General features: G+C 33.3%; 55 protein-coding genes (2 of these 55 running past the window's edge). 23 read left to right on the top strand and 32 right to left on the bottom strand.

Features of this window, described 5'->3' with window-relative positions:
* From NNL09_RS09545 to NNL09_RS09555, 3 genes are all read right to left on the bottom strand, one after another.
* Nucleotides 1-511: the 5' portion of a hypothetical protein gene (locus NNL09_RS09545; RefSeq protein ID WP_196911568.1), read on the bottom strand. The gene continues 395 nt to the left of window position 1, outside the view; the window shows 511 of its 906 coding nt (coding positions 1-511); the start codon lies at nucleotides 509-511; its stop codon lies beyond the left edge, outside the window.
* A gap of 216 nt (nucleotides 512-727) precedes the next feature.
* The gene (locus tag NNL09_RS09550; RefSeq protein ID WP_196911569.1) at nucleotides 728-1,780 is read right to left on the bottom strand and encodes an SH3 domain-containing protein; all 1,053 of its coding nucleotides are present in this window, start codon (nucleotides 1,778-1,780) and stop codon (nucleotides 728-730) included.
* 38 nt (nucleotides 1,781-1,818) lie between these two features.
* The gene (locus NNL09_RS09555; RefSeq protein WP_196911570.1) at nucleotides 1,819-2,286 is read right to left on the bottom strand and encodes a CYTH domain-containing protein; all 468 of its coding nucleotides are present in this window, start codon (nucleotides 2,284-2,286) and stop codon (nucleotides 1,819-1,821) included.
* Between the two features lie 72 nt (nucleotides 2,287-2,358).
* Between NNL09_RS09555 and dinB the strand changes: the two genes are divergently transcribed.
* Entirely contained in the window at nucleotides 2,359-3,492 is a 1,134-nt protein-coding gene (gene dinB, locus NNL09_RS09560) for a DNA polymerase IV (RefSeq protein ID WP_196911571.1), read from the top strand.
* 117 nt (nucleotides 3,493-3,609) lie between these two features.
* Here dinB and NNL09_RS09565 read toward each other — a convergent pair whose 3' ends face one another.
* Nucleotides 3,610-4,755: a methionine aminotransferase gene (locus NNL09_RS09565; RefSeq protein ID WP_196911572.1), complete on the bottom strand. Its 1,146-nt coding sequence runs from the start codon at nucleotides 4,753-4,755 to the stop codon at nucleotides 3,610-3,612.
* A 207-nt stretch (nucleotides 4,756-4,962) separates the two neighbouring features.
* On the opposite strand from NNL09_RS09565, the gene NNL09_RS09570 reads away from it, so the two are divergent.
* From NNL09_RS09570 to NNL09_RS09580, 3 genes are read left to right on the top strand one after another with little or no spacing between them, the layout of a single operon-like run.
* Nucleotides 4,963-5,622 carry a succinate dehydrogenase cytochrome b subunit gene (locus tag NNL09_RS09570; RefSeq protein ID WP_025665807.1) on the top strand — a complete coding sequence of 220 codons (660 nt, stop codon included), beginning with the start codon at nucleotides 4,963-4,965 and terminating at the stop codon, nucleotides 5,620-5,622.
* Between the two features lie 13 nt (nucleotides 5,623-5,635).
* Nucleotides 5,636-7,651, top strand: a complete 2,016-nt coding sequence (locus tag NNL09_RS09575) for a fumarate reductase/succinate dehydrogenase flavoprotein subunit (protein ID WP_025665806.1) — start codon at nucleotides 5,636-5,638, stop codon at nucleotides 7,649-7,651.
* A gap of 6 nt (nucleotides 7,652-7,657) precedes the next feature.
* Entirely contained in the window at nucleotides 7,658-8,404 is a 747-nt protein-coding gene (locus tag NNL09_RS09580; protein ID WP_025665805.1) for a succinate dehydrogenase/fumarate reductase iron-sulfur subunit, read from the top strand.
* Nucleotides 8,405-8,644: 240 nt separating this feature from the next.
* Here NNL09_RS09580 and NNL09_RS09585 read toward each other — a convergent pair whose 3' ends face one another.
* Nucleotides 8,645-11,038, bottom strand: coding sequence for a M28 family peptidase (locus NNL09_RS09585; protein ID WP_196911573.1), 2,394 nt, complete (start codon nucleotides 11,036-11,038; stop codon nucleotides 8,645-8,647).
* Nucleotides 11,039-11,251: 213 nt separating this feature from the next.
* On the opposite strand from NNL09_RS09585, the gene NNL09_RS09590 reads away from it, so the two are divergent.
* Complete coding sequence (locus tag NNL09_RS09590; protein WP_025665803.1) at nucleotides 11,252-11,722, top strand: CBS domain-containing protein; 471 nt, start codon at nucleotides 11,252-11,254, stop codon at nucleotides 11,720-11,722.
* Nucleotides 11,723-11,764: 42 nt separating this feature from the next.
* Here the strand turns inward: NNL09_RS09590 and NNL09_RS09595 are convergent, their stop codons facing one another.
* From NNL09_RS09595 to NNL09_RS09620, 6 genes are all read right to left on the bottom strand, one after another.
* The gene (locus NNL09_RS09595) at nucleotides 11,765-12,319 is read right to left on the bottom strand and encodes a pyridoxamine 5'-phosphate oxidase family protein (protein ID WP_025665802.1); all 555 of its coding nucleotides are present in this window, start codon (nucleotides 12,317-12,319) and stop codon (nucleotides 11,765-11,767) included.
* Nucleotides 12,320-12,363: 44 nt separating this feature from the next.
* Entirely contained in the window at nucleotides 12,364-12,711 is a 348-nt protein-coding gene (locus NNL09_RS09600) for a hypothetical protein (protein WP_025665801.1), read from the bottom strand.
* A 62-nt stretch (nucleotides 12,712-12,773) separates the two neighbouring features.
* Complete coding sequence (locus tag NNL09_RS09605; RefSeq protein WP_196911574.1) at nucleotides 12,774-13,676, bottom strand: histone deacetylase; 903 nt, start codon at nucleotides 13,674-13,676, stop codon at nucleotides 12,774-12,776.
* A 5-nt stretch (nucleotides 13,677-13,681) separates the two neighbouring features.
* Nucleotides 13,682-15,748, bottom strand: a complete 2,067-nt coding sequence (gene metG, locus NNL09_RS09610; protein ID WP_196911575.1) for a methionine--tRNA ligase — start codon at nucleotides 15,746-15,748, stop codon at nucleotides 13,682-13,684.
* Between the two features lie 102 nt (nucleotides 15,749-15,850).
* Complete coding sequence (locus tag NNL09_RS09615) at nucleotides 15,851-17,461, bottom strand: DUF1501 domain-containing protein (protein WP_025665798.1); 1,611 nt, start codon at nucleotides 17,459-17,461, stop codon at nucleotides 15,851-15,853.
* A gap of 6 nt (nucleotides 17,462-17,467) precedes the next feature.
* Nucleotides 17,468-18,976 carry a DUF1800 family protein gene (locus NNL09_RS09620; protein WP_025665797.1) on the bottom strand — a complete coding sequence of 503 codons (1,509 nt, stop codon included), beginning with the start codon at nucleotides 18,974-18,976 and terminating at the stop codon, nucleotides 17,468-17,470.
* Between the two features lie 209 nt (nucleotides 18,977-19,185).
* Between NNL09_RS09620 and NNL09_RS09625 the strand changes: the two genes are divergently transcribed.
* From NNL09_RS09625 to NNL09_RS09650, 6 genes are all read left to right on the top strand, one after another.
* Nucleotides 19,186-20,082 carry an LD-carboxypeptidase gene (locus NNL09_RS09625; RefSeq protein WP_196911611.1) on the top strand — a complete coding sequence of 299 codons (897 nt, stop codon included), beginning with the start codon at nucleotides 19,186-19,188 and terminating at the stop codon, nucleotides 20,080-20,082.
* 5 nt (nucleotides 20,083-20,087) lie between these two features.
* A complete protein-coding gene (locus tag NNL09_RS09630) occupies nucleotides 20,088-20,447 on the top strand; it encodes a YraN family protein (RefSeq protein WP_025665795.1) in 360 nt (119 codons plus the stop codon).
* 75 nt (nucleotides 20,448-20,522) lie between these two features.
* Nucleotides 20,523-21,647, top strand: a complete 1,125-nt coding sequence (locus tag NNL09_RS09635; RefSeq protein ID WP_196911576.1) for an AraC family transcriptional regulator — start codon at nucleotides 20,523-20,525, stop codon at nucleotides 21,645-21,647.
* Between the two features lie 145 nt (nucleotides 21,648-21,792).
* The gene (locus NNL09_RS09640) at nucleotides 21,793-22,911 is read left to right on the top strand and encodes an AraC family transcriptional regulator (protein ID WP_196911577.1); all 1,119 of its coding nucleotides are present in this window, start codon (nucleotides 21,793-21,795) and stop codon (nucleotides 22,909-22,911) included.
* Nucleotides 22,912-22,990: 79 nt separating this feature from the next.
* Nucleotides 22,991-23,923, top strand: a complete 933-nt coding sequence (locus NNL09_RS09645) for an SMP-30/gluconolactonase/LRE family protein (RefSeq protein WP_025665790.1) — start codon at nucleotides 22,991-22,993, stop codon at nucleotides 23,921-23,923.
* Nucleotides 23,924-24,276: 353 nt separating this feature from the next.
* Entirely contained in the window at nucleotides 24,277-24,447 is a 171-nt protein-coding gene (locus NNL09_RS09650) for a hypothetical protein (protein WP_160170102.1), read from the top strand.
* 184 nt (nucleotides 24,448-24,631) lie between these two features.
* Here the strand turns inward: NNL09_RS09650 and NNL09_RS09655 are convergent, their stop codons facing one another.
* The 3 genes from NNL09_RS09655 to NNL09_RS09665 all read right to left on the bottom strand — a co-directional run bounded on the left by NNL09_RS09655 (nucleotide 24,632) and on the right by NNL09_RS09665 (nucleotide 27,475).
* Nucleotides 24,632-25,822, bottom strand: a complete 1,191-nt coding sequence (locus NNL09_RS09655; RefSeq protein ID WP_196911578.1) for a serine hydrolase — start codon at nucleotides 25,820-25,822, stop codon at nucleotides 24,632-24,634.
* 96 nt (nucleotides 25,823-25,918) lie between these two features.
* Nucleotides 25,919-26,779 (bottom strand): helix-turn-helix domain-containing protein, encoded by an 861-nt coding sequence (locus tag NNL09_RS09660; protein WP_196911579.1) that lies wholly within the window; start codon nucleotides 26,777-26,779, stop codon nucleotides 25,919-25,921.
* Between the two features lie 378 nt (nucleotides 26,780-27,157).
* Nucleotides 27,158-27,475 carry a hypothetical protein gene (locus NNL09_RS09665; protein WP_025665787.1) on the bottom strand — a complete coding sequence of 106 codons (318 nt, stop codon included), beginning with the start codon at nucleotides 27,473-27,475 and terminating at the stop codon, nucleotides 27,158-27,160.
* Nucleotides 27,476-27,718: 243 nt separating this feature from the next.
* Between NNL09_RS09665 and NNL09_RS09670 the strand changes: the two genes are divergently transcribed.
* Nucleotides 27,719-29,077 (top strand): hypothetical protein, encoded by a 1,359-nt coding sequence (locus tag NNL09_RS09670; RefSeq protein ID WP_196911580.1) that lies wholly within the window; start codon nucleotides 27,719-27,721, stop codon nucleotides 29,075-29,077.
* A 75-nt stretch (nucleotides 29,078-29,152) separates the two neighbouring features.
* Here NNL09_RS09670 and mfd read toward each other — a convergent pair whose 3' ends face one another.
* Both mfd and NNL09_RS09680 read right to left on the bottom strand, forming a co-directional pair.
* Nucleotides 29,153-32,512, bottom strand: coding sequence for a transcription-repair coupling factor (gene mfd, locus NNL09_RS09675; protein ID WP_196911581.1), 3,360 nt, complete (start codon nucleotides 32,510-32,512; stop codon nucleotides 29,153-29,155).
* 254 nt (nucleotides 32,513-32,766) lie between these two features.
* Nucleotides 32,767-33,909 (bottom strand): aminotransferase class V-fold PLP-dependent enzyme, encoded by a 1,143-nt coding sequence (locus NNL09_RS09680; RefSeq protein WP_196911582.1) that lies wholly within the window; start codon nucleotides 33,907-33,909, stop codon nucleotides 32,767-32,769.
* Between the two features lie 533 nt (nucleotides 33,910-34,442).
* Between NNL09_RS09680 and NNL09_RS09685 the strand changes: the two genes are divergently transcribed.
* The 3 genes from NNL09_RS09685 (at nucleotide 34,443) to NNL09_RS09695 (ending at nucleotide 37,495) form a co-directional block, all read left to right on the top strand.
* Nucleotides 34,443-35,387: a tail fiber protein gene (locus tag NNL09_RS09685; protein ID WP_196911583.1), complete on the top strand. Its 945-nt coding sequence runs from the start codon at nucleotides 34,443-34,445 to the stop codon at nucleotides 35,385-35,387.
* A gap of 5 nt (nucleotides 35,388-35,392) precedes the next feature.
* Nucleotides 35,393-36,397: a tail fiber protein gene (locus tag NNL09_RS09690; RefSeq protein ID WP_196911584.1), complete on the top strand. Its 1,005-nt coding sequence runs from the start codon at nucleotides 35,393-35,395 to the stop codon at nucleotides 36,395-36,397.
* A 666-nt stretch (nucleotides 36,398-37,063) separates the two neighbouring features.
* Nucleotides 37,064-37,495, top strand: a complete 432-nt coding sequence (locus NNL09_RS09695; RefSeq protein WP_196911585.1) for a TerB family tellurite resistance protein — start codon at nucleotides 37,064-37,066, stop codon at nucleotides 37,493-37,495.
* A 35-nt stretch (nucleotides 37,496-37,530) separates the two neighbouring features.
* Here NNL09_RS09695 and NNL09_RS09700 read toward each other — a convergent pair whose 3' ends face one another.
* The 5 genes from NNL09_RS09700 to fbp all read right to left on the bottom strand — a co-directional run bounded on the left by NNL09_RS09700 (nucleotide 37,531) and on the right by fbp (nucleotide 41,994).
* Complete coding sequence (locus NNL09_RS09700; protein WP_196911586.1) at nucleotides 37,531-39,072, bottom strand: ATP-binding protein; 1,542 nt, start codon at nucleotides 39,070-39,072, stop codon at nucleotides 37,531-37,533.
* Nucleotides 39,073-39,074: 2 nt separating this feature from the next.
* Nucleotides 39,075-39,569, bottom strand: coding sequence for a Rab family GTPase (locus NNL09_RS09705; RefSeq protein WP_025665780.1), 495 nt, complete (start codon nucleotides 39,567-39,569; stop codon nucleotides 39,075-39,077).
* Complete coding sequence (locus NNL09_RS09710; RefSeq protein ID WP_025665779.1) at nucleotides 39,556-40,380, bottom strand: hypothetical protein; 825 nt, start codon at nucleotides 40,378-40,380, stop codon at nucleotides 39,556-39,558. The genes NNL09_RS09705 and NNL09_RS09710 overlap by 14 nt, the downstream gene beginning before the upstream one ends.
* An 18-nt stretch (nucleotides 40,381-40,398) precedes the next feature.
* On the bottom strand, nucleotides 40,399-40,752 hold the full coding sequence (locus tag NNL09_RS09715; RefSeq protein WP_025665778.1) for a fructose 1,6-bisphosphatase: 354 nt from the start codon (nucleotides 40,750-40,752) through the stop codon (nucleotides 40,399-40,401).
* 243 nt (nucleotides 40,753-40,995) lie between these two features.
* Nucleotides 40,996-41,994 carry a class 1 fructose-bisphosphatase gene (fbp, locus tag NNL09_RS09720; protein ID WP_025665777.1) on the bottom strand — a complete coding sequence of 333 codons (999 nt, stop codon included), beginning with the start codon at nucleotides 41,992-41,994 and terminating at the stop codon, nucleotides 40,996-40,998.
* A 176-nt stretch (nucleotides 41,995-42,170) separates the two neighbouring features.
* Here fbp and NNL09_RS09725 point away from each other — a divergent pair, with 176 nt between their 5' ends.
* From NNL09_RS09725 to NNL09_RS09740, 4 genes are all read left to right on the top strand, one after another.
* Entirely contained in the window at nucleotides 42,171-42,650 is a 480-nt protein-coding gene (locus NNL09_RS09725; protein ID WP_025665776.1) for a GNAT family N-acetyltransferase, read from the top strand.
* Nucleotides 42,651-42,697: 47 nt separating this feature from the next.
* Nucleotides 42,698-43,951: an aspartate kinase gene (locus NNL09_RS09730; protein ID WP_196911587.1), complete on the top strand. Its 1,254-nt coding sequence runs from the start codon at nucleotides 42,698-42,700 to the stop codon at nucleotides 43,949-43,951.
* 53 nt (nucleotides 43,952-44,004) lie between these two features.
* On the top strand, nucleotides 44,005-45,813 hold the full coding sequence (locus tag NNL09_RS09735; protein WP_196911588.1) for a lysophospholipid acyltransferase family protein: 1,809 nt from the start codon (nucleotides 44,005-44,007) through the stop codon (nucleotides 45,811-45,813).
* Between the two features lie 124 nt (nucleotides 45,814-45,937).
* On the top strand, nucleotides 45,938-47,149 hold the full coding sequence (locus NNL09_RS09740; protein WP_196911589.1) for a mechanosensitive ion channel family protein: 1,212 nt from the start codon (nucleotides 45,938-45,940) through the stop codon (nucleotides 47,147-47,149).
* Between the two features lie 196 nt (nucleotides 47,150-47,345).
* On the opposite strand, the gene NNL09_RS09745 is transcribed toward NNL09_RS09740, so the two are convergent.
* From NNL09_RS09745 to NNL09_RS09765, 5 genes are all read right to left on the bottom strand, one after another.
* Nucleotides 47,346-47,771, bottom strand: coding sequence for an arsenate reductase ArsC (locus NNL09_RS09745; protein WP_025665772.1), 426 nt, complete (start codon nucleotides 47,769-47,771; stop codon nucleotides 47,346-47,348).
* A 59-nt stretch (nucleotides 47,772-47,830) separates the two neighbouring features.
* The gene (locus NNL09_RS09750; protein ID WP_196911590.1) at nucleotides 47,831-48,328 is read right to left on the bottom strand and encodes a GNAT family N-acetyltransferase; all 498 of its coding nucleotides are present in this window, start codon (nucleotides 48,326-48,328) and stop codon (nucleotides 47,831-47,833) included.
* On the bottom strand, nucleotides 48,329-48,814 hold the full coding sequence (locus NNL09_RS09755; protein ID WP_196911591.1) for a DUF6428 family protein: 486 nt from the start codon (nucleotides 48,812-48,814) through the stop codon (nucleotides 48,329-48,331).
* A 22-nt stretch (nucleotides 48,815-48,836) separates the two neighbouring features.
* Nucleotides 48,837-49,160: a helix-turn-helix transcriptional regulator gene (locus tag NNL09_RS09760; RefSeq protein ID WP_025665769.1), complete on the bottom strand. Its 324-nt coding sequence runs from the start codon at nucleotides 49,158-49,160 to the stop codon at nucleotides 48,837-48,839.
* A gap of 81 nt (nucleotides 49,161-49,241) precedes the next feature.
* Nucleotides 49,242-49,649, bottom strand: a complete 408-nt coding sequence (locus tag NNL09_RS09765) for a TM2 domain-containing protein (protein WP_025665768.1) — start codon at nucleotides 49,647-49,649, stop codon at nucleotides 49,242-49,244.
* A gap of 208 nt (nucleotides 49,650-49,857) precedes the next feature.
* On the opposite strand from NNL09_RS09765, the gene NNL09_RS09770 reads away from it, so the two are divergent.
* Nucleotides 49,858-50,280 (top strand): hypothetical protein, encoded by a 423-nt coding sequence (locus NNL09_RS09770; protein WP_024769902.1) that lies wholly within the window; start codon nucleotides 49,858-49,860, stop codon nucleotides 50,278-50,280.
* A gap of 64 nt (nucleotides 50,281-50,344) precedes the next feature.
* Here NNL09_RS09770 and NNL09_RS09775 read toward each other — a convergent pair whose 3' ends face one another.
* From NNL09_RS09775 to NNL09_RS09800, 6 genes are all read right to left on the bottom strand, one after another.
* Nucleotides 50,345-50,728: a VOC family protein gene (locus NNL09_RS09775; RefSeq protein WP_025665767.1), complete on the bottom strand. Its 384-nt coding sequence runs from the start codon at nucleotides 50,726-50,728 to the stop codon at nucleotides 50,345-50,347.
* A gap of 10 nt (nucleotides 50,729-50,738) precedes the next feature.
* Nucleotides 50,739-51,197 carry a DUF1801 domain-containing protein gene (locus tag NNL09_RS09780; RefSeq protein ID WP_025665766.1) on the bottom strand — a complete coding sequence of 153 codons (459 nt, stop codon included), beginning with the start codon at nucleotides 51,195-51,197 and terminating at the stop codon, nucleotides 50,739-50,741.
* A 23-nt stretch (nucleotides 51,198-51,220) separates the two neighbouring features.
* Entirely contained in the window at nucleotides 51,221-51,742 is a 522-nt protein-coding gene (locus NNL09_RS09785) for a DUF4199 domain-containing protein (protein ID WP_025665765.1), read from the bottom strand.
* A gap of 101 nt (nucleotides 51,743-51,843) precedes the next feature.
* The gene (locus NNL09_RS26255; protein WP_196911592.1) at nucleotides 51,844-52,260 is read right to left on the bottom strand and encodes a response regulator transcription factor; all 417 of its coding nucleotides are present in this window, start codon (nucleotides 52,258-52,260) and stop codon (nucleotides 51,844-51,846) included.
* Between the two features lie 25 nt (nucleotides 52,261-52,285).
* On the bottom strand, nucleotides 52,286-52,906 hold the full coding sequence (locus NNL09_RS09795; protein ID WP_025665763.1) for a hypothetical protein: 621 nt from the start codon (nucleotides 52,904-52,906) through the stop codon (nucleotides 52,286-52,288).
* Nucleotides 52,900-53,841 carry a 2-hydroxyacid dehydrogenase gene (locus NNL09_RS09800; protein WP_196911593.1) on the bottom strand — a complete coding sequence of 314 codons (942 nt, stop codon included), beginning with the start codon at nucleotides 53,839-53,841 and terminating at the stop codon, nucleotides 52,900-52,902. The genes NNL09_RS09795 and NNL09_RS09800 overlap by 7 nt, the downstream gene beginning before the upstream one ends.
* A 90-nt stretch (nucleotides 53,842-53,931) precedes the next feature.
* Between NNL09_RS09800 and NNL09_RS09805 the strand changes: the two genes are divergently transcribed.
* The 3 genes from NNL09_RS09805 to NNL09_RS09815 all read left to right on the top strand — a co-directional run.
* A complete protein-coding gene (locus NNL09_RS09805) occupies nucleotides 53,932-55,608 on the top strand; it encodes a tetratricopeptide repeat protein (protein WP_196911594.1) in 1,677 nt (558 codons plus the stop codon).
* Between the two features lie 117 nt (nucleotides 55,609-55,725).
* A complete protein-coding gene (locus NNL09_RS09810) occupies nucleotides 55,726-56,304 on the top strand; it encodes a hypothetical protein (protein WP_196911595.1) in 579 nt (192 codons plus the stop codon).
* Nucleotides 56,305-56,459: 155 nt separating this feature from the next.
* A protein-coding gene (locus tag NNL09_RS09815) for a T9SS type A sorting domain-containing protein (protein ID WP_196911596.1) crosses the window boundary here: on the top strand, nucleotides 56,460-57,671 show its 5' portion. Its footprint extends 969 nt past the window's final position; the window shows 1,212 of its 2,181 coding nt (coding positions 1-1,212); its start codon is at nucleotides 56,460-56,462; its stop codon lies off the right edge, out of view.

Consider the following 57,671-nt stretch of genomic DNA (forward strand, 5'->3'; position numbering starts at 1 on the left):
AGCCATTAACAGTGGTAGCTTCATTACCTAGAGAAAGTACGCCTCCTCCTTTATAATTCCCTACAGGAAATGTTACTCCAGAAGCACCTCCTAGAGTTATTAGGGAAGAGTTGTCAAATTTTTTCTCCAGAATTTTGGCTTTTAGAAAAATCCCTAAATCCTGAATACCATCTATCTGTGCTACATTTTGAACGGGATCAAGTGCTCCATCTTCACTTTCGACACTAATATATGGTAAGGTAACGGTTGTAGATAACCAGTTTGTGATGGCATATTGGCTATAAAAAGAGATGATAGATGAAGAAATTTCTCCTAAACCAGCAGGGTTTCCTTCAGATAATGTAGACCCTCGATAGAACTGATCATAACTTTTGTATCCATAACTCGGCGCTAACGTAAAAGAATTCTTTTTAGGATAAAATCCATTTACAGGAACTTGTCCTATCGCATTTAAAAATGGAAAAATACATAATGTGATCCCTATTAGGGATCTTTTAGATTTGTGCAACATAACTGTAATTTTGGTTAATAAATTAGTAGGCTTAGCCGTGCTTATTCAGTTCACCTTACCAATATTACATGTTACTCTTTTGTTAAGATTTACTAAGACAATGTTAATAGAAGTCAAAAACCTATTGACCTTACTTTTTTACCATAAAAAGTGTGGTTTTTACTTGATTGAGAAAGAATATCGAGACGTATACTTGTTTAACAAAATGATAATTAATTATAATACTTTTATTTTTATATATTGATAACAATGTTCTTTGAATCCTTCATTTTCGGCATATTGTAATGACATTATCTTCATGCAAAACTCGTCTTTGTTTATCCAAAAAACGCTATCTTCTTCTTGTGAATGGAACCATCCTTGAAAATTAATCATCAACCTTAATACATACTTGTTTTTTTCTATATCAAATAACTGTAGATCTGTTGGTGCCAAAGTTTGCCCATCTATAGAAGCTGTGATCATTTTTTTCCAATTTGGCGAAATAATTGGTTTTTCTGCAAGAGTATCTTTTCTGGCCGTAGCCTTATTAATTAATAAATGTTCACTATATCCTATATAATCTCCTCGAATCACATAGACGTTTAAACTATCTATAGCTCCTAAATAATGATAAGACGCATCACCCATATCTTTTTCTCGTATATCTAGCAATGTAATAACGCCCTGATCAGTAGGCAAATCTATTTTTCCATTGTTTTTTTTAATCTCTAACGTATCTTCTCTAATAACTATGAAGTTGTTTTGTCTTTGTTTTAACTCTTCATAAGTTTTTTTTGAGATTAACTCTAAAATAAGATATTTATCTATATCACTATCCTTATTATAGGAACGAGTAGAGTTTAAATCAGTATTAGATAATCGATATGGCATTGGGTTTTCTCTGGTTAAGAATCCATCAAAAACATAGCCTTTTATACTGGTGGTTTCTTTTGAATCTATTAATACCCATTTACCATCAATTGTTTTTGTGCCTTCTTTAACCTGAAAAGTTTGATGAGTCTCTTCAATAATTTCAACAGGAGTCCCGTAATCCAAAGTGCTTATCTTTTCGGCATTAATATCAGGCTGTTTTCGTACACTAAGCCCGTTAATAGCTGTTACATAATGAAATATAGTATTGTCAATTTTTTCTGAAGATGCTTCTATGTTGTTTTGACGATCATTTTTATGCTCATCCCGTTTATCTTTTGTACTACTACTATCTTTACAGTTCAAGAAAGACATAACAATAAGTAGTAACATGATCAGATTTAAAAGCTTCCTCATTCTATTAGTTTTTAAAATATTTTAAAGTAAAAAATGATTTACCAGGTTTTGTACGGCTTTTTACTTAATTGAGAATTATAATATCTTCTATCACCTGTAACTTCTTTTCCTAACCAATCTGGTTTTAGGAATGTTTCATTTTCATTGTCTAATTCAATTTCGGCAATGATGAGATCTTTGTTTTCTCCAAAGAATTCATCGACTTCATAAATGTGATTTCCCAGAGGGATTTCATATCGTATTTTTTCTATAATTCCTTTTTCACATAAAAGCATTAATTGCTCTGCTTCTGATACATCGATTTCTTTTTCCCATTCAAATCGTGAAGTCCCCGAAGTATTACCAATTCCTTTTACGGTGATAAAGGCATATTCTCCTCTGATTCGTATACGAACTGTTCGTACTGGATCGGTATTTAGAAATCCCTGTATGATGCGAGTACTTTTTTGTACTTCATTTTTAAATGTTTGAGAGGTAACCAGGAATTTACGTTCGATTTCAATCATGATTAATTATTCGATTATTTCAGAGGATGTGGAAATGTTTTTATAATCAGAGATAAAGATATTATAATTTGAATGATCAATATCTATTATTTTTGTAAAGTGGAAGAGTTGGGTACATATAGAAAAATCATACATGTTGATATGGATGCATTCTATGCTTCGGTAGAGCAGTTAGATAATTCCGAACTTAGAGGAAAGCCGTTAGCCGTTGGCGGAGGAGGAAAACGAGGCGTGGTTAGTGCGGCCAGTTATGAAGCTCGTGTATTTGGCGTACGATCTGCTATGCCTGGTTTTAAAGCGAGGAAACTTTGCCCAGACCTGATTTTTGTTCGACCTCGATTCGATCGGTATCAAGAAATTTCTTCTCGAATCAGGAAAATATTTTTTGAGTATACAGATATGGTAGAGCCTTTATCACTAGATGAGGCCTATCTGGATGTTACCGAAAATAAAAAAGGCAATCCCAGTGCAACGCTTATTGCTAAGGAAATTAGAAAACAGATTTTTGATGAGATAGGATTAACTGCTTCTGCAGGAATATCGATCAATAAGTTTATTGCCAAAGTAGCAAGTGACTATAATAAACCTAACGGACAAAAAACCGTAAACCCTGAAGAAGTAATCGAATTTCTGGAAAGTCTGGATGTTAAAAAATTCTATGGAGTTGGTAAAGTCACCCAGGCTAAAATGTATCAAATGGGGATTTATACAGGAAAAGATTTAAAATTAAAATCAGAAGAATTTCTTACTCAGCATTTTGGTAAATCAGGAGGGCACTACTACCGTATTGTAAGAGGAATTCATTTAAGCGAGGTAAAACCAAATCGCGAGCGCAAATCCCTGGCAGCAGAACGTACTTTTAGCGAAAATATAGCTTCAGAAATTTATATGCTCGAGCGGTTAGAAAGTATTGCAGAAGAACTTCAAAAACGTCTTAAACGAAGCAAAGTTGCAGGTAGAACAGTGACTCTAAAGATCAGATATAGCGATTTTACATTACAGACCCGCAGTAAAACATTACCCTATTTTGTAAGTGATACCGATATTTTATTAGAAACTGCAAAAGAGTTATTGTACCAAGACAAAATGAAAAATTCTGTGAGGTTATTAGGGATTTCGCTCTCTAATCTCAATACTGGTAAGGAGAAAAAAAAGGAAAAAGAAAAAGAAGAGGTAGAGATTATTCAGTTACGGTTTGATTTTTAAAACTATATTAAAATAACTTTATTTAGTATAAAAACCACTATTCTCCATAGTCCTACTGAGCTTACCGAAGTACAATTCTTCTTTCGGTCGAATTACTCTAATGGATATGATTTTAGATCAAATTTTACACAAAATCTCTGCTGCTCGTTTTAACGTTTCTTCAGTTTTAGCAAAGCAAAAACGTAGTACGTTATCATCTTTCTGATTTAAGTTAAAAACAGATACCGGGATAGATGCAATTTTATATTCTTTGGTTAACCTTTCAGCGAAAGCGATATCACTTTCATCAGTAATAGCAGAATAATCTAATACCTGAAAATATGTCCCGGATGCAGGAATAAACTTAAAACGAGAATCGGTAATCATAGATAGGAAAAAATCTCGTTTTTGCTGATAAAAGTCCGGAAGGGAAAGATAATGCTCTGGAACTTTTAAATATTTGGCCAAGGCATATTGCATAGGATGACTACTAGAAAAGACATTAAATTGATGTACTTTTCTAAATTCTGTCATTAATTCTTTTGGAGCCAGGCAATACCCCATTTTCCAACCGGTAGTATGAAATGTCTTTCCGAAAGAAGCAGTAATAAAAGCACGTTCGGCTAGTCCAGGAAATAATGCAGCGCTTTGATGTGTCTGGTCATCAAAAATGATGTGTTCATATACTTCATCACTTAATAAAATAATATCTGTGTTCCTTATTAGTTTTTCTAACTGAAGCATATCTTCTTTAGATAAAACACTACCACTGGGATTATGAGGTGTGTTTATAATAACCATTTTGGTTTTAGAAGTGGTTTTAGATGCCACTTCTTGCCAATCAACGCTAAAATTAGGAGCAGTTAATTGAATCGGAACGATCGTTCCGCCAAATAATTTGATTGATGGCTCATATGAATCATAGGCAGGTTTAAATATAATCACTTCATCTCCAGGATGTATAAAAGCCGAAATAATAGTAAAAATAGCCTGTGTAGCACCAGAAGTTATAGTAATCTCGGTTTCGGGATGGTAATTACTGCCATATAGCGAGTTAGTTTTTTCAGTAATAACTTCTCTTAAAGAGAGCAATCCAGGCATTGGTGCATATTGGTTATATCCATTTTGCATGGCTTGAGTTACCAAATCAATTAGTTTTGGACTTGCTTCAAAATTGGGGAAGCCCTGAGACAGATTTAATGCTTCATGTTTATGAGCTAATTGACTCATCACCGTGAATATAGTAGTGGAAACCTCTGGAAGTTTGGAATTGATATTTTGCATAAGGTAAAATTAGCATAATTGTAAAAAAAAGTATTGTTTTTTGTTTAAAGTTAATTCTATATTTCAAACGTTTTAGTGCTTAGCTATAAACAAAGCCTCTTTCTTTTTTATATTCATTATAAATAGCGAAATAAACCCAAGGTAAAGCTTGGCTAAAAAAGCATTGAACCCTATTTTTGCTTCACAACTAATTAAACATTTTAAATAATGGGTGGATTGATAAAATCTTCAATAGCTAGAAAAGTTGCGATGGCGCTTTCAGGACTTTTCTTAGTTTTTTTCTTATTACAACACTTTACTATCAATTTTACTTCAATTTTCAGTGCAGATACGTTTAATGAGCTATCTCATTTTATGGGTACAAATCCGTTAGTTCAATTTGTATTGCAACCTGTTTTAATTTTTGGAGTAGTGTTTCATTTTGTGATGGGGTTTGTATTAGAAATCAAAAACAAAAATGCCAGAGCGATTAAGTATGCAAAATATAATGGAGGAGCTAACGCTTCTTGGATGTCTAGAAATATGATTTATTCTGGATTAGTGATTCTTGCATTTTTAGGATTACATTTCTATGATTTTTGGGTACCAGAAATAGTACATAAATATGTAGAGTTTGCTCCAGAGGATCCTACACGATATTATTCAGAATTGCTACATAAATTTGAAAGTCCGATTCGTACTGGGTTATATGCGCTTTCATTTGTGTTTTTAGCATTGCACTTATGGCATGGATTTGCATCTTCGTTTCAATCTGTTGGGTTTAATAATAAATACTCGATAGCGGCAACCAAGTTTGCAAAGGCTTTTGCAATAGTAATTCCTGTAGGATTTATTATTATTGCTATAGTGCTTCATTTTACTCATTAAAAACACCACTAGTATGTCAATTTTAGATTCTAAAATACCTGAAGGTCCACTGGCAGATAAGTGGACAAATTATAAAAATAAAATTAACCTGGTTAACCCTGCGAATAAACGAAATATAGATGTTATCGTTGTTGGTACAGGATTAGCAGGAGGAAGTGCGGCTGCTACATTGGCCGAGCTCGGATATAATGTAAAAACATTCTGTTATCAGGATTCTCCTCGTCGTGCACATTCGATTGCAGCACAAGGAGGAATTAATGCAGCAAAAAACTATCAGGGTGACGGTGATTCTGATTACCGATTGTTTTATGATACTGTAAAAGGAGGAGATTATCGTTCTAGAGAGGCTAATGTATATCGATTGGCCGAAGTTTCAGGAAATATTATCGATCAGTGTGTGGCACAGGGAGTTCCTTTTGCACGTGAGTATGGTGGATTGCTAGATAATCGTTCTTTTGGAGGAGTATTAGTATCCAGAACATTTTATGCCAAGGGACAAACAGGGCAGCAATTACTTCTTGGTGCATATTCTGCAATGAATCGTCAAATCAATAGAGGAAAAATACAAGCTTTTAACCGTCACGAAATGTTAGATTTAGTGAAGATTGATGGAAAAGCTCGTGGAATTATAGCTCGTAATCTGGTTACCGGAGAAATAGAACGTCATTCGGCTCATGCTGTAGTATTGGCTAGTGGAGGATACGGAAATGTATTCTTCTTAAGTACCAATGCAATGGGAAGTAATGTTATGGCAGCATGGAGAGCACATCGTAGAGGAGCTTTCTTTGCAAACCCTTGTTATACCCAGATTCATCCAACTTGTATACCTGTATCAGGAGACCATCAGTCTAAATTAACGTTGATGTCTGAGTCACTACGTAACGACGGACGTATATGGGTGCCAAAAAGAAAGGAAGATGTAGAAGCAATACGTGAAGGTAAATTAAAACCAACACAGTTGTCAGAAGAAGAAAGAGATTACTATCTAGAACGTCGTTATCCAGCTTTTGGTAACCTGGTGCCACGTGATGTAGCTTCGAGAGCAGCAAAAGAACGTTGTGATGCCGGTTTTGGAGTGAATAAAACAGGAGAAGCTGTATATCTTGATTTCGCATCAGCAATCCAACGATACGGAAAAGAAAAAGCATTGACCTCGGGTATACATAACCCTTCTAAGGAAGAAATTACGAAGATGGGAGAGGAAGTTATCGAAAGTAAATATGGAAATCTATTTCAGATGTATGAAAAGATTGTAGATGAAAATCCATATAAATCTCCGATGATGATCTACCCTGCAGTACATTATACGATGGGAGGTCTTTGGGTTGATTATAACTTACAAACCACCATACCAGGATGCTATGCTGCAGGAGAAGCCAATTTCTCTGATCACGGTGCAAACCGCCTTGGTGCATCAGCATTGATGCAAGGACTAGCAGACGGATATTTTGTATTACCATATACGATAGGAGATTATTTATCTCAGGATATTCGAACAGGAAAAATCCCAACAGATACGCCAGAGTTTGATCAAGCCGAAAAAGAAGTGAAAGATCGTATTGAGAAGTTAATGGCTGGATCAGGAGAGCATTCTGTAGATTATTACCATAAGAAATTAGGTAAAATCATGTGGAACAAATGTGGAATGTCTCGTAATGAGAAAGAACTGAAAGAAGCTATCGAAGAAATCGCAGTATTACGTGAGGACTTTTGGAAAAATGTAAAAGTTCCTGGAACAATCAATAGTATGAATCCAGAACTGGAAAAAGCAGGAAGAGTAGCTGATTTCTTAGAATTAGGAGAATTATTTGCCAAAGATGCATTAAATCGAAATGAATCTTGTGGAGGACATTTTAGAGAAGAATCTGTAGAGCAATCTGGAGAACAAAAAGGAGAAGCTCTTAGAGATGATAAAAACTTTAAGTATGTAGCAGCGTGGGAGTACAAAGGAGAACCTAAAGATGCACAACTCCATAAAGAAGACTTGGTCTTCGAAAATATTGAATTAAAAACACGTTCTTATAAATAAAAAGCTATGAATCTTACATTAAAAATATGGCGTCAAAGTGATGCTAATTCCAAAGGAAAGTTAGTAGACTATAAAATTTCTGGAATAGAAGGGGACATGTCTTTTTTAGAAATGTTAGACGTGTTAAATGAAGACTTGATCAATAAAGGAGAAGAACCTGTAGTTTTTGATCACGATTGTAGAGAAGGAATCTGCGGTGCTTGTTCATTACAGATCAATGGAGAACCTCATGGGCCAGACCGTTTGATAACTACCTGTCAATTACATATGCGTAAGTTTAATGATGGAGATACGATCTATATAGAACCATTTAGAGCTAAAGCATTTCCGGTAGTAAAGGATTTAATGGTAGATCGTTCTTCTTTTGAGCGTATACAGCAGGCAGGAGGATATATTTCTGTTAATACTTCAGGAAATACACAAGATGCAAATGCTATCCCTATTCGTAAAGAAGATGCAGATGAGGCTATGGATGCAGCAACCTGTATTGGTTGTGGTGCTTGCGTAGCAGCTTGTAAAAATGCTTCGGCAATGTTATTTACTTCGGCTAAAGTTTCGCAATTTGCGTTGCTACCACAAGGTCAGGTAGAAGCTACAGAACGTGTACTGGCAATGGTAAACCAAATGGATGAAGAAGGATTTGGTAACTGTACTAATACAGGTGCCTGTGAAATTGAGTGTCCTAAAGGAATATCATTAGAAAATATAGCACGTATGAACCGTGAATATTTAAAAGCAAGTATGAAAGGATAGTTATTTTCTTTACGATTATAAAATAGAAACCGAAGTAGTATACGCTTCGGTTTTTTTAGCACATAATTTTTTTAAAATATTGATAATAAGCTATTTCATAGTAATTATTGATCTCAATTGGCCGTTTTTAAGCATTTAAAGTTGGATTTAAGCCAGTTTCTTTATGAAATAAGACTAATTCTTTTAAATTGTCAAAAAATAGCGATATGCTCACCAAAATCATATTTTTGAGTATGGTGTTTATTCATTTATTTCTTGGGCTTGGATAGGTGTGTTATCCAGTGTGAGTGTTGTATCAATTTTTTTCTCTTGATATTCTTCTATTGCAAAACCTTTTTTGATAACTACAGCATCATTTATTATAAATGGTTTAGGCATCATATTTTTATTTCTCGGTGGGATTGAGAAATGTTCATTGGTAAGCAAATCGTATGAAGATTCATATAAAACAAATTTTGGTAGTGAGTCCTTATGAAACTGCATTTGTAATTCTAACGGTTGATTTTTACTTACATAATAAGTAAGCAGATTTTGACTCCACCTTTTTGTAAATGCATTGTAGGTTTTGCCATTGGAGTAATCAAAATCTATTGCGGTTTCACCATTAACTCGTAAAGCGTTAAAATTAAACAGGGTTTCGGTATATAAATCAATCCTTTCGATATCTCGTTGGGGAGCAATACATAACTCCAGATGTCTCAGGTTTCCGATTATAGTATCTTTACTAATGTCTAATTTTGGTTGTCTTATGCTTTTGATAGGAGCTTGATTGGCATAAGCAAAAGATCTTCGATATTTACTTTGTAGCGTGTTTACATTATAAGTTTCGGCAATATTTTCTTCTGGGTTAATATAATTTTGTGTCCAAGAATCAAGAATATTATCATAAGAAGCCCACACAGCCTTGTTTTGATCAGCATCTAAGATGTAGACAAGACTATTAGGTTTTTGCCTTTTTTCTGTAAAATCTGATTTTATATGAGCAGCAATAAAGAAGACTAAACTTAGGAGGAGGCATAAATTCCCAAATAAATTTTTTCTTTGATAAAACCCAAAAATAGGGATTAAAATACCAAATAATAGAACCGATAACACAGAAGAAACAAAAAGGATTTTTAAACCCAAAGCTACAGGAAAAGCCGCAATAAAAGGAGATATAATAAAGATAGCAGGTAACGCCAAAACAACCATTAATACTGAATTAGGTCTTTTTTGACGAATAAGAACAACTAATGATATCAATCCAAATAATACAATAATTATAAAATAACTGGCCCCTTTAAGATATAAAGCCGCCATGGTACAAATAACCAACCAAATAAACAATGGCCCTATAAGTAAACTGGCTTGATTTTTACTTTTACTAAGTTTGGCATATACTTTAAAACAAATAGCAATTGATAATAATACAAAAACGGTGATATATTGATAACCATTATACGTAAACCCATGTTGAATTTCATTATAATGAGGATAGATGATCTTAATCAGTTGCCATCCACCAAAAGTTAATCCTCCTGCAAATATCAGGCATAAAAGAAAAGCACCTAATCCTATTAAAGCTTCTTTGAAATCTATTCGATATGCAAATTTTCCGTAAAAAATTAGTACTATAAATAAAATAATTGCAATAATTAATAAAGCATATATCCAACTAAAAGGGTATTTAACAAGATTAAAGATCGGAGCATTAAAATAAATGTAGTCTCGATCAGACTTAAGCACACTTAGGTCGACCTCAGAAAAATAAGAGAGTAAAGGCATTAAGTAGCTTCCTTGATGTTGTAATGTGCTTAGATCTAGATTTTGCCATGTGTCATTGGCAGTATGGTAATCAAAATGATCATCTATAAACGCAAAATTGAAGCCTTCGATATCTCCTTGTTTTCTTAAAACCGTAAGATCGGTATCGTTGGGCAGCATTTTGTAAATACTATATGCAAGAGAATTAGTAACAGGATATTTTACACCAGCTTTAGAGAATTCATCAATCATCTTTCCATTCTTAGCATTAGTTTCTATAAGCATATAAGAATTTCCACCGCTTCCTCTGGCTTCAAAATTAAGAGCAAGTCCGACATTTTTGGCCCAGGGATGTTTTTTTACAAAAAGATCTGCTCCAATAAGCCCAAGTTCTTCTCCATCGGTAATACAAATGATAATATCATTTTTAGGAACCTTATTTGTCGCCAAATATGCTCTGATTCCTTCTAGGATAGTTGCAACACCACTACCGGCATCACTAGCTCCGTATGAAGAATGCGGCGAACTATCATAATGAGACATAAGTACCAGCGACTTTGTAGAATTACTACCCTTAATCTTTGCGATGATATTTTTGGGTCTGCTTATTGCTCCGCCGTTAGAAACAGAAATGCCCTCTTGAATTTCGGGTTGTAACCCTAGTTTTTTTAATTCATTCAGAATGTATGTTTTTGTTTCTTCATGTGCCGAACTACCCAAATAGTGTGATTGTTTAGAGATATTTTTTACATGTTCTAAAGCACGAAGTGTAGAGAATTCCTGTTTAGAGGTCTTGAGATCTGTTATTTTTTGTGGCCTACTGCTGTAAAATGTGTAAACTAATGAAATAAAAATGAGGAGCAACGTAAGTAAAGAGGGAAACTTTCGCATGTGTGAATATTGGTTTAGGCTAAAGGTAAGAAATAAGCTACAATTATTAAAAATATACCTTCCGAAATGATATTTGATGATTTCATTCAATAGTTAAAAAATGATACAGTTAAAGGTATGAAAATTAGATTTTAATTACATTAAAATGAAAGTCTAACTTGATTAAGTTGTTGTAAATCACTATATTTAAGATTCACTAAATCACTAGATATTATGGGAATAATCAGTTTTCAAGGAGCTCGCTCTAAGACGAAGAAGCAGGATGAGACACTAATAAAAGTCTCTGATTATATGACAAGAGATTTGATTACATTTAATCCTGATCAATCGGTTATGGAGGTTATCGAGACATTAGTAAAGCATAAAATATCAGGAGGGCCTGTGGTTGATGATAACAATCAATTATTAGGTATTATTTCTGAAGGCGATTGCATTAAACAATTAAATGAAAGCCGTTATTATAATATGCCTATTGAAGATGCCAGAGTAGAAAAATTTATGGCTAAAGACGTAGAAACAATAGATGGTAATCTCAATATTTTTGATGCAGCCAACAAGTTTTTACAGACCAAAAGAAGACGTTTTCCCATTTTGGAAGATGGTAAGTTAGTTGGGCAAATTAGCCAGAAAGATGTAATGAAAGCAGCATTAAAAATGAATAGCCAAAATTGGAGAAACCGATAACCAAGCAATAATAGAAGCTAAGAATAACGGATTTAGTAACCTTTATTTATTATCAGATCCCGTTATTCTAGTTTCGAAACCATCAATACTAACAGCATTCTTTTCTTTTCGATAATTCTCTAGTCGCTCCTCTCCTTGTTTTTCGGACCAAGATTTTAATTGTGTTCTTTCTTCTTTAAAATCCATAAACGGAACAGCATATCCACAAGAAGTTTGTACCATATCTACCTGCATTTCAATAATTTGTCTTGAACCTATAATCTTAGGGAATAAATGAATATAATTATAATATGTTTCATCTTGTTTATGAGATATGCTAGCAGTTCCGTAAAGCCTTAAGATTAGAGGTTTCCCTTCAAAAGCACAGAATAGAATAGTCATTCTATTATTTTTTATGACATGGGCAGCAGTTTCGTTTCCACTTCCTGTAAGATTTAACCATACAATTTTGTTTGGTCCAATAACCCGAAATGTATCCATTCCTTTAGGAGAAATATTAACCCGTCCTTCATTTGCTGCTGTTCCTACAAAGAAGACTTTTTGTTTTGCTATAAAATCTTTTAATTCTGAACTTATCTCTGTTAATATTTTTGCCATTTTCTTATGATTAGAACCTATTTTGGTCAGAGAATAGGGTTAATTTAATTTCTTTTTACAATTGCATAAAAATCATTTTCTAACGGAAGATATCCTTGATCATACACAAAATAATAGGTGTTTCCGGTTTTGGTAACATAGATACTAGTGAAATGCTGAAAATCAAATCCCTTGGCCATCAGTTTTGTCTTAGTAGTTTTAGTTTTATCCCTTGGATTTAATTCTTCGAGAATGCGATAGTTTTTACGCAATAGATTATTGATATTACGGATCAGATTTTTACTGTCCTTATTGAGTTGATTATTATATGCATTACGACAGTAATCACCACAGAACTTTTTATCTGCTCGACCAACGATTTTATCACCACATACTGGGCATTCTTTTTGCATCAGAATATAATTTGATATGAAGATACGATAAATATCCGTTTACAAATGACTAATACTAAATATCAAAAGAAAATATCTTGCGCTAATCTGTAAGTGTTGGCATGTGCTTCTATTATGGTCTTGATATCTGGAGAATAACCGCCACCCATAGAACACATAATCGGGATATCGAGATCTTTACAGATCTGAAGCACAAATCGATCTCGTTCTGCACAACCAACCAGTGAGCATCCTAATTTTCCTAATTTATCGGTAGATAAGATATCTACACCACTTAAATAGTAGATAAAATCTGGTTTCTGATCTTTAATGAGTTGGGGGAGCATTTCTTTTAGGATTCTTAGGTATTCCTGATCTTCAGTTTGATTAAGAAGTTCGATATCCAGATCTGATTTTTCTTTTTTGAAAGGATAATTGTTCGCCCCATGCATCGAGAAAGTAAATACGGTCTCATCGTTTTCGAATATTTCTGCAGTTCCATTACCTTGGTGTACATCGAGATCTATGATCAGTATTTTTTTTGCTAAACCATGTTGCAAAAGATATCTGGCCCCAATTGCCTGATCATTTAATAGGCAAAATGCTTCCCCACGATCTGTATACGCATGATGAGTGCCACCAGCTATATTCATGGCGATACCATGTTGCATAGCATATTGTGAAGCTTTGATAGTACCATCAGCAATAATTACCTCACGATTGATAAGCTCTTTGGATAGCGGAAAACCAATTTTTCTGGCTGCTTTCGGGGCTAATGATAATTCGATAAGACTTGTATAATAATCTTTTGTATGAACCGCCAGAATAAGTTGTGGATCCAGAATTTTGGGTTCAAAGAAGTTCTCTTCTTTACAAGTCCCTTCATAAAGTAATTGTTTAGACAATAACTCGTATTTAACCATCGGAAACCGATGCTTTTCTGGCAAAGGATGCGTATAGATCGGGTGATATGCTATTTTGAGCATATAACTTAACTAATAACTGCCCCGGGGTTTACTCCATCCTCGTCAGGATTTAAGAATACGAGTTTTCCCTCAGGTGTTTCGGTCATTAAGATCATTCCTTCGCTTTCTACCCCACGCAATTTTCTTGGGGCAAGGTTAACCAATACAGTTACTTTCTTACCCACGATTTCTTCTGGAGAAAAGTGCTCCGCAATACCTGAAACGATCGTTCTGGTGTTGATTCCTGTATCTACTTTAAGTACCAAAAGCTTTTTGGCTTTGGGCATCTTCTCGGCTTCGATGATAGTCCCAACGCGAATATCTAATTTGGTAAAATCATCAAAAGTTGCTGTGTCTTTTTGTGGTTCTACCACTTTATTTTCGGCTTCGTTAGCTTTTTTAGTTGCTTCCAATTTGTCTAGTTGTTTTTGGATTTCGGCATCTTCGATTTTAGAAAACAGCAATTCTCCTTTCTCAATTTGATGTCCTGCCGGAAGAAGTACCTCTTTTGTTACAATTTCATTCCATTTGGATTGCTGATCGAGTTTCGAAAAACTGAGAATTGATTTTAATTTTCCTGAAGTGAATGGTAGAAATGGTTCTGATAATGTTGCTAATGCAGAAGCAATTTGCAATGCAACATACATTATAGTTTTCGTACGCTCTTCGTCTGTTTTAATCAATTTCCAGGGCTCTTCATCTGCCAGATATTTATTCCCTAATCGAGCAACATTTAATAGTTCCTGGCTTGCTTCTCTAAATCGATATCGTTCTATAGAACTTGCGATAACCGAAGGATAGGCTTTAAGCTCTGCTAAGGTTTGCTCATCAACTTCAGAAAAAGCATTTGGAGCAGGTACTACACCACCGTAATATTTATTGGTTAATACAACTACTCTATTAATAAAGTTTCCGAATATGGCAACCAATTCATTGTTATTTCGTGCCTGAAAATCTTTCCAGGTAAAGTCATTGTCTTTAGTTTCAGGAGCATTGGCAGTTAATGCATATCGCAATACATCCTGTTGATCAGGAAATTCTTCAAGATATTCATGTAACCAGACTGCCCAGTTTTTTGATGTAGAGAGTTTATTGCCTTCAAGATTTAAAAACTCATTTGCAGGTACGTTTTCGGGTAGGATGTAACTTCCTTCCGCTTTGAGCATACTTGGGAAAATAATACAGTGAAAAACAATGTTATCTTTTCCTATAAAGTGAACTAATTTTGTGCTTTTATCTTTCCAATAAGGTTCCCAGTCTTTTCCTTCTCGTGATGCCCATTCTTTGGTAGAAGAGATATATCCTATAGGAGCATCAAACCAAACATACAATACTTTTCCTTCTGCACCAGCTACCGGAACCGGAATTCCCCAATCCAAATCACGTGTTACTGCACGAGGGCGTAATCCATCATCTACCCAGGATTTGATTTGGCCATATACATTGGTTTTCCAATCTTTTTTATGCCCGTCGAGAACCCATTCTCTTAGAAAACCCTCATATTGATCTAGAGGTAAAAACCAATGTTTGGTTTGTTTTAGAATAGGCTCTGCACCAGAAATTGTTGATTTAGGATTGATAAGATCTGTTGCATTAAGAGAGCTACCACAATTTTCGCATTGATCACCATACGCCTCTTCGTGACCGCACTTAGGGCAAGTACCGACTACAAATCGATCTGCCAGAAATTGATCGACCTCTGGATCGTATAGCTGTTCTGATGTTTCTTCTATAAATTTACCATCATCGTATAGTTTCTTAAAAAACTCTGAAGCGGTTTCATGGTGAATAGGAGCAGAGGTTCTGGAGTAATTATTAAATGAAATTCCAAAATCTTCAAAAGACTTTTTTATAATGGTATGATACTTATCAATAATTACTTGCGGAGAAACCCCTTCTTTTCTTGCACGCATAGGGATAGCAGCACCGTGCTCATCACTACCACAAATAAAAGCAACATCATTGCCGGTCATTCTAAGGAAACGCGAGTAAATATCTGCTGGGATATAAACTCCTGCCAGATGACCTATGTGAATAGGACCGTTGGTATATGGTAAAGCTGCTGTAATTGTATATCTTCCCGTCGTGCTCATAATGCTAAAAAATAAGGCACAAAGGTAATAAAAACACTTGCAAAATGTAACCCTGCATCATCCAATTATTTTGAACGAATGCAGGGATTGTATTCATCTATTTTATGAAATCAAAATTGATTTACTATAATTGCCATTATTGGTCTGAATCTGATATACATAAGGACCAGTACTTAGCCTTGTATTTGCAGATTGTTTTACATCGATAACATGTTCTCCTTCTGTTAACACCTCATTTCTTAAGGTAGCTACTTTTTGTCCTACCACGTTATAAAGTGCAATATCTACATGGGTGGTTTCGGGATTTGCAATATTTATATAGGTTTGACTGTCACTATAGGTAACGATGTGAGTAATTCCTTCTCCATCGATAGGGATATTAGGATTAATACCAGAGCAATTGAATCCTAAATCTAAGGATTCAAAAGAACTACCCAGAAGGACTCTTCCTACAGTATTTTCATCAATACATAACCAATCTTTCATTACCGTGGCATACACTTGTCTAAAATCGGTAGTATTAAATACATTACCTCCACGAGTTAAGTTCGATAAATCCGGATGTTCTCCGGCAAAGCCACTTCCATTAAGAGCAGAGCCAAAAAACATGGTTGGTGCAGCAGTACCATGATCTGTTCCCAGAGATCCATTTTCTCTAAATCGTCTACCAAATTCAGACATAGTCATAGTAAGTACTTTGTCGTCCCATCCTGCTGCGGTAAGATCTTTATAGAAGTTACTCACGGCTTCAGAAAATGAATTAAGAAGCTCCTGGTGTCTTTGTATTTGATTGTTATGAGTATCGAACCCTCCTAAAGTCACTAAATATACTTTGGTTCCCAGGTTTCCTTTGATTAATCTAGCAATTATACTTAATTGTCTACCCAGACTATCATCAAGATATCCTCCAAAATCGGTAGATCTTTCATAAGCAGAACTAATTACATCGGCATAGGTAAATGTAGTATTCGTAACTTCTCTAAGATGTCGTACTCTATCGTCATACGTACATTCGCCCAGACCATCTAAGCTATAGGAAGTACCATTTTCTGCAATTTGCAATAACCTTCTGGGATCAGAAACGGCAAAAGAGAAGTCATTCTCTGGTCCTTTAAAAATTAAGTTCCCTATACTGCCTATCTGTATAGAAGGAGGACTAGCGGGTGGATTAAAAATATAATCAGGGTAAATTTCTTGAAAATATCTTCCCATAAAACCGGTTCTGTCTTCTTCTTCTAAATTAGTATTGGCATAGATATCAGAACCTCTAAAATGAGATAAAGATGAATCTTCGTATCCTACACCATGAACAACTCTCATCTGACCATCACCCCAAACACTTTCTAGCTTATTCATTGGTTTTGGCATGGCATAATCATCATCAAGTGTAATAAATTCACTTGGAGGGATTTTTATAAGAGGCCTGGCATTGGCATAAATATCATAATCATAAACAGGGATGATAGTATTAAAACCATCATTACCTCCTTGTAATCTAACAAGGATTAGTATATTTTCATTTGGTGCCTGACTAAGGGCTATTGACAATGGAGAAGGTCGAGAAACCGAAAGAGGTGTGTTCCCTAGCATCATAGATCCTCCACCTACCAGACCTAATGCCTGAAGGAAAGATCTTCTGTTCCATTTTATATGATCTTCGGTATTACAAGATCCGTCTTTTTTTATATTCTTGGAGTGATTAGTTTCGCACATAGGATTTTATTTAAGTTGGAATTCTGGGATTTCTGCAACGTAATCTAGTAAAGCAGCAAATTGCTGAGGTACTTGAGGAAAACCTAAGGTCCACGTACCATCTTCATAGTAATTGTCTGGGATACCATCAATTTTGAAAGCCCCTAAGGCTTCAGCAAAAGTAATGAGATCATTAATCCCTCTTGGAAAGAAATAATTTAGAATAGTTCTTACCACAAGATCTACATCTGCGGTGGACACTAACAGATTTCCATCGCTTTGTTCGCCGATTGGCATTCCTACTAAAAAATCTCTAAATTGTTCCTGATTTTGACTCCATGTGCGACTTACAATATATCGAATACTTTCCCAGCGACCGATCAATAAATCGGGGCTAATCCAGTCATCATCACCTTGCCAACCTTCAACATCTATTGGGTTTAATACGTCTTGTCCCAATGTGCGTACTGTATTTCGGTAAAAATCGATATGATCTACATCTGCAGGTAGTGCAAATCCTAATTCATTAAAAAAACTTATGTTTAAATCACATGGGCTTTTGATAATTGCCCCTATAGCTTCTATATTAAAAAAATGTTCACTTTTAAATAACTGGCGCAGTACAGCTGCTATCTGATAACCACTTGTAATAAAAGTTTGTACCATTTGGGCAACAATAGCATCATTACAGGTAGGGCTTACAAAATAGGTGTACAGTTTTGCGCAAATAAAAGTTGCAACTTGATTGCTTCTTTGTTGAAATAAAATATTAACAACATCGTCATAGGTCCAGTTTCCGGTCTGACCGAAAATAGTTTTAGACTCATTGCTAAACTGTCCCGGGTCAAACAGAATATCACCCCAGGTGATATCATTTGTATTAACGTATCCTGTTAACGCTTTTGCCGTTTCCTGAATATCGTCTTCTGTATATCCATTATCTACACCAAGAGTAAAAAGTTCATACAACTCTCGGGCATAATTTTCATTTGGTCTATCTCTTATATTTTCATCACCATTAAGATATACCAACATGGCATTCGATATACCTATATCGTATACAAAATCTCTAAAATTCCCCAAAGCGTGTATTTGAAGAAGATTGTAATACTGAGATTGATACGCGGGGCTACGATAGGTATCATCTTCGGTGACAAAATGATTACTCCAAAATAAGGTAAGACGTTCTCTTACTTTGTTTTGAATCAAATCATTTATCATTTGATTTTTTCCTTGGGTTCGATAAAACCCTATATCGTTATTGGGGTTAGCTGTCTCGGCAGCTTCAAATTGATCTCTATTCCATAAACCCCATGCTGGAGGGGGAGTGGCATTTAGAGCAATAGCATCATCAATAAGCTGATCAACCAATGCAGAAGGATTGTTTTGAGCCAAAGCAGCCAGAACCTCTGCTTTTGATGCTCCAAAAGCAATTCTACGATACAAATGATTTATTTTGCTTACGTTCCAGGGGTTACCTGGAGAAGGCACATATTCTGCTAGGGAAGCAAGATTACATGAAGTATCCGACATCATAGGCAATAGGGTTTAAAAGTAGAGTAATGGGGACAAAATTCCTTACAATATAATAGATTATAACGAAAGTATTTGTTAATTAGTATCTCAAAATTGAAAAAAAACAAAAAATGAACCTTATAAGAAGTCGTTGCTGTCTATAAGATGAATGTTTTTTATCATGATAAATCTATTGCACTACTATTAAAAAAATAAACTCAAGAGTGAAAATACTAGAACCAGATTTTGTTAAAAAAGGAGATAAAATTGCTATTGTTTCTACAGCAAGAAAGATTAATTTAAAGGAAATAAGAGAAGCAGTAGCGCTATTAGAAAAATGGGGGTTAGTCCCCGTGATTGGTTCAACGATTGGAAAAGAAGAAAATCAATTTGCGGGATCTGATCAGGAACGAGCATCTGATTTTCAAAAGATGTTAGATGATAAGGAAATTAAAGGGATTTGGTGTGCAAGAGGAGGCTACGGAACCGTAAGAATCATCGATAAAATTGATTTTTCAGATATGTTGAAATCCCCAAAATGGATTATAGGATATTCTGATGTTACTGTGCTTCACTCTCATCTACATAAACTAGGTATATGCTCGTTGCATGCGCCTATGCCAATAGATATTCATAAAGGAACAGAGGCGTCGATAGCCTCGTTAAAAGATACTGTTTTTGGTAAAAAAGTTAAGTATAACATTTCTTCTTCTAAAAAAAATATTGTAGGAAACTGTAGAGGTTGGTTAATAGGAGGTAATTTATCTATTTTATATTCTCTATGTGGTTCTGCGTCATCTATAAACACTTCTGGCAAAATTTTATGTATAGAGGATCTCGATGAGTATCTTTATCATATCGATCGTATGCTACAAAACCTTAAACGTAATGGGTATTTCGACAATTTATCTGGATTGATTGTCGGAGGAATGACCAAAATGCATGATAATAATGTTTCCTTTGGCAAAAAAGCCAAAAGGATTATTCTCGATATTGTACAGGAGTATGATTTTCCGGTAGTGTTTAATTTTCCAATGGGACATGTTGAGGATAATAGAACTTTGATTATGGGCGCAGAAGCTTTTTTACAAGTAGATAAGGATCAAGTAACATTAGAATATATATAGTAGGTATGGCAGAACATAATGCTCTGGGTAAAAAAGGAGAAAAGATGGCAACTGATTTTCTTATCGAGAAAGGATATGAAATTCTAGAACGAAATTATAGATATCTGAAACATGAGGTTGATATCATCGCCAGAAAAGAAAATATTGTCGTAGCAGTAGAGGTAAAAACGCGAAGTACTCCCGAATTTGGTAGCCCTCAGGATTTTGTAAAACCTAAACAAATACAATCTCTGGTCAAGGCTATTGATCATTATATAACAGATAATGACTTGGATGTAGAAGTACGTTTTGACATCATTGCTATTATAGAAAATAAATTAGGCACCAGAATAGAACACTTAGAAGATGCCTTTTATCATTTTTAATAGTGCAATTGTACCCAATCGGTCGAAAAATATTTGGGATTAGAATAGTTTTACATAAAACTTAATACCTTCTTTATGCAGCCTTTCGAATTTATTGATATGGTCCTTTTTTTAGGAATAAGTCAGGGGGTATTTTTAGCAGTGACTATTCAGATCATTCAGAATAAGAATAGACTTGCAAATAGAACATTATCTTTAATGTTGATCATAGCTTCGATAATGTTAACAGGTCGATTTTTCTTTACTATTGAAACTAATAACGAAATTTTCTTTAGACTTGCTCTCTTCGTAGACATATTGGTATTTGTATTTGGTCCTTTATTATACCTTTATTATCGAAGGTTAATATTTAATGAAAAATCAAAATACACATTACACTATGCGTATTTTATTCCTGCAGCGGGAATGTTAGTATATCATTTTTGGACATATCAATTTTCTTATGATGGATTTGTTTTAATGGTTCAAAATGGAAGTCTTACCCTATCTTTTTTAATTATAGAAGCTGTTGGAATTCTTTTCAATCTATATTTTGGACGTCGGTGTTTTCAATTATTAAGAATATACCAAAAAGAAGAAAAAAACAATTTATCATATTCTCAACATCTGGTAGGATATCTTAGTGCAATTTTGATTATTGGGAGTTTGTTTTTATTGTTGTGGATAATAAGCTTTGTGTTGGCGTATGGATTTAATATGTATTCCTCATTTTTAAGCTACAATGCCATATGGATAGCAGTTTCTGTTTTTGTTTATATCATAGGTTTTTATAGCTTAAAACAACCCGATATTTTTAGAATACCTTTATACATAAAAAAACAGATTAAAAGAAAAGAACGGCTTGATGATGAAATGGTTAAAGACTTAGAAACTAGGCTGGAAAAACTTATGATTAATGAGAAAATTTATCTGAATCATAAGCTTACTCTGGTTGATCTGGCGAATCAATTAAATACATCAACAAATAATGTGTCATGGCTTCTTAATAATATTCATAACAGTAGTTTTTATGATTATGTAAATCAATATAGGATAAAATCGTTTATAGAAAAAATCCAGAATGGTGAGCATCATCATCATACGCTCCTTGCACTATCAATAGATTCTGGATTTAACTCTAAGTCTACTTTCAATAAAACATTTAAAGCAATTGTTAATGATACGCCAAGTAATTATATCAAGAAACTAAATACAATGTAGTGTTATCTTGATATATTAATGATGAATACCTTTTAAATGGAAATCATCATGTTATACTTTCCTTTTTAAAAGTGCGATATGATCCATTCGGTCGAAAAGTATAAGATAATATGGTAGTTTTGTGGTAACCAGTAATTATTTGTTAATGCAATCTTTCGAATTCATCGATCTTATACTTTTTTTTGGGATAAGCCAAGGTGTTTTTTTAGCGGTTACTCTTCAGATTATTAAAAACAAAAACAAAGCAGCAAACAAAATCCTTTCGATTATGCTAATGCTTTCTGTTTTTATGCTTTTGGGCAGAATGATTTTTTTTAAATTTTTGACTGCAAGATTATTTCAATGGGCAATTCTTATTGATTCGGTGATTTTCTTATTTGGACCACTATGTTATATATATAGTAGACGATTAATATTTTCTAAAAATGACACATTTAGACTTTCTCGGTCTCATTATATACCTGTAAGCTTTCATCTTTTATTTTCGTTTTACATTTTTTCTTTTAACGGAGATGAGTTTTTGGATAATTTATCGGCAGGATTCTTTAAAACACCTTTTTTAATTATTGAAGGAGCAGGAATTGTTTCTAATATATACTATTGGATTCTTAATGTGAAAATTTTAAAGACATATATTCATAAAGAGAAAAACCATGTTTCTTATACTCAAAGTTTGGTGTCGTTTTTGAAATTTTTTCAAATCTCAATCTTTATTGTCATTACGGTTTGGATGATCAGTTTTATCTCGATGAACTTTTTTAATTATTCTATAAAATTTATTAATTATAATTCGGTTTGGGGTACAATCTCAATATTCATATTTGTAATCGGATATTATAGCCTTAAAGAGCCAGAACTGTTTAGAATATCATTTCAAAAAGAAAAAACAAAATCACAGCAACGTTTACCACAAGATCAGATTATTTTAATAGGAAAAGAATTAAATACCCTGATCGAAAAAGAAAAGATTTTTCTAAAACCTGATTTAACGCTTCGAGACCTTTCTCTGCGATTAAATACTTCTACTCATAATATTTCATGGTATCTTAATCATGTATCAAAAAGTAACTTTTATGATTATATTAATCACTTTAGGATACAGGAATTTTTATCGAAGATAGATAATAACGAACATCTTCATCATACGATACTTGCCATTGCCATGGAAGTTGGTTTTAATTCGAAATCTACTTTTAATAAGGCCTTTAAATTAGAGGTTAAGGATACACCAAGAAATTACATTAAAGGATTAAAGGCGGCTTAAAATAAGTATGAATTGATCCAAACCGTCGATTTTTATGAAGTGCCTAAATATTTTAGAGCAAACTTAAAAATCATTCAACATGAAAACATGTATTAAACACATTAGTATAAAAGCAGTAATGCTTTTTGTTTTATCCTCGATATCAATCACACTAATTTCTTGTTATGGAGATGGATTTGATCCAGACCTCGAGGTAGAAACCGTAGTTTCTCCTTTTTTTGGTAATGATGCTGTTAGTGTAGATAAATACGGCAATATTTATGTCTCTGAGTTTGGTCAGTTTGCAGGAGCAAATGGCAATGGAACGAGGGTTTTTAAAATATCCAAAAATGGTGATGTTACAGAATTTGCATCGAACTTAACGGGTCCATTAGGGAATGCAATTGACCTACAAGGTAATCTATATGTCGTTAACAGTAGTGGTGGTGGATCAGGAGATATTCTTAAAATTACACCAGACGGAACACAAACGATATTGGCGGTTATTAGTGGTTTCCCATCGGGGCTAACTTTGGATCATGATAATAATCTATATGTATCAAATTTTGGAACCCCAACAGTTCATAAAATCACTACAGAAGGAGAAGTAACCGTATATGCATCAGATCCTAAATTAGCAGGTGGTGTAGGGATCGATTTTGATCGTAAAGGAAATTTAATTGTTGGCAATTTTGCTACCGCAGATGTTTTATCAATAGATCCAGAAGGAAATGTATCTCTTATTACGACTATTACCGATGCTGTGGTTAATGGTTTTGGAATTGGTTATATAACCGTAGTTAGAAATTCAATTTTTGCAACCGGTATTGGAGTCAATAAAATATTTAAAATTTCTATGGATGGTACAGTAGAGGAGTTTGCAGGTACCGGAGATGCTGCTCAAACCGATGGATTGCTTAAAGAAGCATCGTTTAATGGTCCTAACGGGATTACTTCTGATCCATTACGTACAGCAATTTATATATCAGAATTTGGAGGAACAGGAGGAGTGAGGAAAATTAAATTTTATTAAAATAACCTGTTGTGCATTTAGGAAGATTATTACGAAAAAAGCGTCAGTTCGAGTGTTTTGTCGTAATGGAATGGAGACAAAATGTATCGAGAATAGCTTTTTTAAGCTAAAATCCTCGTCATCCGGCTCGATATACTTCTCCTAAAGTCGAATCACTCAAATTGAATGCACAACAGGTTAAAATATTACAAAATTGATGTTAATAGGTTTGATTGTATACAAAAGGTCGATTCGTAATATTGATACATCTTAAATTCGGGACCAGTCAAAAAAACAACCACTCAGAAATATGGTATGTGGTTGATATCAGGTTGATCAATATCATTAATTATTCATCTTAAAACTATATCATTATGTTACAATCAATTTTAAATCAAAAAGGTGTACACATGCTAAACAAAGATCAGCAAAGATCAGTTAACGGAAAGGGAGGTATAAACTCAGTTTGTCATTCTGGTAACGATTGTGATTTTGGTTTGGTATGTGCGGGTTGTTATTGCAGGCCAATTGGCGGTGCAATTTGATAGAAAAAGCAGTGAGATTAATTCAATTTTAAGTAATAGCGAGTATTTAAAATTAGTAAAGGCGAGAATCAATGAATTCTCGCCTTTACTAATTTTTCTGCAGTGTAATTAGATGCTTACACCATTGCTTTTAGGATGCTTAAGATGAGTAATAAAGCTGATAAGATTAGACTTTTCATAATATTTAAGGTTTATGGATTAAAAGGTTTACTATATCATAGGCATGTTTAAATAAATCAGATGAAGAGCCACTTCGATTCATAAGTAAGGAAATACTAATATTGTATTCTGGGAATAAAATTAATACTGATGTGGATCCTAGTGCCGTTCCCCCATGATGAATAATTTGTGTTCCTGATAATCCTTCTATCTCAGATTCTAAATTATCATTACGCCATCCAATAGCATAATTTTGTGTATTGATTTGCCCGTTTTTTAAAACTGTAGGTTGTATAAGAGTACGCATGGTCTCTTTTCTAAATAATGTATGGTTTAGAAAAGCGTTTCCTAGCGTTACCAGATCTGTTGGCGATGCTAAGAATCCACCACCAGCCCATTTATTACTGTTATTAACTTTAAAAACTTCTTTGTATTTTTTGTTTTCAATATCATAGAATTTAGAAAGATACTTTGAGGGATTCATTTCTTTTTCAGCTTCAATATTTATCCCCAAAGGATCAAATACAGATGCTTTCATAAAATCCGGAAAATCCTTTTTTGTTGCTCCTTCAACCATTGCACTGAGTAATGTATAGTTATATGTGCTATAACTAAAATCTGTACCAGGCATAAACAATAGGTCGTCATGATTAAATATGCCAACGCTTTCTTCTACAGAAGTGTATTCATCATTATTATAATGTTCCCAAATGGGGAAACAAGAACAGATTCCGTAATTACGTATTCCCGAAGTATGAGAAGCAAGTTGTCTTAAGGTTATTTCTGAAAGCGTTTTACTGGCATACGGGACAAATTCTTTGACTTTAGAATCAAAACTGAGTTTTTTGTTTTGAAGAAGAACTCCTAACCCAATTGAAGTCACTGCTTTTGAAGTACTACCAATCCTAAATTTTGTTTTTAAACTCACTTTTTTGTTTTTTTCTATATCCTCATAACCAATGGCATTGGCCCAAACTATTTTACCGTTTTTACCGACGGCAACAGAAATTGCAGGTGTTTCTATACGAGTAAATATATCTAAGAGAAGGCTATCTGCTTTTTTTGAAATCGAATCTCGATGTTGTACTACTGGTTGTAATTTGGTGTTTTTAGGAAAAACAGACCAGCCCAAATTATATATAAAGATTGGTTCTAACAGGTAAAAAAGTAATGGAAGAACTATAACCAAAATAAGGAGAGTACATATTTTTTTCATGCTAAATATTGATTTAAAATTAAACAAAGGAATTCCTGTCATTGCGTAAATGGCTCAATGCTATTGGTTGGATATTCCAGAAATGATTTTTAAGAATTAATCAGGTGCGATTTCTTTTTGCTTTGCTTTTAGCATTTGAGAAACTTTATAAAGTAGGATGATTTCTAGAATTATTGTAGGAGTAAGTAAAACCAATCCAATAAGAGATAAAATAATGGTAACCATAAAACCATAGGTAATGATTTCAAAAATGCCCGTCACAGTGGCAAGTGTTCCTAGGCCATTTTGCAGACGTAATATCGATATCCCAAATAATATTCCAATAACACCATAAGTTACTGCTTCGGCTCCCAGAACGAACTGATAATCAAAATCAACAATGTATAGTGATAGAATATCATAGATATAAAATAATACTCCAATAAAAATAAAAATGAATGCAGTAATTCGTAATAGGTAATTTTTAAAAATTTTTCCCGTGAGGATGAATCCTCTTGTAAATAGAATAACCGAAGCCAGCATGCCTATTTTTAGTACAATATAGACAAAGTTATTTGTAACCATTAGATCTTCGGTGTATCTGTAATAGTCTACAACAATTTCTGCAAATCCAAGAATAAAATATACAATCCCACTGATCCATGCGATAGAAAGTTGTTTGATTAGAAAACCAACTTCTTTGCTATCATCTATATCGAGAAGAAATAATTTTTTAAACTCTTTAGCTACTCGAGATTCTTCTGTTTGTATTCTTTCGAGGTCATAATCCAGTGCTGATAAAATAGTTTTTATAGTATAACTTCTTGGAGTTACGTCTCCAGCTTCAATACGCTGGATTGTACGAACACTAATATTACATTGTTCTACCAGTTCTTCTTGGGTAAGTCCTTTAGATTTTCTGAGTTCAGAAATTTTTTGACCTAATTCTGGCTGTTTCATGATTTGATTAATTTTCATTTTGTTCAGCAATATTAGTTCTCAGAAATAGGTTCTCAAATTTTTTAGTTTGTATTTCACCCGACATTCACCCGACAATCCAGATATAGCAATACTTCTCAAGGATTTGTAAAAGAATCTCTAGAATCCGAAATATAGGAATTATTCTATTGAATGTATTATGATTTTTTTTAGAAATTACTTTTTATGGATAACATACTTGTGTTTTTAAACATTTTTAAGGTTAGAGATAGCTGCAGTTATGCTAATAGTAATTCTTGTATGTTTTTGGGAAAGTGAATTTAAGGGTATTGATTATTGGTGATGATAATAAGGGATTGGTAGTTATGCAAATTATTGATTGATTTTAAATACAAATTAAGAACGTTTAAGAGAATATTATGCTGTTATTTTTAGCGCCCTTAGGTAACTTTTAACTTCAATGTACATTGCTTCTTTACTGTATACATCATCAATATTATTATAGCAATGATACCCAAAAGAATAATTCATAGAAAACTCTTCTATATCGATTAATTCTGGATTGTTTTTATAGTTTTCTATTTCTTCTGTAAACCTCTTCTTTAGGTTTGAATAATTTATCGCATATAGTTTATTAGTATTAAAACCATCTATCAATTGACTAACTCGATTATTTATCTTTTGTAGTTGTTTCCAGGAATCTTTTAAAAAACTAAATTCTTCTCTTGTACTCATAATCAATGTTGGTTTATTATTATGATAAAATTAAAAAATATATACCTCGTTAAAGGGTGTTTGTCGGTAAAACACATTAAAACTATCGTTAAAGTGTTATTTTTTATCGACGGATGGTTTTTCTGGATTAGAAAAAAATGTGAAATCAGTGCAGAAATTTTAGATTTCTATAAAAAAGGAGTAACATTTATTTCGGTTAAGACATATATATTTCGAAGGTATTTATATCATAGAAAACATATTATGAAGAAATTATTATTTTTAGCGTTACTCGCCATTATTGTTAGTTGTTCAAAAGATGATGAGCCCGTAATTAATTCAGATACAAATAACGAAACCGATCCTGTAAATGATAGTATCACTTACTTTACTTTAAAGGTAAATGAATTTTATATAGGTGAAGTAGTGAATTCGGGTTACCTTATTCTTAATGATAACGAGGGAAATATTTTGGCTCATACCCAAATAGAAAATAATAAAGAATACGTTTTTAAAGCAAAAAAAGGGGAGGAAAAAGAATCTTTTACAGTTTCTAGATTTATGTACAGAAACAGAAAATCTTCACAGGTTAATTTTTTGAGTTCGTTTTTTAATATTAAGAAAGGAACAACTTGGAATTTTGAAGGTTCTGATACTAGTGGTGGTGTTATTACCAACCCAAATGACTTGAAAAGTTTTTCTTTGAAAATTCAAAATATTGAAGGGTATAATAAAGTTTCAATATCGTCAAATAATGGAGGTGGTAGTTATTCTGGTTCTGGAACAAATAATTCGATGGATTATAATGTCTCATTTCGTAATAACTATAATAAGTTTTTAATTACGGTTCATTTTGAGTTAGAAAAATCAAAATATATTCTTATTGATAATGTGCAAGACCAACAGGAGGTTATTGTTGATGGTAGTGAATTAAAAGAATTCGATTCATATATTCCTATTAATTTACCAAATGACGGTAATGCTTATTTTAAAGATTTAAGAGCTAATCTTACACCAGAAGAAAAATTTGAAACGACTTTATTCACCAAAATTGAAAGCGAGGCAGTAGCTAATTTTGGTGTCTTTGATAATTTTTATGATTTTAATATAAGTATTTATACATCGAATACTGCAGAAAACTATAGTTATAATTATACAAGAGAGTCTCCTACACTTGAAGCAGTAACTATTCCACCGTATAGTACAGATTTCAAACTAATCAGTAGTTCTAAAAATGCTTTTGAGTTTACAGCGAGTCAAAAATATAGTACTAAACGATCAACATGGTCATATCAAATTAGCGATTTTGTAGAGAAAAAATTTCGTTATGATACCTGGAGTTTCCGAAGTAATGAGCTTGCATATCAAACAATACCAAAACTACCTCAGGAGTTTTTAGAACTCTACCCCCATTTTAAGGCAGAAAATTTAAAATATGAAGAGACTAATTTTTCAAAAGGTTATATTCATGGAGGTTTTTTTACAGATGAAAATTCTTCTGAAAATAGCAATATGAAGGTTATAGAATCATTGACTTTTAAAAATCCTGATTACAACAAGTCTTTTAAAAAGAATGAAGATTTTGAAAAAATGATTAAGGAGCTTCAAAACTATAATTATTAGTTTTACTAAACCCATTGATACTCTTAAGTAACATGAGTTCGATAGAAAATCATATCGAACTCATGTTACTTATTATTACGCTTCAATATCAATCTTAGGTTGTAACGGTTGCAATACATGCAATGCTTTATCTACTGTGGTAATGTTTTCAAAAGTTAATAATAGGCGTAACCCGTTTCTGGTGTTCTTTTCTTTCATCTTACAAACTCTGGGATTCTGTTGTACAAATTGCAATACAGATGTAAATGCCGGACTTTGATAAAAACCAGATTGTTGATCACTAATGAAATAGCCAATCAATTTATCTTGTTTCATAATAATTTTTTCTAACCCAATAGATGTGGCAATCCATTTGATTCGAACCGAATTTAATAAATCTATTGCCTGATCCGGTAATTCGCCAAAACGATCTATCAATCGTTTTTCATACTCCTGCAAGTCTGATTCTTTTTTGATCGTATTAAGCTCGGTGTATAGACTAAGACGTTCGGTAATATTGTTGATGTAATCATCTGGGAATAACAATTCGAAATCGGTATCGATCTGTGTGTCTTTTAAATATACCCTGTCTGTGGCTTCTTCTTTATATAATTCTGCAAACTCATTTTCTTTGAGTTCTTCGATGGCTTCATTTAGGATTTTTTGGTACGTTTCGAAACCAATTTCATTAATAAATCCACTCTGTTCTCCTCCTAATAGATCCCCTGCTCCACGAATTTCGAGATCTTTCATCGCAATATTAAAACCACTTCCCAGTTCAGAGAATTGCTCTAGTGCTGTAATACGTTTACGCGCATCTTCGGTCATAGCAGAATAAGGAGGAGTGATAAAATAACAAAACGCTTTTTTATTACTTCGGCCTACACGTCCTCGCATTTGGTGTAGATCAGAAAGCCCAAAATTATTGGCATTATTGATAAAAATGGTATTTGCATTTGGGACATCTAACCCGCTTTCTACAATAGTGGTAGAAATCAATACATCAAACTCTCCGTTCATAAAAGAAAGCATAAGACTTTCTAGTTTTTTTCCATCCATCTGCCCATGGCCAACACCTACTTTGGCATCAGGAACTAAGCGTTGTACCATCCCCGCAACTTCTTTAATATTTTCGATTCTGTTATGAATAAAAAACACCTGACCACCACGTTGGATTTCATAACTTACAGCATCTCGTATTGTTTCTTCGCTAAATCGTATTACGTTAGTCTCAATGGGATAACGATTGGGAGGCGGAGTAGTAATGGTAGATAAATCCCGTGCTGCCATAAGGCTAAATTGTAATGTTCTTGGGATTGGTGTAGCGGTTAAAGTTAGCGTATCTACATTTTCTTTTATGGTCTTGAGCTTATCTTTTACCGATACTCCAAATTTTTGTTCTTCATCAATAACCAATAATCCGAGATCTTTAAACTTAACATTTTTGTTAACCAGTTGGTGAGTCCCAATAATGATATCTACTTTACCTGCTGCTAGATCTTCGAGAGTCTCTCTTTTTTGTTTTGCTGTGCGAAAACGATTTATGTATTCTACTGTTACCGGGAAATCTTTAAGACGTTCTCTAAAGGTTTTTGCATGTTGAAATGCAAGAATAGTGGTGGGTACCAGAACGGCTACTTGTTTTCCATTATCAACGGCCTTAAATGCTGCCCGAATAGCGACTTCAGTTTTACCAAAACCAACATCTCCGCAAATAAGCCGATCCATTGGGCGCTCACTTTCCATATCGGTTTTTACTGCTTCTGTAGCCGTACTTTGATCGGGAGTATCTTCATATATAAAAGAAGCCTCTAACTCATGTTGTAAATAACTATCTGGGTTATACTGAAATCCTTTTTGCAGTTTCCGCTTTGCATATAGCTGAATTAAATTGAAAGCTATATGTTTTACCCGAGCTTTGGTCTTTTGCTTAAGTGTTTTCCAGGCTTTAGAACCTAATTTATATATCTGCGGAGGCTTACCATCTTTACCATTAAACTTCGAGATTTTATGAAGCGAATGTATACTTAAGTAGAGCACATCTCTTTCTCCATAAATTAGTTTGATAGCTTCTTGTTTTTTACCTTCTACATCTATCTTTTGTAATCCGCCAAATTTACCAATCCCATGATCGATATGAGTTACATAATCACCTACATCCAGATTGGTAAGTTCTTTTAGAGTGATCGCCTGTTTTTTGGCATATCCATTTTTGAGATTAAATTTATGGTAGCGCTCGAATATCTGGTGATCTGTATAGCAGGCAATTTTACGATCGTGATCGATAAACCCCTGAAAGGCAGAAAAAACAATAGTTTCGTATTGTTTTACATCAAGGTCTGCATCATCAAAAATATCATGAAAGCGCTTTGCCTGTTGTTCACTTACACAGAAGATATAGTTCTTATAACCCGTTTCATGATTCTCATTCAGATTTTTGATCAGTAAATCAAATTGTTTATTGAAAGAAGGTTGAGGTTTGGTGTCAAATTTTATGGCATAATCTGCTTTGGTAATAGGACGGTTACCAATTTCGATCAATGTAAACTCTAATAATTGCTTTTTGATAAGCTCTGAAGTAGCAAAAAGCTCTGTTGGGGTACCATGCTTGATATCCTTTGAAAGCGTTTTGAAGGCCTCTTCGGCTTTTTCGAAATTTTTATCAATTCTGGCAGAAAGAAGGTCAATGTCTTTTGTGACAATTACTGTTTTTGAAGTAATATATTTTAAGAAACTCTCTCTGGTTTCTTGCAATGCTTTGTTCTCGACATTTGGGATGATAGAGATTTTTTTAATTTGATCTGTAGATAGTTGAGTTTCTACATCAAAAGTTCTAATACTATCAACTTCATCGCCAAAAAATTCGATTCTATAGGGTTCATCATTACTGAAAGAAAACACATCTACAATTCCTCCACGAACCGAAAATTCTCCAGGTTCGGTAACAAAATCTACTCTTTGAAACTGATATTCGAATAATACTTCATTTACAAAATCGAGTGAAAGCGTATCATTAATATTAATTTTTAAGGTATTTTTTTCGAGTTCTTTTCGAGTTACTACTTTTTCGAACAATGCATCGGGATAGGTAATAATTAATGCTGGTTTTTTCCTAGAATTGATGCGATTAAGTACTTCGGCTCTTAGTAATACATTTGCATTATCGGTTTCTTCAATTTGGTAGGGTCTACGATAACTCCCAGGGTAAAAAAGTACATTTTTATCCCCAAGTAGTTGTTCGAGATCATTGAGATAATACGCAGCCTCTTCTTTGTCATTAAAAATGCAGAGAAATGGTTTTTCGGCTTGGGTAAAGCTGTTTTGAATAATAAATGATAATGATGATCCAACACCTCCTTGCAGATGTATTTTTGTTTCAGGCTGGGCAATAGCTTTTCCCAGTTTCTGCATTTGCCGAGACTGTAAAAAGGTTTGCGAGATTAAGGTTGCACTCACGTAGCAGATTTTGAAACAAATATAAGAGCTATTCGATTTCTGGCAAAGGGATTTTAAATTTCTATGTTAGAATGTATTGCGTGAGGGATAGTAACGGCATCCTTTTGTCTGCTGTATTTTGCAATCCAAGCTGTTATGTTCTGGTAATTATTCTTTTAAAACTGTTCAGGGATTTTTTATAAACAAAAGATATAGCAGATAGCCCGACCCGAGGGGCACGCCAAAAAAATGTATTTAATCTGTTTTAACTTACATTAACCAAATTGTGCTAGTAATCGATTAAAATCTGTTTCAGAATTGTATACATTAGAAGAAACTCGAATGGCATTACCACGAAAAGAAATAAATATATTTTCTTCTTTTAGTCTCGTTTTTAATTTTTCTAAATCGATATGATCTGGTAAATAAATACCAAAAAGATGATGTGCTCTATGATGATCTTCTTCGATAAAACAACCTAAGTTTCTAAGCTGTTGTATGGCAGTTGTAGAGATCGTTTTACAATATTGCTGGATTGCTTCTGGTGACCATTCGATTAATTGTTCTATAGCTCGAATCAACATTGGGGTTAATACAAAATTACTAGATTCTCCAACCGAATATCTGGCAGCCTTTTCCTTATAGCGATCTTCATATTGGGTTAATCTGGTAAAATCCTCACTGTTATAACGATTCATCCAGTTATGCTCTATAGGTGTTCCTTCATTAAAAGCATCTCCATAATATGCTACTCCAGTAGAATAAGGACCAAGTAACCATTTATATCCTGCACAAATTATGGCATCGGGTTTAATTTCTGAAACAGAGAAAGGAAGTGCTCCTACACTTTGAGTCCCGTCAATGATTAAAAAAGCATTTACATCTTTAGTCTTTGCCCGTATTGTTTTTAGGTCAAACAATGTACCATCTGCCCAGTGTACATGAGACATTGCTACAAGAGCAGTTTTTTGGGTAATCGCGTTCAGGATATTCTGATTCCATAGTGCACCTCGATCTTTAAAACTTTTTGGAGGTTTGATTACCGTTATAGAAGCACCATGTTTACTTGCTACCTCTTGCCAGACATATACATTACTGGGAAATTGCTCATCAACTACTATAATCTCATCTCCAGGGTTGATATGGATATTATTAGCAGCATTAGCAATACCGTAGGATACCGAGGGGATAATAGCAATGTTTCTATAATCGGGGGCATCGACCAAAGTAGCAAAACGTTGTTTTAAGATCTCTCTTTGAGTAAAAAAATCTTCAGGCATGATTTCATTAGGTCTGGCTTTTTGGATAACAGTGGCAAGACCAACTTCGGTTACAGATTTTAATTGAGGAGCCATATACGCTCCATTTAAATAAGTGATATTGTCTGATAGATCAAAGAGGTGTTTTTGATGTTGCATGTATTATGTCTGTTATTGAATAGAAAAAAGCAATGAGTATTGCTTTTTGTAAAGGTAGATATTAGAAATATGTGATGATATTGATCAAAGTTAAAACTATCCTAATTATATGAAATTTTAGTTTCGTTAATCAAAAAATAGCATAAAAGTATAAAATTGAGTCTGCTCGGATGATCAATAAAATAAGGGTTTAGAGCCCTTTTTTTTAAGTAAGAAGGAAAAATATTAAAAAAAAGCGTTTTTTTTTTGCCAGTCCCGAAAAACGAAACTGGCATGCTTTATTATTGCACTATAAAACAATTGCAATAATGACAAATCCAATTTTAAATCCTGATCAGGGTAGGACTAAGTCGGGATGAAATTTTGGACTATGTAGGGTAGGGTTACCCCTTTTATTTTTCAGCTATTAGCTGATTTTTTTGCAATTCTTAAAATTCTCCTGTGCCTTGGCATGGGAGGGTTTTATTATCGTAATGTACAAAGAAAATAAATTTTTGATAAGAAATAGTGACAATTTTATAAAAACAATGAATATGAAAAACTTTTTATTCGGCACCATTTTGGTGCTTATATCAACACTTGGTATTGCGCAAACCAATACCTTTCCTTCGAGCGGTAATGTGGGAGTAGGAACTATTAGTCCAACATCAAAATTGCAAATTTATAATGATGTTAATGGGCCTGTATGGTTAGGTGTGTATAATAATAGTACAGCTTCGAATTCTGTTGCTGGAATTAAATTAGGTATGGGAGATTCTTATGATATTGGAACTAATTTATATCATAAGAAACTCGATAATACTTTTTATTTTGAAAATTTAGGAGCACCTGATTCCAGGTTTGCTTTTTTAACAAGAAAGGCAGATGGTACATATGGAGAGGTTGCATTAGGAATAAATGGAAATGGTAATGTAGGTATTGGAACCACTAATCCAGATCGAAACTTAAGTATATTGAGTGCCGAAAGTTCATATCTAAACCTAAGAACAGACAATGGATACGAATTCTTAATTGGAGCAGATATTAATGGAGGGATTATTTCGACCATGTCTAATCACGATTTAAGTATTAGAGCTGGAAGTAATTCTACAAAAATGACTGTTAAAACAAATGGAAATATAGGAATTGGAACAATTAATCCAGACTCTAAACTCACAGTAAAAGGAAAAATTCATGCAGAGGAAGTAAAAATTGATCTTAGCGTTCCTGCGCCAGATTATGTATTTACCAAAGACTATGATCTGTTAACCATAGAAGAAATACAGCAGCATATTAAGGAAAAAGGACATTTACCTAATATCCCTTCTGCAAGCGAAATGGAGAAAAATGGTGTAGCGTTGGGAGTTATGAATATGAAGCTTCTAGAGAAAATCGAAGAACTCACCTTGTATACCATAGCGCAGGAAAATAAACTTAACGAACAAGAAACCAGACTTAAAACCTTAGAAAATAAACTAGCACTTTTAATTAAAAAATAACAAATATGAAAAACTTTTTATTCGGGACCGTTTCGGTACTTATATCAACACTTGGTATTGCGCAAACCAATACCTTTCCTACAAATGGAAATGTAGGGGTAGGAACTACTAGTCCAGGTTCTAAATTACATATAGCAGGTGATGGTGCGGTAATCAAACTTCAGGATACTTCCCATGAAAATACGACAAATGGTTTTCGGGGATGGCTAGGTGGATATGATAAAAGTGGAAATGAAGTATGGTGGTTAGGAGAAGGGAGCACTAATACAAAACTTTTAGGTTTTTTTACAAACAGAGATGGTTATGATTTAAATCTGAAAAATAAGGGAAAAGGAATAACAATAAAGAATAGTGGTAATGTAGGTATTGGAACCAGCGACCCAACAGCCAAAGTAGATATTAGAAATGGTCATCTTTATGTGGGAGATGAAGTATTTTCTAACCCAGCTAATTGGGGACAAACAATAAATATTGATGATAATATTCATTCGAGAATACTAATTGAAGAGCGAACAACCGGTGTTCAAACGTCATTATGGTCACATACTGGTGGTAATGCTAGAGTAGGTACAGTGTCAGATCATGATTTTGGTATTATGACCAAAGGAAAGGAGAAAATAATGATTAAAACCAATGGCAATGTAGGTATTGGAACTACATCCCCAGACTCCAAACTCACAGTAAAAGGAAAAATTCATGCAGAGGAAGTAAAAATTGATCTTAGTGTTCCCGCACCAGACTATGTATTTACCAAAGCATATGATCTGTTAACAATAGAAGAAGTACAACAACATATTAAAGAAAAAGGACATTTGCCTAATGTTCCTTCTGCAACCGAAATGGAGAAAAATGGTGTAGAGCTAGGAGTTATGAATATGAAGCTTCTTGAGAAAATCGAAGAACTTACATTGTATACCATTGCGCAGGAAAAACAATTAAAAGAACAGCAAAAAGTAAATAAAGCGTTAGAGGATCGATTGAAAAAAATAGAAACGTTGTTGTTAAAATAGGTTTTTCGTGCTAAAACTTTAAATAATATAAACAAAAACAAAAAGCGAGATCAAAATTACCTCGCTTTTTTACATTTTATATACCAGTCCCGATAAGAGTGGTACGATCCTATATCTTCTCATGGCCTATCGGTGTATCGCATAACTAGAAGACGCAGGTAGTTGTTTTATAAAATTAATAAATGGTTTAAAATTTAATCCGAATTTAATGTATAATGTTTTCATGTTTTTATCATTTTTAAATTAGTAATACATCTTTGGATATAGTATAAACAATTGCCGTGCCAAAAAATTAAAAACGCTGTAAAGTAAAGAATAACAAGAGGTTGAAGATGTTGCTGTTTTAAGAATGGATCAACAATACGATTGGATACAAGATTTTTTATTAAAGAATTCCCAATAATCTCGATACAACTAAATTTAAAATCGCTACAAGAATGTTTTACCCAAATATGTGTTTTTTAGAATGTTTAGTATCTGTTGTGAGATAGGCAAGGGTAGTGATTGTTTTTTTTATCAAACTCTCGAAGACTTTTTTGTACCATTTTTCTATTCATAGAATAGAGTCTAGCATAAGAAATTATTTTAAACTAAAAAATGACAATTATTAATTTTAAAAGGTATATAGTTTAGTTATATTTGCGGCAAATTAAACAAAAGTATACAATGTCAATATCTGATTTATTTGATAGCGGATTTCAGAAAAGAAACCAGGACCATTTTGCAGCAATTGTAAAAATAGCGATGAGTGATGGAGTGATTACCGACGAAGAGAAGGCTTTTTTAGATAGATTAGCCAGAAGACTGGATATTTCTGATAATGATTACAAAGAAATTTTAAAAGATTATAGTACGCACCCAATTAATCCTCCTACAAGCTATGAGCGAAGACTTGAGCGATTATATGATTTAGCTAGAATGGTATATGCAGATCATGTAAAGGGTGAAGGCCAGGTAGTTTTATTAGAGAAACTAAGTATCGGACTAGGATTTAATCCAGAAAATGCAAAATACATTGTTGATAAAGCTTTAGGTTTGGTTGATCAGGGAGTAGATAGTGATACTTTTGAAGAAGAGATTAAAAATATGAATAGATAATAAAGATCTATTTTTAAATCATAAAAAAAGGCAGCTTAATCGGCTGCCTTTTTTGCTATTTGTTTTGTGATTTTATAAATCAATTCTTCTTGCTCGAAGGGTTTGGCTATAAAGTCATCCATCCCAGATCGTATACATTTATCCCTGGCTGCATCATTGGCTTTTCCAGAAAAACCAATAATAGGTACTTCAGAAATAAATTTGTCTCCATAATTGTTTCTGATCATATGAGTGGCCTGATATCCATCGATTTTAGAAACGGTAAGATCCATTAGAATCAAATCATATTTACGTCGCTCTATATAATTAATCGCCTCTTCGCCGTTAATAGCAATGTCGACAAAAAAGTTGCCTTGAGAGATCAATACCTTCATAATTAAATATTGTGTTATTTCTTCATCTTCTACGACCAGAATTCTATATTTGGTTGCACTTTTTGGCAATTTATATTTTTTCTTCTTTCGTGCCGGGGTCGTTTTTATAATCTCAAATTTAAATGGGAGTTTTATATTAAACGTAGTTCCTTTTTCTGGCTCACTGGTTACTTTTATTTCTCCATTTAAAAGATCTACCAGGTTTTTTACTATTGCTAGCCCAAGACCAGTCCCAGAAATTCGTTTGTCGAGATCAAAACGAGTAAATCGCTCAAAAAGATAAGGGATGTTTTCTTCCATAATCCCTATTCCGGTATCTTCAATTTTAAAATTAAGACTTAGTTTATTGGTACGCTGATAATTTTTGGTTACCGAAAAAATTACTTTTCCTTCTTCAGTAAATTTAAAAGCATTGGTTAGGATATTATTTAAAATCTGATATATCCTGGTTCTGTCTCCGATAAGATATTCCTGAATACTAGGATCTATATTGGTCTCAAAAGTAATTTGTTTTTCTTCGGCTACCTTAGTATAGGATTCACGAAACCCATCTATTAAATGGTGAAAAGCAAAACGTTCTTCAACAATTTTTAGTTTTCCAGACTCTATTTTAGACAGATCAATCATATCATCTATAAGGGCATTAAGATGCAGACTTTCTCTTTTTATAATCCTAGCAAGTTCTTCTTGCTCAAAGGTTAGTTTGGTTTTCTCTAGGACTTCTACAAACCCTAATATACTTGTGAGAGGTGTTCTTATCTCATGATTGATATTAGCAATAAAACTATTCTTAAATTCTTCTTTTTCCAGAAGATATTTGTTTTTAAGTTCGAGTTCTTTGGCTAACAAAATGGATTCATTTTTTTGCTGCGCTATTTGATTCAGGTCTTTATATTTTCCTGTGTAATCAAAAAGAATAATTATGATTTCTTCTTTTTCAAGAGTAAATGTGATGTCGCAAATCTTTTCTATTTCACCATCTTCTAGGTGAATACACGGAAAGTTTAATGCTTTTTTACCAGAAGAGGTGTTTTTTTCAAATTCTCGCAGGATTTCAAAAAAGGGATGAGCATCAAAAATTAATGTACCTTTTTTCCAATTAAAAAAAGTATGATCACTTTCTGTAATGATATTATCATAAGTAACATGAATGATTTGTACTTGTGGATTAAATTGCGAATGGTCGTTTTGATGTTTCGTCATACTCACTTGGTTATTTCTTCTGCCAAATCTAAAAAGAAACTCTCGACATTTTTATTTGTTTTAGCACTGGTTAGACCATCAAAAGGAATGTTTTTTTCGGTAAGTTGACGCCTGATTTCTTTTTCATTAACCAGGTCGAGCTTATTACCTAATACTCGAGCAGGTACTTTGATGTAGTTTTCTTTAAGGTATTCTAGATCTTTGGTAAGCGTTGCATATGTTTCTTCTCTGGTAAGATCAAAGACATAAATAAAGGCATGCGAACCAAGAAGATATGATTTTCTGGTGTCTTCTATGCTAATAGAATGCCCTTCTGTATCCCAGATGATCATAGATAATTCTCTACCATCGGGTAGTTGTATCAATTTCTTTTTTATTTGGACTCCAAGGGTTACCTTGTATTCTTCAGAAAATTCGTTGTCCATAAAACGTCTGAATAGAGACGTTTTTCCGACACCAAAGTGTCCTAAAAGGACTACTTTTTTAGACAATTTCATCTGCAAAATGTTTTTTTAATTTTTTAGTAAAAAGGGTACTGTTTTCTAAGTCTTTGCTAGAAATATTATTTTTGGCAAAATCTAAAATCTGATCTTCCAGAACTTCTTTAAACATCATGGTATATGCTCCAGAAATTACCGCAGCTACATAATAAGAATAAAAATTTTGTATGTGTATAGTATACAATTCATATTCTATGAGTTCTAAATTTTGATTTCCTCCTTCAAAAGCATCTTCAACAAAACTTTTTATTGCCGTAAGCATTCCGGCAACCATTTCTTTATCTATGGTGCCTTCTGATAATGGGCTGTAATCTGCAATTAGTATACCAGAGTTTTTTTCGATAACAAACATTTGGATTAGCCTTGGTTTTGCGTAATCCGTTATAGCAAGATCTCCTTCGCTAACTCCCTGAACCTTGGCTTTGGTTCTTCTAAACCAGTTTCTAAAGGAAAATGCTTTTTTTGTTTTTCTGCTGATGTTTTCACTCAATAATTTCATTTCATGAGCGATATATTTCTTGATCATTTTACCGATAATAGGAAATAAAGCTTCTACCACGGCATCTTGAGAGTTTTTAATTTCTTCTCGTAACGTTTCTGTAATAGTTGGCCCCAGGGTTTTAGGGATTTCCTGCACAAATTCTTCTAGTTTATCATCAATAATAGGATCAACTTTATGGGAGAGTTCTTTTTTTTGATGAACAATTTTGGCTAAATCATCAACTTTTTGAGCAATGGAATCGGCAAATTCGTGTTCTTCTGTAAAAAGAAGTTCTTTAAGAATTTTAAGTTTATCCTGCTCTTCCATACTTTTGGATAGATTGGATTATTTTTGGTTGATTTTTTCACCTAGGTTGATAAGGAGATCTCCCAATGTTTTTTTATCAACTTTTTTAGCATCCAGCATATCGGTTTTGTCAGCTAAATTATCTTCTAATTCAGTGATTCTAATATTTATATCTGTACTTAAGTTGTCGATTGCTTGATTTAACTCTTTACGAGTATCATCGATAAAGTCTTCTAATTCTTTCTTTTTTGAAGTAATTTCTTTTTTTACTTTTTCAAACTCTGAATTATAAGCTGCAATATTTTCTCCAAAGATTAGATTCTTTATCGCTTCTATTTTTGAAGAAGGGTCATCAGCAACTTTTTCTTCAACAGCTTTATTTTCTTTAGCCATTTTAATCGGTTTATTAGATTCTTAATTATGAACTTACGTAAAATTAACATAAAAACGTTAAAAAAGCCGCTATAATGGCGATAATGTTAATTTTCTCAATTCAAAATCTTAATTCTTTTAAAAAGATTGTGTTGTACGTTTTATTTTTAAATTTTGGGGTGAGGATATACCGAAGTTTTTTTAAAAACAAATATTCGATATACAAGGATAGTAAAAAATAAGGTTATTTTGATCTATTTAGACTTATTTCATAAATGACTCTACTTTTTCGACCATATTTTTACTACCACAAATAAAAGGAGTACGCTCGTGTAGTTGAGTTGGTTTGATATCCATAATTCGTCTGTATCCATCACTAGCTTTACCTCCAGCCTGTTCTGCAATAAAAGCCATAGGGTTACACTCGTATAAAAGACGAAGTTTTCCATTAGGAGATTTTGAAGTACTTGGATACATGTAAACTCCTCCTTTTATCATATTACGATGAATATCACTTACCAAAGAACCAATATATCGAGAAGTATATGGACGATCCTCTTTTTCTTCCTGACAATATTTAATATAATCTTTAATCCCTTGTGGAAAATGTATATAATTTCCTTCATTAACCGAGTATATGTTGCCGTCTTCTGGAAATTTCATATTGGGATGTGATAAATAGTATGTTCCTAATGCAGGGTTTAATGTAAAACCATTAACACCATGACCTGTAGTATATACAAGCATAGTAGAGGTTCCGTAAATGATATATCCTGCTGCAACTTGTAAATTACCGGGCTGTAAAAAGTCATCCAGAGTTACAGGAGTTCCTGTAGGGGTTATCCTGCGATAGATAGAGAAAATAGTTCCCACAGAAACATTAACGTCTATATTAGAACTTCCATCCAAAGGATCCATAAGTACTACATAGTTATTGCGATGGTCGTTTTTTTGCCCTTTTATAGTAATGAATTCATCGTTTTCTTCAGAAGCAATTCCGCATACAATTTCTCTATTTGTTAGTGTATTGATAAAGGTTTCATTAGCTAACACATCTAGTTTTTGCTGATCCTCACCTTGTATATTGGTTTCTCCTGCAGCTCCTGTAATATCTACTAATCCTGCTTTGTTTACCTCGTGATTCACCATTTTTGCAGCTAATCGAATAGAGTTGATCAAACGAGAAAGTTCTCCACTAGCATATGGGAAATCTTTTTGGTTTTCTATTATAAATTCTCCTAAGGTTTGATTTCTTCTTGTCATTTATGGTGAATTTTAGTTGCTGCAAAAGTATTATTTTTTAGGTAACTATAACGTTTTCGGAGGTTTTAATTATTAAACTTCATTAAGAATTGTAAAAACATATTATGTGACCACATAACATTAGAAAATTGTCTGATTTCTAGTTCATATTTTATAGTTTTGATAAACTTTTTTTTATGAATTATGTGATTAGAGATGCCAAGGAGGAAGATATGACTCAAGTACTGGGTTTAATCCAGGAATTGGCGATTTTTGAAAAAGAACCTGATGCAGTAGAAATAACTGTAGAAGAGCTTATACGTGAAGGTTTTGGAGATCACCCGCTTTTTCATTGTTTTGTGGCCGAGGTAAAGGATGAAATAGTAGGAATAGCTCTGGTGTATTATCGATTTTCTACCTGGCAGGGACGTTCTGTTCATTTAGAAGACCTTATTGTTAAAGAATCTATGAGAGGAACTGGTTTGGGTAGTGCGTTATACAAAGAAGTACTAAAATATGCCCAATCAAAAGGAGTGAGAAGAGTAGAGTGGGTTGTTTTGGATTGGAATACTCCTGCTATTGATTTTTATGAAAAAAGCGGAGCAAAGCTTTTAAAAGATTGGTACCTGGTTCAAATGGATCAGAATGGGGTTAGTAAATTCATATCAGAATCATAATGCTTTCAAAATAAGATTATCTAATTTATTAAAGAAACACTTGGTTAATGAGAGTTTTTAAATTCGGAGGAGCATCTGTAAAAGATGCTAATGGAGTGAAAAATGTACTTAATGTACTTGATAAAACAGGATTTTCTAATCTTGTTATTGTTATTTCTGCAATGGGTAAAACCACTAATGCTTTAGAACATATTGTCGACTTATACATTAATAATAACAAGGAACTTAAAATATCGCTTCGGGATCTCGAGGTGTATCATAACGAAATTCTGGAGGCACTTTTTGAAAACAAACAACATCCTGTTTTTAAAAAAATTGAAAGACTTTTATTAGATATGCAAACCACGCTAAATAGAAATAAATCAACTCAATATGATTATGTCTATGATCAAATAGTACCTTATGGAGAGTTAATTTCTACTACTATTGTAAGCGAATATCTAAATCATAAGGGGTATCAAAATAAGTGGTTAGATGCACGAGATTTTATTAAAACAGATACTGTTTATAGAGATGCCGAAGTAGATTGGCAAACTACTCAACACCTGATACTCGAGAAGGTCAATAAAAATAGCCTTAGTATTACCCAGGGATTTATTGGATCTGATGAGAATAATTTTACTACGACTTTGGGCAGAGAGGGGAGTGATTATACTGCAGGGATTTTGGCGTATTGTTTAAATGCAGATAGCGTAAGTATCTGGAAAGATGTGCCTGGTGTTCTTAATGCAGATCCCAGGGTGTTTGATAAAACTCAATTACTGTCTCATATTTCTTATGAAGAAGCTATAGAACTTGCGTTTTATGGAGCATCTGTAATTCATCCAAAAACAATTCAACCTTTACAACGTAAAGAAATACCACTATATGTTAAGTCGTTTCTTAACCCTGTCGATCAAGGTACTTCTGTAAAGAAAGGTCAACCATTAGATCCTCACTTACCTTGTTATATTGTAAAGAAAAATCAGGTTTTAGTCTCACTTTCTTCTTTAGATTTTTCATTTATTGTCGAAAATAATATTAGTGAGATCTTTAGCCTTTTTCATCAATATCATATAAAAGTAGATCTGATTCAGAATTCTGCGATTAGTTTTTCGGTATGTCTTGACGATAAGTTTGACCATTTTGAAAAACTTTTAGGGAAACTTAAAGCAAAATTTAGAGTTACTTATAATACAAATGTGTCTTTATTTACAATTAGACACTTTACAAATGAAGCGATTACCTCTTTAGAAAAAAATAAAGATATTTTGCTAAAACAAATAACCAGAGAGACTTATCAAATGGTATCCAGAGATTAGTGATATCAATTCAAGGATTTTGCTATATTTGCAGTTAGCGCAAATTGTATTTAATGCCCATAGTCACAGCAAGAGAAGTAGCCGCGGGGCTCAAAATGGATAAATTTGGTTTTATAGGCACCTTTATTGGTTGGGTGATTCTTAAGGCTACCCGATTATCAAAAGTAAATCGTCAATACGATAGGATAAGCCACTTAAAAGATTTAGACTTTTTAACTAAAGGTTTAGAAATACATAATGTGAATTATGAAATTCCTGAAGAAGACCTAAAAAGACTACCTAAAGACGGAGCTTTTATTACCTTGTCGAATCATCCATTAGGAGGACTTGATGGTATTTTATTGCTTAAACTTATGTTAGAGCATAGGTCTGACTATAAAATAATAGCAAATTTTTTATTGCACAGTTTTTCACCATTGAAGCCTTATATAATGCCTGTTAATCCTTTTGAGGATAGGAAAGAGGCAAAGTCTAGTCATAAAGGAATTAAGGAAGCTATTTTACACCTTCGTGAAGGTAAACCACTTGGGATTTTTCCGGCAGGAGAAGTATCTACTTTTAAAGAAGGTAAGAATTATGTAGATAGACCGTGGGAACCTAGTGCAATGAGACTAGTTCAAAAAGCAAAAGTTCCTGTAATTCCTATATATTTTCATGCTCGTAATAGCAGGCTTTTTTATCGTCTGGCCTCGATAAGTGATATTTTACGAACAGCCAAATTACCGAGTGAACTTTTTTCTCAGGAAAATAAAGTTATCAAAGTACGAATTGGTAATCCGGTTTCGGTAAAAGATCAGGAGGAGCATACTAATCTTGAGGATTTTACGAACTTCTTACGTAAGAAAACGTATATGCTAGCTAATCCTTTTGAGAAAAAGACATTAAGAGAATCGATTCCTCAAAATTTGAAATTACCAAAATCACCTAAAGAAATAGCTGTTGAAGGTAATATCAATGCAATAGAATCTGAGTTGCAATATTGTAGAGATAATGATAAACGATTATTGATAAGTAAGAATTATGAAGTTTTTCTGGCAAAGAAAAAGCATATTCCAAATGTAGTTCATGAAATAGGGAGACTTAGAGAAATTACATTTAGAGCAATTGGCGAAGGAACTAATAATTCGTTGGATTTGGACCCTTTTGATGAATATTACCACCATATGTTTCTATGGGATAATGAGGCTAAAAAAATGGTTGGAGCATATCGTATGGGAATGGGCTCACAGATTTATGCCAATCGCGGTATTGATGGATTTTATCTTCAGGATTTATTTAGGTTTGAGCCAGAGTTACATAAAATGATGAATGAATCTATCGAAATGGGTAGAGCCTTTATTATTAAAGAATATCAACAACGTCCTATGCCATTATTTTTACTTTGGAAAGGTATTGTTCATTGTACACTTCGTTTCCCAGAGCATAAGTATCTTATAGGAGGAGTTAGTATTAGTAATAAGTTTAGTAATTTTTCTAAATCTCTAATGATAGAGTTTATGAAATCTCATTATTATGATCCTTATGTAGCGCAATATGTTAGGCCTAAAAAAGAATTTAAGGTAAAGCTAAAAGATGCAGATAAAGATTTTGTCTTTGATGAAAGTAAAAGTGATCTCAATAAATTTGATAAAATTATCGATGAAGTAGAGCCGGGAAGTCTTCGTATTCCGGTTTTAATTAAAAAATATATTAAGCAAAATGCTAAAGTAGTAGCATTTAATGTTGATCCATTATTTAATAATGCGGTTGATGGTTTAATGTATATTCGTATCGCCGATCTCCCCGATAGTACTGTAAAACCTGTTATGGAAGAATTTCAGGCAGAATTAGAGCAGAAGTATTTTAAAAACGGTGATAAATAAGATTCTTGATACACATTGTTTTTAAGATTAGATTTTTTTGATAATTTTTTCTCGTTTAGTCTTTAAAAAAGCAAAAATTAAAGTAATTTCAGTAGTGTTTCGAATTGACTTAATTAACTAGGTTATGGTTATTGAATACATATATTTTGCTATTGCTCTTGTAGGGATTTTATTCTTCTTCTATATAATGCGCAGAGTTTTTAGATGGTTGCAAAAAAAAGCTAGTGCATTAGAGACTAATATTTTTTTTAGTAGTAATAAGGCTGTTCAATTTTTTAAGTTTATCACTCCAAGAAGAGAACGTCATATTCTAAAGGTTGTAATTAGGCTATTTAGAATAACCGTAAGTGTTACCTTTTTGATTTTATATCTTCCTTTTATGTTTAGTTTGGTTCCGCAAACCAAGGTATATGCAGATACTGTTTTGGGATATATAAAAAAGCCATTGTTATTTCTGTATGATGGTATTATCGGGTTTATTCCTAATTTATTTTTTATAGTTGTTATTTTTTTTATTACTAAGTACTTACTTCGGTTTTTAAAATATGTTACGAATGAGCTAGAACAGGAAGCCGTTCGATTAGAAGGCTTTCACGCAGATTGGGCGCGCCCGACATTTAATCTGCTAAGAGTGATTATTATTGCTTTTGCGGTAATTATAATTTTTCCATATATACCAGGTTCAGATTCTCCGGCATTTAAGGGAGTATCTATCTTCTTCGGAGTATTATTTTCTTTGGGATCTACTTCTGCTATTTCTAATATCGTAGCGGGGATTGTAATTACGTATATGCGACCCTTTAAAGTAGGAGATCGCGTGCAAATAGGAGATACCATAGGAGATATTACAGATCGAAGTCTATTAGTGACACGAGTAAAAACTATTAAAAATTTAGATATTACTATTCCTAACTCTTCTATTCTGGGAAATCACATTGTTAATTTTAGTAAAAATGCTATTGATGATGTTGGAATTATATTACATACTTCGGTTACTATAGGATACGATGTTCCTAGTAATAATGTGTTGAAAGCTTTAATAGAAGGAGCAAAAAAAACAGATTTGATTTTACCAGACCCTTCACCATTTGTATTGATTAAAAGCCTTGATGATTTTTATGTAAACTATGAAATCAATGCATATACCAAAACTCCCCAAAAAGCAGCATTGATTTATTCGATGCTGCATGAGAATTTAAAAAATGCACTTCATGATGCCGAAATTGAAATATTGTCCCCTCATTATCAAGCAATAAGAGATGGTAATGTATTAACCGTACCACCAGAGAATATTCCCGAAAATTATGCGAAACCTGGATTTAAAGTAGAAAAATAATCGATTTTATTTTTTCTAAACATATGTAGAGTATCAAGAATGTGATTGATATTATTTAAGAAAATTTTAAAAAAAGGGCAGCACAAAAGTTAACTTTTGTGCTGCCCTTTTTTTATTTATCCAGAGGAATATAACCTACAAGATTTATAGATGTATCGATTTAGAAACGCTATCAGATAGTTCTAAGTTGTGTTTATTACGATACCGTTTTTGGTATATTTTTCTCTACAAAATCTTCGCAATATTCTTTAATCTGATTTCTGGTTTTTGTAAATGCGATATGGATTTCTTCTTCTGTACCTTCTACCTTTGATGGATCAAAGAAATTATAATGCAATCGTTCTGCCTTACCAGGGAAGAAAGGACATCTTTCTTTAGCATTATCACACACGGTAATAATGAAATCAAATTGTATATCTAGATATTCGTCTAGATTATTAGAGGTATGAGTAGAGATATCAATACCATCTTCTTTCATAATAGCTATTGCTCTGGGGTTTACTCCATGAGTTTCTACTCCCGCACTATAAATAGTTGCATTGTCTTTGGCAAAATGCTTTAAATATCCTTCTGCCATTTGACTCCTACAAGAATTACCTGTGCATAATACTAAAATATTCATAAGTGTTTTTGTTTTTAGTTACTCTCTTTTTAGAAGAGAGTTTGTGGTGTTTATTGTGGTTATATAATTATTTTACTTCTCCGTTCCAAGAGGATATTATCGTGCCAGATATGATCTAATTTTGCCACTTTTTCTCGATATCCTATTTCTCTAAACCCTAAAGATTTATGTAAATCAATACTCGCTTTATTATTTCTAAATACCCCAGCCTGTAGAGTCCAGAATCCAGCTTTTTCGCTTTCTTCAATTAATTTGGATAAAAGTAGTTTACCTATACCCAAACCCCTACATTTTAGTGTTATATAAATGCTAACTTCTGCTACTCCTTTATATACTTCTCTTTTCGAGGTTGGGGACAGGGCGGCCCAGCCTGCAATAGTATTTTTACTAATAGCCTTGATTCTACAGGGTTTTAAATGCGAAACATCCCATGCTTTCCAAGTAGGTACCTGGGTTTCAAAAGTGGCAATTCCTGTATCAATTCCTTCTTTATAGATTGCAGAGATCGTGGGCCAATCCTTTTGGGTAAAATATGCTATTTTTATTGAGGTATCCATCTAACAACAACCACTACCTGGGGCACAAGAAGCAGCTTCTTCAGTATTAGTTTCTGTAATCCCACATACTTCTTTTGCTTTACAGTCTGTAGGATTTACAGTAAGTTTCAGTATTAATTGATCTTTTTTGATTTCAAAATCTGCAATGTGCAATTGTGCAGTATGAAACATAGTATTTCCATATTCTATTTTTACTACAGCGTCCATTTCATAAGACTTCATCTTTCCCACCTTTCTTAATATTGCCAGAGCTTTATAGGTGCTCATATAATCTGATTTACCTAATTCACTTGGGCTTTCCCATAGTTGAATAATAGTTTCTTTCCAGAAATCGGTACCAGCGCCGCAATCTACGGCATCTACGGTAATATGTTTTACTTCGGTAATATGGTAATTAGTCCCTACCAACATTCCCGGAGCATATTCGAATAATAATGATTTATCTTGATGCTCTGCTAATAGAGTTATAAAGTCTGATGTATTCATGATTTTTAATGATTAATAAAGTTTAACAACAATTTTTTTTGGTGGTATTAAAAAATGAATTTAGATTTTTTTGCAAAGCAGTCCATCGATCGATATCGATACAGTAACACATGCTTTTGCCCTCGATTTCTCCTTTGAGTAATCCTATGCTTTTTAATTCTTTAAGGTGTTGAGATATCGTAGCTTGTGCCAATCCTATTTCTTCAACCAAATCATTACATATACATGTATTTTGTTTACTGATATATTGAAGAATAGCAATACGTGCAGGATGCCCTAATATTTTGAAGAACTGTGCCAATTCATTTTGTTGTTGATCAAATATTTGCGTCTTGGTAATTCCCATAATTAATATTATAATATCGCAATATTACGATAACAAAATGAAATAAAAAAGCCAGAAGTTAAAATTTCCAGCTTTTTATTATTAGAACCAAGGCTTTCTACCCACCTGATATGTTTGATAAAACTCGTCATCAGATTTTGTTAAATACATAATCCCTTCTACAAGACCTATAATTGATGGAACGTATATAGTTAATATTCCTATGCCTAAACACATTAGAGGAAATGAGATTAAAGTTATTCCCAGTAGAATAAAACCTTCTTTTTGGTATCCTAAAATGAATTTATGAACTCCAAGCCATCCTAGAAAAATAGCTAAAATACCAGCAAGAACTTTTTTATTATCTGCAGAATTAACAAGTTCTTTAGCCTCTTCGGCAAAATCACTGGCTGCTTCTTTGGCATCATTAGCAAATTCTTTTGCTGCTTCTGCCGCTTCTTCTGCTCCTTTTTTTATATCGTCCCCTAGGTTGTTGTTTTCTTCACTCATGTTGTTAAAATGATTTATTAGTTTGGAGAAAATTACAAAAAAATATCAATTAAAAATCAGAAGATTAACAAGAATATTTGTAGGTACTAATTATTAGTATATAGGATAACTATAGTAGGGTAAATTTTGATAAGTCATATTTATTGTTATATTTGGTATAACAACTTTGAATAAAAAAACAAACACTAACCTTTTAAATTTGAAAACTATGATATGGGGAATCTCATTAATCGTTTTAAGTATTCTTGCAGTACCATCATTACTATTATCTAAAAAACCAAATGCAAAAGAGCTTTTAGAGAAAATTGAACCTTACCAAGGTTGGATTGGATTTATATTTTGTATTTGGGGTATTTGGGGTATTATTTCTGCAATTTTAAACCTGGGGTGGCTTACGACATATCCTATTTGGTGGATAACCTTGTTAGCAGGAAATATTGTTTCTGCAACATTAGGATTTATGCTTGGATTTGGTCTCATCAGTAAATATTTTTTATCCAAAAGTGAAGAGGCAAAAGAAAAAGCAAATCGCCTTAGAGAAAAACTAGCTCCCAAACAAGGTAAGCTAGGTATCATAGGAATAATAGTTGGCTGCTGGATGATTGTAGCATCTCTTTTATTCTTTATGTAATATTCTAAATGAAATTATATATAAAAAAAGGTTGGCTACATAGCCAACCTTTTTTGTTAGAGTTTTACAAGAATGCTTTATCGACAGGTTCCCAAAGCTCAATTTTATTACCTTCGGGATCTACAATCCATCCAAATTTACCATATTCATATTCTTCTACTTTATCAATAACAGTTACTCCTTCACTTTTAAGAACTTCGAGAAGTTCGGTTAAGTTTTCTACTCTGAAATTCATCATAAATTCTTTCTTACTTGGGGCAAAATAAGTGGTGTCGTCTTTAAAAGGACTCCATTGTGTAGAACAATCGTTACCTTCTTTGTCTTTCCACCAGAATGTACAACCATAGTCATCTGTATTAAAACCTAGATGATCCCTGTACCAATCTTTTGTTTTTTTTGGATCAGCCGTTTTAAAAAATATACCTCCTATTCCTGTTACTCGTTTCATAGTTATATTGTTATTTGTTTTTTACTTTAGATTCATACATTGCAATCCATTCTTGTGGAGTCATTTTACTAGATAGTTCTGCGATCAATTTCATCGGAATCTGATCGATCTTTTTGAAACGGATACAACTTTTACCCATATCTAATTTTGTTTTTACATACTTAGGGTATTCACCAACAAACCAGTCCATTAATTCGGGATTTGCATAAATACCACTATGATAAACTGCTATAAAATTCTTCTGCGAAGCAATATTCATAAAGGGTAAAGGTAATTTAGGATCACAGTGATACCCATCTGGATATAAGCTATGCGGTACAACATATCCTATCATACCATAGCTAATCTCTTCAGAAAATCCTTTAGGAAGATTGTCTTTTATTACTTTTCTAAGCATACTCATGGCTTCCTTTCTTTCTTCAGGAATAACTTCTATATACTCATCAGGTGTTTTGGCTTTGTATTGCATACTATTTTTATTGTATTATTTTTTTAATTACCTGGTATTGGTTTACGTTGTAGTATTAGTGCTGAAATTAATGAAATTATAAATCCAATCAGAAATACCGTTGCAAACATTAAAAAGAAGCTCATAAACCTGTTAGAAAATAGCTCTTTTTGAGCCTCTAACTCTGCCAATTTAGTTTCAAGTTCGGCCTGCGGGAGAGAATTTTTCATTTGTTCAACGTAATGCGAATAGTATTCTGTCACAAAATCTGGATTGATGTATTTGATATAAATTACATCTAATATCCCAAATGCCAAAGCAGCAATAAGAGTGATGAGTATACCTATCAACAATGCTTTTCCGAAGGAAACAATACCATTATTTTCTTTATCCCGATAATGTTTAATGCCAAGGAACACAAAAAGTAACGATACTATTATACCGGCATATCCAATTACTTCTTGAATAGAGTAATCCAGATTTTTCCCTAAAAACCATCCTGCAAGTGCTAACAGACATATAGAAACTGCACTTCGTAACCCATAACGTATAATTGTATTTTTCATTGATTTATATGTATTTATTGTTAGACCCAAATGTAAATTTAGGCTAATAAATAGCATTCATACTAAAGTATGAAATTTAGAATATATGAGGTTGAAATACTTTAAAGAGGTATAATTTGTAGCTGTTTTGCAATTTGTATAGCCTGAGTACGTCGTTTTGCATCTAGTTTTACCAGCATATTAGAAACATGAGTTTTTATAGTGCTTTCTGAAACAAAAAGTTTTTCGGCTATCTCTTTATTTGATAATCCCATAGCAATCTGACATAAGACTTCATACTCTCGTTTACTTAATCCCAGTTCTTCAATTTTTTGATAATTTATTTCCTGTGTGGGCTTTTTCTTTTTGTGCAGAACTCTTCTGTTTATTACAATACCAATTACAAAAAAAATAACCGCGATTATGGCAATTATGGTTTCTATCGATGTATCTCCTGCAATAACACTGTATTTACTTAACTGAAAAAGAGCTAGTATTGCCAGAACTAAAGCTGCAAAAGTAAAAATTGTTTTCTTCACTCTATAAATGTAGTAAAACTGAAATTTAATTTGAAAGCAAATCAATTTCCTGTTGAAGATTTTCTTTCGCTTTCCCTTCAAATTTTTTGTAGAAATATTCAGATTTAAAGATGGCCTGCATATGTATAAAATGATTTAAAACTTTGATTCTTCCTTTGTTGTACATAAAATCAGGATAGTATTTATATTCTTTCCTTACGTTTTTGTAATAAGTCTCATAGTTTTTCCAATCGCTTCCTAATATAGAGAGATCAGCATCGGTAAAATAATTGATGTCACTGCTTTCAGAATTGTTGTGCCCTTTGGTGGCCAATATCATATCAGAGCAAAGCGTGATGCGGTTTTTGTCTATCGATGATGAATTTAGCACTTCTATTGCTTTCTTTGCACTTTGTTCTTCATTATCCTGTTTTAGGATATTATAAATATAATCATGATAAAACAATGCAAATAAAACCATATCCCAATCTTTGATTTTGTTTTTGACTTCAACCAAATTATGATACAGATGGTCTAGATGTGAAAGATTATGATAGTATCTGGCCTTTTTACTATGTTGTTTAACAATATCGCCCCACAAGGACTCAATATATTCTGAATCTTGAGTGTAGTTTGATAATAATGTAGTAAATACTTGTTTTAACAAAACTCGGTTTTAATTTTATCAACGATTGTCTGTGCTAATTTTTCTTTAGACTCTACAGTCCAACCAGCAACATGCGGACTTAAGATCACATTATTCATTTTAAGGAGTTTCTTAAATTCTTTTGGCATGTCATTTTCTGAAGTAAATAAGTTTTCAAAAGATGATTTTTCGTATTCTAAAACATCTAACCCTGCTCCTAAGATTTTTCCTTCTTCTATACCTTTGACCAGATCTTTGGTAACTACACTTTTTCCTCTGGCAGTGTTGATCAGCCAAAATGGTTTTTTAAATTTATTAATAAATGTTGTGTCGATCATGCCAATTGTTTTAGGGGTTTCTGGGGTATGAAGGCTTAATACATCGGTCTTTTCAAAAAGTTCATCAAGTTCTACTTGTGTTGCATCACTGTTTTCTACATCATCTTTAATGTCATAGCAAATAACTTCGACTGCAAAACCACGTAGTTTTTTTGCAAAAGCTCTACCCATATTACCATACCCGATAATACCCACCGTTTTTCCATCTAGTTCTACACCACGATGCTCTTCGCGAAGCCATTGTCCGTTTCGTACACTATGATCTCCATTATTTAATTTATTAAATAACGATAATATCATTCCTAATGTATGTTCGCCCACAGCATTGCGATTCCCCTCTGGTGCGTTAAATAGTTTGATCCCTAGTTTCTCGGCATGTTGGATATCAATATTTTCTAATCCGGCACCTATTCGACCTATAAATTTTAGATTTTTTGCCTTGTCTAAAAATATTTTGTCAATTTTAAATCTACTACGAATGATGATCCCACTATAATTATGAATTTTGGATTCGATTTCTTCTTTTGTAGAAGTATAATCTTCATCATTTTGAAAACCAACTACTACAAGTTGACTTAAAAGTAGAGGGTGATTTGTATCGAGGTGAAGTATTTTCATATATTTTGTATAGGTTTTCAAAATTAGTTAATAAAAGATTAGATACAGTATCTTTGGTAATAATCAAACCGTATTTTAAGACTATTTAACTTGAAAACAGAAAAATTTATACTACTATTTCTTTTGTTTGTAAGTATTACAGCACTTTTCTCGCAGGAGGTTGATACTACCCTGGTTCGTCTCACATCTGCATTAGATATGGCTATAGAAGATACAACCAAGGTAAAGGCAATGTTAGAGCTTGGCGAATACCAGCTAAAGCGGGATTTTAGTTTGGCTGAAGGTTATTTTGATCAAGGATTGACATTAGTCGAAAATAAAACGGAAGACCATTATCAAAAGTTTAGAACGGCATTGTATGTACAGTTAGGTGTGGTGCACCGAAGAAAGGCAGAGTATCCAAAAGCGATTGAATATTATGTAAAAGCATTAAAGTATTATGAGCAAAATAACAATGTTTCAAAAATAGCTGATGTATATCATAACATGGCCTTGGTATATCGCTATCAAAAAGAACATCGAAGAGCTGTAGAAAACTATAAAAAAGCAATTGCTCTAAAAGAAAAAGTGAAAGATACGTTTGGGATAGGAGCTGGATACAATATGCTAGGAGTTTCTTATCGACAAAATAAACAACAGGATTCTGCTTTAATTTGCTATCAAAAAGCAGAAGAAATGTTTACTACGATCAATAGCAAAGAAGATCTGCACGGAGTATACGGTAACATGGCGGTTTTGTATTCAAGACAAGGACGATATGATCTATCTACACCATTAAAGAAAGCTAACCTAGCATATTATAAAGAAATAGGAAAACGCCTTTCTATTTGTGTAGAGTACTTCAACCTAGCCCATGATTATATAAAACTTAAAAATTGGGAACAGTCGTTGAAGTATGCAGATTCCTCCTTACAAGTTGCATTGGATGAAGGTTTCAAAGAACGAATTGCGGTTTCATATAGACGTAAAAGCTATTTGTACGCTAAAATAGAAAACTATAAAGATGCACATGAAAATTATCGCATTTATAAAAAATACAACGATACGATCTTTAATATTCAGAATGCTAAAAAAATGCAAGCCCTTGAATTAAATTATCAGTTTGAAAAAGAAAAACAAGCAGATAGTTTAAAGTTTGCTCAACAAAAGCGTGAAGTTGAATTGATAGCCGAAACGGAAGCTTCAAAAAAAAGATGGTATTTTATTTCACTTTTGGTTTCTGTTGTTGGTGCAATCATAATCGGATATTTGGTTAGACGTAATTATATCCAGAGGTCAAAAATGACTCGATTAGAATTTGAAAATCAAAAGACTATTCTTGATCAGCAAATTAAAACCAAAGAAGAAAATATAAAACATCTTATTGCAGATAACAGTATGCGTCTTGCTTTTAAAGAAGAATTACTAAATAAGATAAAGAATGAAATTATTGATGGAGACCCTGAGAATATGATTATAGCGTTAAACTCTTTAACGACACAATTGCTAAGACAAATTTCTACCGAAGGAAAACTCTCAGAACTTCAGGAAAAGATTGATGATGTAAATCAGAATTTTGATGATACACTAAAAAAAATATACCCAGATCTTACCAAAGGTGAACGCGAGGTATGCGCATTATTGCGACTCAATTTATCAATCAAAGAAATTATGACCATCCGTGATGTATCTTCAGATTCAGTAAAATCAATGAGACGAAGAATTCGTAAAAAAATGAGTGTACCATCAGATATAGAACTTGAAAAATTTATTCGAGACCTGGTCTAGACTTCTTATACGTAGCCTTACGTATTTTAGGGCTGGAATGGTCTTTGACACATTTTGACACTTTGATATTTTGGAACAGATTGAGCTTGTGAATACTATTGTATAAAATCTTTTTATATGATAATATCACTACTTGCTTTTACTGTTATCGTCCTTGTCATTGCGTTGGTTACTATTGGATACCTGAAATACAAAAATTACAAGTATCGAATAGATGTTAAACATGCAAAACACAATAATTTAATTTTGGATCAAAAACTAGCTGTCAAAGAAGAAAAAATTAAGGAGCTTTTGTCTAACAAAAACAAACAATTGTCTTTGAATGAAGAAATACTAAATAAACTAAAGAATGAAATTAATGCAACAGATCCATCGAGTGAAGCGCAAAAATTATGCTTATTAACAGCGCAATTACAATTTCAGGTAGCGTATGAAAAGAGATTGACACAAGAACCTCAAAAAACAACAGATATCAATCATAGTTTTGAGAGTAAATTAGAAATATTATATCCCGAGCTTACTCTTTATGAACGTGAAGTATGCACTCTGTTTTCACTCCGATTATCTGCCAAAGAGATCATGAAAATTCGAAATTTATCTATGGATGCTATTCAATTACTACGGGAACAAATTCGGGAAAAAATGAGTATCCCTCAAGGAATCAAACTCGAAAAATTTATCCAGGAATTGGCTTAGACTTTACGAAATCATTCTCTAAAGTTTATTGAGTAGGTACCTCAAACCTCACCACTCATTTCTACTAAAATGACACCTTTTGACACCGCTAAAATTACCTTAAAACAATAGGTTTAGACTATTTTTGGGGCGCTACACTTAATAAACCCCAGAATATGAAAAAACTATTACTCTTCGTTTTTACGCTTTTTTTATTCTCAATGATTTCAAATGCCCAAACTGGAAATCAAATTGATGGATCTGCGATTACTCCAAATCAATCTAATGCCAGCAATACACCTTTTCCTTATGATGGCACTACCACTTTTACACCAGGGTCATTATTAACTACTGGAGATTGGAACCTAGCTATAGGTCCCGGTGCAGGAGCGTCTTTAACGACTACTTCCAGAAATATTTTAATAGGGGGTATGGCAGGAGCTAAACTCACCAATCGAGATAATGTGGTGATTGGAGTATTTAGTGCAGATCAAACTACCAACACCCTTGAGAACATCTTTATCGGTAATTATGTAGCCAGAAATGTTACTGGAAATGAGAATGTGGTCATAGGCCATAGAGCAGGGCAGAGTTTAACATCAGCTCATGATAATACGTTAATTGGTGAGGAAGCAGGAAAGGATCTAACCGAAGGAGATGATAATGTATTTGTAGGTGAAGATGCGGGGCGATCCACTACAACGGCCTCTAACAATACATTTATAGGTAATTCTGCAGGTTTGAGTAATACTACAGGAAGTGGAAATACTTTTGTTGGTGGAGGAAGCCCGTTTGCCGTGGAGAACGCGATTGAAGGATTTAGCCCCGTGTATTCGTTGATCAGTACAAACGACTCGCCGGGAGAGGATAATACAAATGGAGAAGGAAATACATTTATAGGCGCTGGAGCCGGGCAGGATAATACCGATGGTTATGCCAATACATTTTTAGGGTTTGATGCTGGAGCCAACAGTAATCATGCAGATGGAAATACATTTATTGGTTATGGAGCCGGATGGGATAATAATCGATTAAATAATTTTAATGATGCCAATCGAAACACCTATGTAGGAGCTATGGCAGGAGGTATCAATAGAACAGGTTCTGATAACGTGGGGATGGGTTGGAATGCCAACTTTACGGGTTGGGGAGCTAGTGGTCCTAGTGCAGGAAAAAATAATCGGAATACATTTATAGGAAACGCTGTTGACGTTTTTGGAGATGATCAGGTTATTATAGGTCACCAAGCTCGAGCAACTGGTAATAGAGGGTCAATTACTATTGGTTCATTAAGTAGTACTGCCAACTCATATGCTGCGGCAATAGGATATGATGTAGATGTAACTAACGCAAATACAATGGCATTAGGGGGAGATCAAACCACTAAT

The organism is Aquimarina sp. EL_43, assembly GCF_943422735.1.
Taxonomy (GTDB): domain Bacteria; phylum Bacteroidota; class Bacteroidia; order Flavobacteriales; family Flavobacteriaceae; genus Aquimarina; species Aquimarina megaterium.

Bases quoted from the DNA above. Each gene is read 5' to 3' on its own strand.
- NNL09_RS09550 (WP_196911569.1), bottom strand. From the start codon at position 1,780: ATGAGGAAGCTTTTAAATCTGATCATGTTACTACTTATTGTTATGTCT.
- NNL09_RS09555 (WP_196911570.1), bottom strand. From the start codon at position 2,286: ATGATTGAAATCGAACGTAAATTCCTGGTTACCTCTCAAACATTTAAA.
- dinB (WP_196911571.1), top strand. From the start codon at position 2,359: ATGATCAATATCTATTATTTTTGTAAAGTGGAAGAGTTGGGTACATAT.
- NNL09_RS09565 (WP_196911572.1), bottom strand. From the start codon at position 4,755: ATGCAAAATATCAATTCCAAACTTCCAGAGGTTTCCACTACTATATTC.
- NNL09_RS09570 (WP_025665807.1), top strand. From the start codon at position 4,963: ATGGGTGGATTGATAAAATCTTCAATAGCTAGAAAAGTTGCGATGGCG.
- NNL09_RS09575 (WP_025665806.1), top strand. From the start codon at position 5,636: ATGTCAATTTTAGATTCTAAAATACCTGAAGGTCCACTGGCAGATAAG.
- NNL09_RS09580 (WP_025665805.1), top strand. From the start codon at position 7,658: ATGAATCTTACATTAAAAATATGGCGTCAAAGTGATGCTAATTCCAAA.
- NNL09_RS09585 (WP_196911573.1), bottom strand. From the start codon at position 11,038: ATGCGAAAGTTTCCCTCTTTACTTACGTTGCTCCTCATTTTTATTTCA.
- NNL09_RS09590 (WP_025665803.1), top strand. From the start codon at position 11,252: ATGGGAATAATCAGTTTTCAAGGAGCTCGCTCTAAGACGAAGAAGCAG.
- NNL09_RS09595 (WP_025665802.1), bottom strand. From the start codon at position 12,319: ATGGCAAAAATATTAACAGAGATAAGTTCAGAATTAAAAGATTTTATA.
- NNL09_RS09600 (WP_025665801.1), bottom strand. From the start codon at position 12,711: ATGCAAAAAGAATGCCCAGTATGTGGTGATAAAATCGTTGGTCGAGCA.
- NNL09_RS09605 (WP_196911574.1), bottom strand. From the start codon at position 13,676: ATGCTCAAAATAGCATATCACCCGATCTATACGCATCCTTTGCCAGAA.
- metG (WP_196911575.1), bottom strand. From the start codon at position 15,748: ATGAGCACGACGGGAAGATATACAATTACAGCAGCTTTACCATATACC.
- NNL09_RS09615 (WP_025665798.1), bottom strand. From the start codon at position 17,461: ATGTGCGAAACTAATCACTCCAAGAATATAAAAAAAGACGGATCTTGT.
- NNL09_RS09620 (WP_025665797.1), bottom strand. From the start codon at position 18,976: ATGATGTCGGATACTTCATGTAATCTTGCTTCCCTAGCAGAATATGTG.
- NNL09_RS09630 (WP_025665795.1), top strand. From the start codon at position 20,088: ATGGCAGAACATAATGCTCTGGGTAAAAAAGGAGAAAAGATGGCAACT.
- NNL09_RS09635 (WP_196911576.1), top strand. From the start codon at position 20,523: ATGCAGCCTTTCGAATTTATTGATATGGTCCTTTTTTTAGGAATAAGT.
- NNL09_RS09640 (WP_196911577.1), top strand. From the start codon at position 21,793: ATGCAATCTTTCGAATTCATCGATCTTATACTTTTTTTTGGGATAAGC.
- NNL09_RS09645 (WP_025665790.1), top strand. From the start codon at position 22,991: ATGAAAACATGTATTAAACACATTAGTATAAAAGCAGTAATGCTTTTT.
- NNL09_RS09650 (WP_160170102.1), top strand. From the start codon at position 24,277: ATGTTACAATCAATTTTAAATCAAAAAGGTGTACACATGCTAAACAAA.
- NNL09_RS09655 (WP_196911578.1), bottom strand. From the start codon at position 25,822: ATGAAAAAAATATGTACTCTCCTTATTTTGGTTATAGTTCTTCCATTA.
- NNL09_RS09660 (WP_196911579.1), bottom strand. From the start codon at position 26,779: ATGAAAATTAATCAAATCATGAAACAGCCAGAATTAGGTCAAAAAATT.
- NNL09_RS09665 (WP_025665787.1), bottom strand. From the start codon at position 27,475: ATGAGTACAAGAGAAGAATTTAGTTTTTTAAAAGATTCCTGGAAACAA.
- NNL09_RS09670 (WP_196911580.1), top strand. From the start codon at position 27,719: ATGAAGAAATTATTATTTTTAGCGTTACTCGCCATTATTGTTAGTTGT.
- NNL09_RS09680 (WP_196911582.1), bottom strand. From the start codon at position 33,909: ATGCAACATCAAAAACACCTCTTTGATCTATCAGACAATATCACTTAT.
- NNL09_RS09685 (WP_196911583.1), top strand. From the start codon at position 34,443: ATGAAAAACTTTTTATTCGGCACCATTTTGGTGCTTATATCAACACTT.
- NNL09_RS09690 (WP_196911584.1), top strand. From the start codon at position 35,393: ATGAAAAACTTTTTATTCGGGACCGTTTCGGTACTTATATCAACACTT.
- NNL09_RS09695 (WP_196911585.1), top strand. From the start codon at position 37,064: ATGTCAATATCTGATTTATTTGATAGCGGATTTCAGAAAAGAAACCAG.
- NNL09_RS09700 (WP_196911586.1), bottom strand. From the start codon at position 39,072: ATGACGAAACATCAAAACGACCATTCGCAATTTAATCCACAAGTACAA.
- NNL09_RS09705 (WP_025665780.1), bottom strand. From the start codon at position 39,569: ATGAAATTGTCTAAAAAAGTAGTCCTTTTAGGACACTTTGGTGTCGGA.
- NNL09_RS09710 (WP_025665779.1), bottom strand. From the start codon at position 40,380: ATGGAAGAGCAGGATAAACTTAAAATTCTTAAAGAACTTCTTTTTACA.
- NNL09_RS09715 (WP_025665778.1), bottom strand. From the start codon at position 40,752: ATGGCTAAAGAAAATAAAGCTGTTGAAGAAAAAGTTGCTGATGACCCT.
- fbp (WP_025665777.1), bottom strand. From the start codon at position 41,994: ATGACAAGAAGAAATCAAACCTTAGGAGAATTTATAATAGAAAACCAA.
- NNL09_RS09725 (WP_025665776.1), top strand. From the start codon at position 42,171: ATGAATTATGTGATTAGAGATGCCAAGGAGGAAGATATGACTCAAGTA.
- NNL09_RS09730 (WP_196911587.1), top strand. From the start codon at position 42,698: ATGAGAGTTTTTAAATTCGGAGGAGCATCTGTAAAAGATGCTAATGGA.
- NNL09_RS09735 (WP_196911588.1), top strand. From the start codon at position 44,005: ATGCCCATAGTCACAGCAAGAGAAGTAGCCGCGGGGCTCAAAATGGAT.
- NNL09_RS09740 (WP_196911589.1), top strand. From the start codon at position 45,938: ATGGTTATTGAATACATATATTTTGCTATTGCTCTTGTAGGGATTTTA.
- NNL09_RS09745 (WP_025665772.1), bottom strand. From the start codon at position 47,771: ATGAATATTTTAGTATTATGCACAGGTAATTCTTGTAGGAGTCAAATG.
- NNL09_RS09750 (WP_196911590.1), bottom strand. From the start codon at position 48,328: ATGGATACCTCAATAAAAATAGCATATTTTACCCAAAAGGATTGGCCC.
- NNL09_RS09755 (WP_196911591.1), bottom strand. From the start codon at position 48,814: ATGAATACATCAGACTTTATAACTCTATTAGCAGAGCATCAAGATAAA.
- NNL09_RS09760 (WP_025665769.1), bottom strand. From the start codon at position 49,160: ATGGGAATTACCAAGACGCAAATATTTGATCAACAACAAAATGAATTG.
- NNL09_RS09765 (WP_025665768.1), bottom strand. From the start codon at position 49,649: ATGAGTGAAGAAAACAACAACCTAGGGGACGATATAAAAAAAGGAGCA.
- NNL09_RS09770 (WP_024769902.1), top strand. From the start codon at position 49,858: ATGATATGGGGAATCTCATTAATCGTTTTAAGTATTCTTGCAGTACCA.
- NNL09_RS09775 (WP_025665767.1), bottom strand. From the start codon at position 50,728: ATGAAACGAGTAACAGGAATAGGAGGTATATTTTTTAAAACGGCTGAT.
- NNL09_RS09780 (WP_025665766.1), bottom strand. From the start codon at position 51,197: ATGCAATACAAAGCCAAAACACCTGATGAGTATATAGAAGTTATTCCT.
- NNL09_RS09785 (WP_025665765.1), bottom strand. From the start codon at position 51,742: ATGAAAAATACAATTATACGTTATGGGTTACGAAGTGCAGTTTCTATA.
- NNL09_RS09800 (WP_196911593.1), bottom strand. From the start codon at position 53,841: ATGAAAATACTTCACCTCGATACAAATCACCCTCTACTTTTAAGTCAA.
- NNL09_RS09810 (WP_196911595.1), top strand. From the start codon at position 55,726: ATGATAATATCACTACTTGCTTTTACTGTTATCGTCCTTGTCATTGCG.